Here is a 56,074-nt window from a genome sequence, read left to right as displayed (position 1 = left end):
ATTTCATCGAAGATCGGGCCGGAGAAGGATTTTTCGGCAACCGTTGTCAAAATTGTCGATACCTTGAATTCCTTGGCGGCCTTGGCGACCAGGGCGACGTTGTTGCGCAGCGTGACCATGTCGATCGAGTGGGTGGCAAACGACATTTGCGACTGGTGGTCAATCATGATCAGGGTGTGGTTGGTTGGGTTCAACAGTGTTTTGCCTGGTTGTGCTTTTGCGATTGCCATGATGTTCTCCTGAGGTATTGACGATGAATTCGATAAGGGTGAGTGCTTCGCTGGTGTCCGTCTTTGTCTGTGTCGTTCACCATGAAGCGAAGTATGGGCGAACGATGCACGAAAGAAAAACGGAAAGAATGACAGTCAATCATCGAAATATTCGAAAGTAGAATCAAGGACGTTCGGCACGGCCAATATTTGCCGTGGACGCAATAAAGTTTTGCTTTAGACCGTATTTTTGCAACAGCACTTTGCCCGCATACTGTTGTCCATGGAGTAAGCACCGCAAGCTTCCCTCTCCTTCGCGTCGGCCATGTCGTCCGCGCCCCATCTCCCCCATCTCACTTACCAAGGAATTCCATGAGCACCATTCCCGCATTCGGCCTCGGCACCTTCCGTCTGAAAGACCAGCAAGTCATCGACTCCGTCACCAACGGCCTTGAACTCGGCTACCGCCATATCGACACCGCGCAGATCTACGGCAACGAAGCCGAGGTCGGCAAAGCCATTGCTGCTGCCGGCGTGGCGCGCAAGGATCTATTCGTCACCACCAAGATCTGGACCGAGAATTTGTCCAAAGACAAACTCATCCCCAGCCTGAAGGAAAGCCTGGCCAAACTGCAGATGGACCAGGTCGACCTGACGCTGATCCACTGGCCGGCGCCCAACGACAGCATCGCGGTCGCGGCTTATATGGAAGCACTGGCCGAAGCCAAGGCGCAGGGCTTGACCAAGCTGATCGGCGTTTCGAACTTCACCATCGCGCATCTGCAACAAGCGATCGATGCCGTCGGCGCGAAGGAAATCGCCACCCAGCAGATCGAGATCCATCCCTTCCTGCAAAACCGCAAGGTGGTCGAGTTCGCCCGCAGCCAGGGCATCCACCTGACGGCCTACATGCCACTGGCATACGGCAAGGTCATGAGCGACCCGACCATCATCGAGATCGCCAAGGCGCACCAGGCCAATCCGGCCCAGATCGCGCTGGCGTGGTCGCTGCAGCAAGGCTTCGCCACGATTCCGTCGTCGACCAAGCGGGCCAACCTGGAAAGCAACCTGGCGGCGCAAAACATCCGCCTCAGCGACGCCGAGATGGCCGCCATCGCCAAGCTGGACAAGGGTGAGCGACTTGCCAATCCGGACTTTGCGCCACAGTGGGATTGATGCTGCGTTGATGCATTGCTTGCGCCTGCATGGCGCAAGCTCCCTCCTCCTTTCCGGAAGACAGGAACGATGCCGTTGTAATTTTTATTTTTAAATTGCTTGCAATTTAATTTTCAACAATTTAATATTCGTTCCATGCACTGCCTCCTCACCCCGGAAAGGCAAACGCATGCATGACTCGTTTCATTTGCCAAAGCATCAAATATATTGCACACAATTTAATTGTTCAAATACAAAACCTGCCCCCGAAAGGAAACATCATGAAATCGATCAAACAACTGCTTGCCCTCAGCGCCATCGCTCTCGCTGCCGCTTCGACCGCCCAATCTGCATCGGCCGCCTCCGTCGAACCGCAAACCCAGGGTTTCCTCGACGCGCTGGCCGCCGCCGGCGGTCCTCCTATCTACACGCTGACGCCTGAACAGGCACGCAACCTGCTGGCCGGCGCACAGTCCGGCAAGGTCGCCAAGCCGGCTGCCGACATCGAAGACCGCGTGATCCCGGTCGGCCCGACCGGCAGCACCCGCATCCGCGTCCTGCGCCCACAAGGCAACAAGGAAACGCTGCCGGTGGTGATGTACTTCCACGGCGCCGGCTGGGTGATGGGCGACGTCAATACGCATGATCGCCTGGTGCGCCAGATCGTTGACGGCGCCAAGGTTGCCGCAGTCTTCGTCGACTACGACCGCTCGCCGGAAGCGCGCTATCCGATCGCCATCGAACAGGACTACGCCGCGACCAAATACGTCGCTGAGCATGCTGCGGAATTCAACGTCGATGCGAGCCGCCTGGCGATTGCCGGCGACAGCGTTGGCGGCAACATGACTGCCGTCGTGAGCCTGCTGGCCAAGGAACGCAAGGGTCCGGCGATCAAGTATCAGGTGCTGTTCTATCCGGTCACCGACACCAATTTTGAAAACGGTTCGTACAACCAGTTTGCCAACGGCCCATGGCTGACCAAGGAAGCGATGAAGTGGTTCTGGAACGCCTACCTGCCGGCCGGCGCCAACCGCAAGGATCCGCATATCGCACCGTTGAACGCGACGCTGGAACAGTTGAAGGATCTGCCGCCGGCACTGGTCATCACCGATGAAAACGACGTGCTGCGCGACGAAGGCGAAGCCTATGCCGCCAAGCTGGCCAAGGCCGGCGTACCGGTGACGCAGGTGCGCTACCTCGGCACCATCCACGACTTCGTGATGCTCAATGCGTTGGGTGACACACCAGCGGCGAAGAGCGCCGTCGATCTGGCGACTTCGAGCCTGCGCAAGGCGCTGGCCAAGTAATCCCGCAGTAATCATCCTGCAACAGCGCAGAAACAAAAACGCCCGCTTCATCAACGTGAAGCGGGCGTTTTTGCGTATAACGGAAGAAGCGGTTTATGCAGCAACCGCCACCGGCTTGTCATGCTGATGCCCCTTGATGCGCAACACCATCACCGCACCGACCAGGCAAGCGACGCCCATCAGCATCGACGAAGCCGTATAGTCGCCGAGGTTGGCGCGCATGAAGCCCGATATGGTGGTGGCGGCAGCGGCGCCGAGCTGGTGACCGGCAACGATCCAGCCGAACACGATCGGTGCAGCAAGGCGACCGAACACATCATTGGCCAGACGCACGGTCGGCGGTACGGTGGCGATCCAGTCGAGACCGTAGAAGATCGCGAACACGGTCAGGCCGAAATAATCGAGGCCGAACGCATACGGCAGGAAGATCAGCGCAATGCCGCGCAAGCCGTAGTACCAGAACAGCAGCACGCGTGGATTGAAGCGATCGGACAACCAGCCGGACAAGGTCGTGCCGACCAGATCGAGCATGCCCATCGCCGCCAGGATGCTGGCGCCGCCGACTTCGGAAATGCCGTAGTCGTTGCACATCGCGATGAACTGCGTGCCGATGTAACCATTGGTGCTCATGCCGCAGACGAAGAAGCTGAAGAACAGCAGCCAGAAATCGCGCACCTTCATCGCCTGGCGCAGCGCGTCGAACGCAATCGCCAGCGGGTTGCGTTGCTTCACAGCCGCATCGTCCGGCGCATCGGCAGCCTGACCGTAACGGCGCAGACCGACGTCGGACGGACGTTCCGGCAGGAACAAAGCCACCAGCGGCACCGCCACTGCAGCGACGATCGCCACCAGGAAGGCCACCGAGCGCCAGCCGTAGTGCTCGACCATCGATGCCATCAGCGGCAGGAACACCATTTGCCCAGTCGCGGCGCTGGCGGTCAGCAAGCCCATCGCCAGACCGCGGCGCATTTCAAACCAGCGGCTGACGATCGTGGCGCCCAGCGTGTTGGCGGCGACACCGGTGCCGGAGCCGACCAGCAAGCCCCAGGTCATCACCATGTGCCATGGCATCTGCATCAGCGTGCTGAGCGCGGTGCCGATCGACAGCAGCACCAGCGCGCCCATCACCACGGGACGGATGCCGAAGCGTTGCATCGCGGCGGCGGCGAACGGACCGATCAAACCGTACAACGCGATGTTGAAGGAAATCGCCAGCGAGATGGTGGAACGGTTCCAGCCGAATTCATGTTCCAGCGGCAGGATCATGACCGACGGCGTGGCACGGATGCCGGCCGAGGTCAGCAGGACGAGGAAAATCACGGCGACGACGACCCACGCATAACTGAAACGATGCGAGGTGCGCTGCGCGATGGCTTGAGTGACTTTATTCATGACGCTCATTCAAAAATAATGGTGAATAAAAAACCACCAATGCGCGCAGGCATTGATGGTGCTTGTATTAGAACGGCCTGACCGAAGTGGACGGATCAGGCTTCCTGTAATTTGTCGTAGGCGTCATCAATCATGCCGGACAAGGCGGCATGCAAATCCTCGCCGAGCAACCCGTCAATTTCCAGCTGCGCCTGCACCCAGTTGGGACGGGCGATAGCCAGCTTGGCCTGACCCGCTTCGCTAAGGCCGAGTCCGAACGAGCGCTTGTCGACATGCTCGTCAGGCGGCATGTCGACCGTAGCGATCCACCCGGCCGCCATCAGCGGTTTGATGTTGCGGCTCAGGGTGCTGCGATCCATGCCCATTTCCGCAGCCAGGCGCAGGTTGGCGATGGAGCCGTGCTTGCCCACCCGGCTCAGCAATGAATACTGGCTGATGGTGAGTTCGTCCGGCAGCAAGTGCCGGTCGTAAATCGAGGTAATGCGCCGCGTCAGCCGACGCAGGCGGGTACAGGTGCATTGGTTAAACATGAAGCTCCGACCTATTTAAAGGATCAAAATCAATGCATATGCATCAATGTATATGCATACTAATTAGCGAAGAGATGGTTGTCAAGCGCGTGTGTTGAAACCGGACAAAAAAATGGCGTCGCAACAACGACGCCATGGAGACAAACGAAACAGGAAAAAATAGAGGGAATCAGGCGCTGCGCGCAGCCGCCTTCTTGCGCGGCGCCTTGGCCGGCTTGGCTGGAGCCACAGCTTCCGGCGTCGCTGCCGCATCGTTGGCAGCCGCTTCTGCCGCGCGTTCGCGGGCAAAGTTGATGCGCGCCTTCATGCCTTCATTGGCCTGCGGCCCCGGCGCGAACACGAAATCGGGTGAATTCAAACGCTTGCCGCTCTTGCCGTCGATCATCACCGGCTCGGCCTCTTCGCCCGTGGTCGAATCGATCAGCAGCACGCTCGGGCCTTCCGGCGCAAAATGCTTGTTGCCCCAGGTGTTGAGCGCGACCAGAATGGAGCGGAAATCGCGGCCCAGGTCGGTCAGGATGTATTCGTGGCGCGGCGGCCGTTCGCTGTACTGGCGGCGCTCCAGCAAGCCGGATTCGACCAGCGAGTTGAGACGGCGCGTGAGCATGTTGGGCGCGATGTCCAGGCTCTTCTGGAACTGGTCGAAGCGGGTCAGCCCGTGCAGCGCGTCGCGCAGGATCAGGATGCTCCACCACTCGCCCACGCGCTCAAGCGTGCGGGCTACCGGGCACTGCATGTTGCCGAAGCTTTTACGTTCCATGGACAAGTCCCATCTGGCTGGCTATCATTCGGATGAACAACTAACTATCATTTTGCAATCTACATTATAAGACAAGTCAAGGGAGACCGCCAATGTCTGCGCATTTACTCTATCTGGAAGACTTCACCCCCGGCCAGAAATTCGGCCATGCCGACGATGAGGCATTGAGCGCCGACGCCATCAAGGCGTTCGCCGCCAGCTACGATCCTCAGCCTTTCCATCTGGATGAAGCTGCGGCCGAGAAGAGCTTTTTCGGCGGACTGGCCGCAAGCGGCTGGCATACCGCCGCGCTGACCATGCGCCTGCTGGTGAAAACCCTGCCGATCCACGGCGGCATCATCGGCGCCGGCTTTGAGGAATTCCGTTGGCCGCGCCCTACCCGTCCGGGCGACCGCCTGCATATCGAGGTGGAAGTGCTGGAGCTGAAGTTCTCACAATCGAAACCGCAACAGGGTTTCCTCAAGCACCGCGTCACCACCTTCAATCAGGACAACCAACCAGTGCTGGTGATGACCGGCAATCTGCTGGTGCCGCGTCGTCCGCCGGCTTGATTATTAATTGTCGAAGATGAACTGCGTGGCCTTGTCGGCCGACAACGGCCGGCCGTAGAAGTAGCCCTGGATTTCATCGCAGCCCCAGGCCCGCAGCAATTCGCGCTGGGTCACGGTTTCCACGCCTTCGGCGATCACCGACAAGCCGAGATGGTGACCGAGGTTGATGACCGCCTGCACGATCGCCGCGTCTTCGCTGTTGGGGCGCAGGTGGCGGATGAAGGACTGGTCGATCTTGAGCTTGTCGATCGAGAATCGCTTGAGATAAGCCAGCGACGAATAGCCCGTACCGAAGTCGTCGATCGCCAGCGTCAGGCCGCGCTTGCGCAGGTCTTCCAGCAATTCGATGGTGCGTTCGACATCGCGCATGACGATGCCTTCGGTGATTTCCAGCTCGATGAAGGACGGATCGATCATGCTTTCGGCGAGCGTCGTGGTGACGCGGCGCAGGAAGGATGGATGATGGAACTGACGTGGTGAAATATTCACCGCGATGACGAACTTGCGCGGCGTCTCCAGGCTCCATATCTTGGCCTGGCGGCAGGCTTCGGCCAGCACCCAGTCACCGATCGGCACGATCAGGCCGGACTCTTCGGCCAGCGGGATGAAGTCGGCCGGCGAGATCAGCTCGCCGTTGCGGCGCCAGCGCACCAGCGCCTCAAAACCAACCAGGCGATCATCGGTCAGTCCCTGCTGCGGCTGGAAATGCAATTCCAGCTCGTTGCGTTCGATCGCGTGACGCAGTTGCGCTTCCAGCGCGAGGCGCTCCTGTGCGCGCGTGTTGAGCGCTTTCGAATACTGCACGAAGCAATCGCCGCCGGCGTCGCGCGCAGCCTGCAACGCCGCATCGGCATTCTGCAGCAGATGTGCCGGCTCGGCGCCATCGCGCGGATACTCGGCGCCGCCCATGCTCATACTGGAAAAAATCTCGTGCTGGCCGAACTCGAACGGCTGGCGCATGTATTCCTGCAGGCTCGACAGGGCTTCCTGAAAGCTCAGATTGTCGCCATTGGACTTGTACAGGATCGCCACATTGGCGCCGTTGAGACGGAACACCTCACCGCCGTGACGTTCGGCAGCGCGCTTGATGCGGGTCGCCATTTCCTGCATCAAGCGATCGCCGAAGGCATGTCCGAGGCCGCCGACGACGCGCTCGAAGCGGTCAATCATGCCCAGCACCACCGTATGCGGCTGGTCCGCCATGGTCTTGAGGCGACGCTCGAACGAGCCGCGGTGCGCCAGCCCGGTCAGCGGATCGTGCGCCGCCTGGAAGGCCAGCACGTTCTCCGAACGGAAGCGCGCCCACACGTGATACATCATGAACAAGGCGGTCAGCAGCATACCGACGCTGTAGATATGCACCAGTCGAGTAATCTCGTCGACGCCGCTGTTGGCGAGGTCGCCCACTTCATATATCCCGGCTTCGACGTCGTGCTTGGCCGTGCCGAGCAGGCCGCGGATGTTGTTGGTCTTGACGTTGAGTTCGCCCAGCAGCAGGCGCGCCTTTTCACGGTTGACGGGCGGCGTCAGCATGATTTTCTCGAGCGCCGGTCCCATCGCCAGCACGGCGTCATAGTTGCTGCGCAGGCTACCCATCTGGGCCGCCTGCTGCAAGTCGCGCCGCACGTAATCGAAGTTGTCGGCCATTTCTTCGCCGGCCTGGATTTCCAGTGTGTCGAAGCGGTCGCGGCCGATGGAGGCGACGTAATACTTGTTGAGCGCCAGCTGGTAACGCAGCAGCGCGCTTTCAAAATCGGACAGATGGCGCAGCGTGGGGATTTTTTCCTGCAGCAGCGGCGTGGTCGACGCACGAATATCCTTGGCCGTGCGCGCCATCGCGAAAAACAGCACGATGCCGGCGGCGATCACGACCACCAGCAAACCGTAAATCGCCCAGCGATAAGGTCGGCTGACCACTTGCATACTTGAACCCCAGCGAAGAAAAAACCGCCCCCCGGAAGCAGCGTCGCACATGAGGGAACGTAGTGATGAACATCTGCCGACCTGCACGCCTCCGACGACCGCGCGATCTTGTGATCGTGCGCGGTGCGGCCCTGCGGCATGTCAAGTCGATGTCATTTCCCGCTCCCCGTCACCACGACAACGTGATTCCCTGAGTCAGACTGAATCGTTTTATGGGCAGGCGCTGCGGGCGCCTGCATTATTGCTTTTTTGCCATCGGACAGGATGCGTCTTTTTTTATTATCGATAGCGCAGAAAATTATACCGGCAATCTCCCGCACCACTGCCATTTCCGGGATGCGCGGCACGTCCGGACGACAGACTTTGGCAAATTTCCAACAGGCACTACTTGAAACACCGGCAACCGCGTTGGATTGCATGGTGCAAAGACCGGATCAGGGGAAGCAGAAATTGCCGGCAGCGACTCCTGTGCCGCCGGCAAGCGCCTCGAACGAGGCTGAAGGAGAGGATGGAGAAGGAGTATTCAGGCGGCGTCGGGCTGCGCCGACGGCTGCGCCAGCTGGAAGGCCTCAAGCCCGTTGCAGGCTTCCTCGATGGCTGCCAGCGTCGGATAGCGCATCATGTCGACATTGAAACGGCGGGCGTTGAAGATCTGCGGAATCAGGCAGCAATCGGCCATGGTCGGCGTGTCGCCGAAGCAGAAGCGGCCACGCTGCGTACTGGCCGCCAGCTGCTTCTCCAACGCGCCAAAACCGAGCGCGATCCAGTGCTGTATCCACTGTTGCTTGACTTCCTCGGTGACGCCGAGCTCCTGCTTGAGCATGCGCAACACGCGCAGGTTGTTGAGCGGATGGATGTCGCAGGCGATCGCCAGCGAAATCTCACGCACGTGGGCGCGATCCAGCAAACCCGGCGGCAGCAATGCCGGCGTCGGGAAGCGCTCTTCCAGATACTCCAGGATCGCCAGCGACTGCGTGATGTGACGCCCTTCTTCTTCCATCACCGGCACCAGCGACTGCGGATTCAACGCGCTGAACGCCGGCGCATATTGTTCGCCTCCGTTGTTGAGCAGATGCACCGGCACGGTGTCGTAGGACTGGCCCTTGAGATGCAGGGCGATGCGCACGCGATACGACGCCGAGCTGCGGAAATAGCTGTAGAGATGAATCGTCATGGTCGCTGTCTCCTTCTGTTTTTATTAAACCTGGCGCGCCGGCAGCACGGTGCCCGCGACCTCGCCGAAGCCGATACGCGGCAAACCCTCGCCTCCGGCCCAACCGCGCATGATGACGGTGTCGCCGTCTTCGATGAAGATGCGCGTTTCGCCATTGTCCAGATTGATCGATTGCTTGCCGCCGGCGGTCAGCTCCAGCAACGAACCGGCCGATTCCGGCGTCGGTCCCGACAGCGTTCCCGAACCGAGCAGGTCGCCCGCACGCAGGTTGCAACCGCCGACGGTGTGGTGCGCCACCAGTTGCGATACGGTCCAGTAAGCGTCGCGGAAATTGCCCAGCGACAGTCGTTGCGGCGCAGTCCCTGCTTCGCGCATTGCCTTGGTTTGCAACAGCACTTCGAGTTGCACATCGAAGGCGCCGTGCTCGCGCAGGTCCGGCGCATCGAGGTAAGCCAGCGGCTGCGGATCTGCCGCATCGCGCGTCCACGCGGCGCGATACGGCGCCAGCGCTTCGAGCGTGACGATCCACGGCGAAATCGTCGAGGCGAAGTTCTTCGCCAGGAAAGGACCGAGCGGCTGGTATTCCCAGGCTTGCACGTCGCGCGCCGACCAGTCATTCAACAGGCACAGGCCGAACACATGCGACTCGGCGGCGCCGATGGCGATGGCGTCGCCGATGGCGTTGCCTTGCCCCATGAAGACGCCGACTTCCATTTCATAGTCGAGGCGTTTGCAGGCGTCGAACACCGGCACGTCGGAGGTCGGCGGCTTGAGCTGGCCGAGCGGACGACGGAACTGCTGGCCCGACACCGCAATCGAGGACGAGCGGCCGTGATAGCCGATCGGCACCCATTTGTAGTTCGGCAGCAGCGGATTGTCAGGACGGAACAGCTTGCCGATCGCGGTGGCGTGATGGATCGAGGTATAGAAGTCGGTGTAGTCGCCGATCTGCGCCGGCAAGGCCTGTTCGGCTTCGGCCTGCGGCACCAGCGCCGACTGCAGTTGCGACTGATGCACCGCACCTTCGCGCAACAGCGTCGACAAGGCCAGGCGCAGGGCCGACCATGCAGCGACATCGAGCTCCATCAACGGATTCAGATTGACGCCCGTCGTCGCTGCCACGATGGCCTTGTGCACGGTCTCGCCGAAGCCGGCGAAGGCGCCGCTTTCAAACGCCGCGCGCAAGTCGAGGATGCTGTCGCCGATGGCGACGCCGGCGCGGAAAGTCTCGTCGCCATCTTTACGGCGGAACACGCCGTACGGCAAATTCTGGATCGGGAAATCAGTGCCGGCGGCATTGGCCGAGGTGACCCAGCTGCGCAGGCCGGCGTCGTGGGTTTCATTCAGGGTGATGCTCATTGTTGCTCCGGACGATGTTGTGGATTGAAGTGCGGGTCAAAGTTCTTTTTGATATCCATCCAGCACTGGTAATAGTTCTTTTGCAGCGTCGGCGAGTTCAGCGCGTGGCGCGTCGGCTTGATGATGTTACGCGTCTCGAACATGAAGGCCATGGTGTCGCCGACCTTGTTCGGCTTGCTGGTGTCGCTGCGGCTGGCCTTCTCGAACGTGGCGCCGTCCGGACCGTGGCCGGTCATGCAATTGTGCAGGCTGGCGCCGCCGGGACGGAAGCCTTCGGCCTTGGCATCGTACACGCCGTGGATCAGGCCCATGAATTCGCTCGCCACGTTGCGGTGGAACCATGGCGGGCGGAAAGTGTTTTCCGCCGCCAGCCAGCGCGGCGGGAAGATCACGAAGTCCAGCGTATCCACGCCCGGCGTGTCGCTCTGCGCCTGCAGCACGAGGAAGATCGACGGATCGGGATGGTCGTAGCTGATCGAGCCGATGGTGTTGAAATGGCGCAGGTCGTATTTGTACGGCGCGTAGTTGCCATGCCAGGCCACCACGTCCAGCGGCGAATGGCCGATCTTGGCCTGCCACAGGTTGCCGCCGAATTTGGCGATCAGCCTGAAGTCGCCTTCACGGTCTTCGTACCAGGCATGCGGCGTCAGGAAATCGCGTGGATTGGCCAGGCCGTTGGAGCCGAGCGGACCGAGGTCGGGCAAGCGCAACAGCGCGCCGAAGTTTTCGCATACATAACCCTGCGCGCTGCCGTCGGGCAGCTTGACCTGGAAGCGCACGCCGCGCGGAATCACCGCGATTTCCTGCGGCTCGATCTCGATGGCGCCCAGTTCGGTCAACAGTTGCAGACGACCGACTTGCGGCACGATCAGCAACTCGCCGTCGGCAGAATAAAAATAACTATCCGTCATCGACTGGTTGGCCGCGTACAAATGAATCGCGCAACCGGTCTGCGCATCGGGCGAACCGTTGCCGGCCATGGTGATCAGCCCCGCGACAAAATCGGTGGGCGCGTCCGGCATGGGATGAGGATCCCAGCGGAACTGGTTGGGCGGCGTCTCGACATCATCGAAGCGATCGATCAGGCCGTTGCCGATTCGCTCGAACGGCTCATGCATCGCCGCCGGACGAATCCGGTACAGCCACGAGCGACGGTTGTGGCCGCGTGGCGCGGTGAAGGCGGTGCCGGACAACTGCTCGGCATACAGGCCATAGGCGACTTGCTGTGGAGAGTTCTGGTTGGCCGGCAGCGCGCCGGGCAGCGCCTCGGTCGCGAACTCGTTGCCGAAGCCGGTCTGGTAACCCTCGATGTTGATCGCCGCTTTGGCGATGAAAGATTCTGCACGCGTATTCATGATGCGTCCTTCTCAAAAAACCGATTCCGATAACTATTGCGGGCGATACCAATGCAGGCGCGCCACCATCAGCGCAGAGATGATCGCCGGCACCGCAGCAGCCATGAACAGCGAACCGTTAGCCCATTGCATGGCGATCAGCTGGCCGCCGATGACCGGCCCCAGCACCGAGCCGATGCGGCCGATGCCGAGCGCCCAGCCGATGCCGGTGGAACGCAATTGGGTCGGATAGAACGTGCCGGCCAACGCATTGACCGCCGGTTGTCCGCCCACCACGCAGAAGCCCGCCACCACCACGCAGATGAACAGCAGCACCGGTGTCGCGGCGACATGGCCGATCAGTGCGATGAAGACGCAGGCCACCACGAAGCAGCTGCCCAGCACGCGGGTAAAGCCGAAACGATTGATGAACCAGCCCAGCGTCAGCGTGCCGACGATGCCGCCGACTTGCAGCGACGTGCCGATCAGCACCGCAGCGCCGGTCGAATAGCCGGCATCCTTGATCAGGGTCGGCAGCCAGTTGGACAGGAAATACAGGTTGATCAGGTTCATGAAGCTGATCAGCCACAGCAGCAGCGTGACGCCGGCGCGGCCTTCGCGGAACAGTTCCGCCACGGGCATGCCGTCGTTGCGCGCTTCCTTGACGACCACGGTGCTGCCTTCATTGACTTGCAAACCAGGTTGCACCTTGTTGAGCCAGCGTGCGACCTGCTTCATCGGCCGCTTGCGCAGCACCAGGAACTGGATCGACTCCGGCAGCCAGATCAGCATCGCCACGCCCAGCGCCGCCGGGATCAGGCCGCCGACCAGGAACACCGAACGCCAGCCGAACGCCGGGATCAGCGCCGCGCTGACGAAGCCGCCCACCGCCGCACCGACCGTGAAACCGCAGGACACCAGCATCATGCGCGTCACGCGCGAGCTGTTCGGGCTGAACTCGCCGACCAGCGCCATCGCGTTCGGCATGATGCTGCCGAGGCCGAAGCCGGTGATAAAACGCAGGATCAGCAATTCATCGAGAGTCTGCACGCGCGTGGTCAGCAGCATGCAAATGGCGAAGAAGAAGGTGGAGATGATCAGCACCGGACGGCGGCCGTACTTGTCGCCCACGGGCGTGAGCACCAGCGAACCGAGCAGCATGCCGAACAGGCCGGCGCCGAACACCGGACCGAGGCTGGCCTTGTTGACGTGCCAGTCGCCGATGATGGCGGGCGCGACGTAACCCATGGCCTGGATGTCGAAACCGTCGATGATCAGGCACAGGCCGCACAGCAGCAGCAGACCAAATTGAAAAGCGCCAAAACGGCTCTGCTCGACGACCTGGTCGACATTGATGACATCGGATTGCATCCTTGCTCCTCCTTATTGGTTGTGGATGGTCGCGACTTGCCTGCATGGCAACATGCCGGGCGATGCCGCGTTTTTTTATGAGTGGTGCAATGATCCGACTTTTACGATATAAATGGGTAAATGTAGCCCATTGATATGATGAATAGTGGTCGAAGAAATAACGAAAACATGATGCGAGCATGATCGAACCCAAAGATATCGACCTCAACCTGCTGGTAGTGTTTCAGGAGGTGTTCCAGGATCGCCAGATTTCCTCGGTGGCACGCCGCCTGAACCTGTCGCAGCCGGCCGTCAGCAATGCGCTGGCGCGCCTGCGCCGCACCTTCGGCGATGAACTGTTCGTGCGCACCGCGCAAGGCATGCAGCCGACGCCGTTCGCGCAGCAACTGGCGGACCCGGTGGCGGCGGCGCTGATGCACGTATCGAAGGCGCTGAACCGGCAAGAGGCGTTCTCGGCGGCTGGCAGCGCGCGCCACTTCACCATCGCCATGACCGACGTCGGCGAGGTGTATTTCATGCCGCTGCTGATCGAGACCTGCGCGCGGCTCGCGCCCGGCATCCAGATCAGTACGGTGCGCGCCGGCGCCATCGACCTCAAGAGCGAGATGGAATCGGGTCGCGTCGACCTCGCCATCGGCGCCTTCGACAATGTCTCGGGTGCGCTGTACCAGCGCCGGCTTTTTCGCCAGAATTATGTGAGCATGTTCCGCCAGGGTCATCCGCTGAGCGGCAAGACCGTGACGATGAAGGATTTCCTGGCGGCGCAGCATCTGGTGGTGTCGTCGCTGGAGAGCCCGTACGACCGCATCAACCAGAACCTGGAAAAAGCCGGCATTCGCGCCAACGTCAATTTCCGCGTGCCGCATTTCACCGCCGTGCCCTACATCGTCAGCACCACCGATCTGATCGTGACGGTGCCGCAAAAGCTCGCCGAGAGCGCGGCGCAACCGTTCAACCTACAATACGTTCGTCCGCCCTTGCGGCTGCCATCGCTGCAGACCAATATCTTCTGGCACCGCCGCTTCAACCAGGACGAAGGCAATCAATGGCTGCGCGGATTCATTGCCGAGCACTTTGCAGAACAATAGGAAACAAGATCCAGGAGACGCGATGAAGCATTACCTGCACTACGACCGCGATCAGCTCGACCGTCAATACAATGTGCGCGCCGGCATTCCGCGCTTTCAGGATATCTTCGACAGCTGGAATGAAACCGCGCGCGCGTACCGGCAACAGCATGAGGTGCGCACCAACCTGCATTACGGCACGCATCGCCTGCAGGCGCTGGACTATTTCCCGGCAACGCAGGCCGATGCGCCCTTGCTGGTGTTCATCCACGGCGGTTACTGGCGCTCATTGGACAAAGACGACTTCAGCCATGTGGCCGGGCCGTACCATGAGGCCGGCATCGCCGTGGCCATGATCAATTACCGGCTGGCTCCCGAGGTCGACATGCCTGAGATCGTCGGCGACGTGCGCCTGGCGCTCTCGTGGCTATATCGACAGGCGGCGCAATTGGGTTTCAATGCCGACGAGATCTATGTCGCCGGACACTCGGCAGGCGGCCACCTGGCGGCCGTGCTGGCGGCGACCGAATGGTGCGATGCCGGTTTGCCGGACAACGTCGTGAAGGGACTGTGCTGCGTCAGCGGGCTCTATGACCTGGAGCCGATTCGCCTGTGCTATCTGAATGAGGCGCTGCAACTGGATCAGCCCCAGGTAGAGCAATTCAGCCCCTTGCATCATCTGCCGCAACTGCCGATACCGGTGGTACTGACCGCGGGAGGCGCAGAATCCGCCGAATTCCATCGCCAGCTGGCGGCATATGGACTGCGTTTGCAGGCGGCCGGATTCCCGGTGCGGCAAGTCAGACTGGCAGACGGCCACCATCTCGACGTGATCAGCAAACTGGCCGACAAGGACAATGAACTGGCGCAGGCGCTGGTGGCGCTGATCCGCACTTGAAGGGATTGATTGCGCTTACTGCTGCCCGAGTTCCCGATACAGCGCGTTGGCGCGCATCAGGTGACTGCGCATTGCTTCCGCAGCGGCATCACCGTCATGGGCGGCGATGGCGTCGACGATGCGCTGATGTTCGGCCAGCGTGAGTTCTTCCGCACCCGGCGCGCGCACCAGCGTGAAATAAAATTCCCCGGCCCACTTGAACATCGATTCGACGATGGATGGAAAAAGAGGATTGCCGCTGATGTCGGCGATCTCCCGATGAAAGGCCATGTCGCGTTCGATGAACTCTTCCAGGTTGACCATGGACGCACGGTGCTGCGCAATGCTCAGGCGCAGCCGCGCGATCTGTTCTTCCGTGGCGCGCTCGGCGGCCATGCGGGCAGTGCTGGTTTCGAGCAGGACGCGGGCTTCCTTGAGATGTCCCAGCATGGCGGGCTTGGTGCGCAGCAAATGCTGGGCGCCGATGGCGATCTGGGCGATCAGCCGGTCGGCGGTCGGATCAACGACGCGGGCGCGCTCGCCGTGTGCGATCTCGACAAAGCCGGAGCGCTCCATCGCCTGCAGCGCTTCGCGCACCGCAGGGCGGCCGACGCCGTACTGCTCCATCAACTCACGTTCCGACGGCAGCTGCGATCCGGGCGGCAGTTCGCCGCTATGGATGCGCTCCATCAGGCGTTCCAGGACTTCTTGATATAACTTGCGTCGCTGTATGGTTTCCGGCATGGCTTGCGTCATTGCGTCAGCTTGAATAGGGCGTGAATGAAAATTGATATGGGACTTTAGCACATCAATTTTACTGCCCTCGCTGACGGAGCAGACCAGGATCAGGCAGAAGCCGGCGACAATCCTTCGAGGACATCGCCGAAAAAGCTGCGCGCGCCGACCTGCCCACCCTTGAGAACCACTTCCAGCCCGTCACGGCGCGGATTGTCCGACCAGGCGCGACACAAGGGTGCGCCCGGCGACATGGCGGCGCACACGCTGAGCGCGCTGATGTCGAGGGCGCCGGCCACCTCGCCTGAGCTATCCCCACCGGCGATCGCCAGCCGCGACACCGTGCAGGTATCAAGCAGGCGCCGCATGATCTCGGCCAGCGCTGCGCCGACGCGCCGCGCCGCCTCGGCCCGGCCGAGACCGGCCTGCTGCGCTATCGCGTCGAAACCGATGACGCAAGGATCGTCCGGCCCTTCGGCGCTGTACACCAGCGGACTGCGTCCCGCGCGGATCGCTGCCGCCGCCAGCGCGACCACGCGCGCCAGTTCCGCTTCGCGACTGCCGGCGCCGAGCGCCGCCGCCAAGTTCAGTCGTTCCACCGCAAATCCATGCGTGCGCGCCCAGGCGATCTGCCCCGCCGTCACCGGCGAGCAACTGCCGCTGACGGCGGCGATGACGGGGACCGGTCCGGCTTTCGGCAAGGAAGTCTTTTCTGCAATCCAGCCGCGCGAACGCCAGTACGACGTCAGCGCATATTGCAGCCCGGACGACGAGGCGCTGAAGACGCCCGCGCCGCGCTGCTCCCACACCAGGCGACCGGCTTCGCGCAGCGTCTCTTCGTCGAGCACGTCCAGCATGACAACCGGCGTATCCGCCCCCTTGAGGCGCGCCAGACATTGCGCGTCCGCCGCCGCACCGGCGCGGAGCTGAACCATGTCGATCAGCTGGATGCGGCGTTGCGTCTGCAGCGCCAGATGACGGCGCAAATCCGATTCGGCCATCGGCGTGACAGGATGGCGCGCCATGGTCGGATGACGATCGAGGCGATAGCCGACGCCATCGACGGCGGCAAACAGGTTGCCGAACAGTTGATAGCGTTTTAATCGCGGCGCGCCGACAATCATCGGCGACCATATGCCGGGCATGTGCGCCACACCCAGATCGATGGCGCGGCCGATGGATCCGGTCGTCGCTGAGGAGTCGAACGTCGAGCACACCTTGTATTGCATCAGCGGTGCATGCAGCGCCGCCAGTTGCGAAAATGCCCGCGGCAGATGCTCCTCCATCCATTCCGGCGAACGGCCACGCGAAGAACCGGCAATGCCGACGCAGCGCACGTCCGGAAAGCGTTGCAGCATGGCGCGGTCGGGGGTCTGCAGGAACAGCACCGTAGGCAACCCTGCCGCCGCCATCACTTCCATCGCATCGGTCGAACCGGTGAAATCGTCACCGTAATACGCCAGCAGCAATCCTGCCGGCAAGGCGTTTTCTTTTTCGTCTGTGCTCATGAGCAGCGCACTTATTTCCAAAAACCGAGCGCGGCCTGCAGGGCAGGATGGCGTTCGGCATGACGTTCCAACGGCACGCCTTCCATCGCCGCCACCCAGGATTCACGCAAGGCTTCGACGCCCGCCGACACGCCTTGCGGATGTCCGAAGATGCCGCCGCCGGCGGTGTGGATCAGATCCGCGCAACCGATGGCGCGATAGGTATCTGCCGCCTGCAAACCGGTCTGTCCCGAGCTGAATACCGGCATCGTCGGCAACGGCGCTTCCGGCATCACCGGGCTGAGCACCGAGCGCGCGGCGGCGATGACGCTGTCGTCGGGCTCGCTGAATTTGTTGCGCAGGCCGTTGACGTGCATGTGATCGGCGCCGGCCAGACGCCAAAGCATCTGCCACGGCGCGTAATCCCAGCCAAGCTGCGGACAGCGCGTCAGGTAACCCCAGCCGGCGCGATGCGCGTGGATTGGCAGTTGTGCATGGCGGCGCAGCTCCTGCAACCCGATCAGGCCGATCGAATTGAGACTGGCCATCACACAGGTGCCGCCTTCGGCCAGCACCAGATCATGGCGCCGGCGCATCTGGTCGAGATCGCCGGTCAGGTTGAAGGCCATCATGACTTTTTTACCGGTCCGCTCGGCATGCTCGTTGATGACCCGCATCACGCCGCGTACGCGCTCGTCGAAAGGACAGCGTGCGCCATCGGCCTGCAGTTCGTCATCCTTGATGAAGTCGACGCCGCCGGCGACCAGTTCGCGTACTTGCTGTACGGTCTCGTCAACCGACAGGCCGATGCTCGGCTTGATGATGGTGCCGATCAACGGACCGTGCATCACGCCGGTCAGGCGGCGCGTGCCGGCGATGCCGAAGGCCGGTCCCTGATAGGCTTTGGCAAACGCCGGCGGCAGACGCAGGCCGGTCAGGCGCAGGCCGGACACCTGGCGCAACTCGAATAGATTGCCCGCGATGGTCGCCATCAGGTTGGGCAGCGAAGGGCCGAGGTTTTCCAGCGGCCAGGAGATTTCCAGTTCGCATTGGGTGTAGCGTTGTGAAGGCATGCCGCCCGGCAAGCTGGGTTGTTTGCTGTGACCGAGGATGTTGAGGCGCTCGACACGCGCGCCGGAACGTTCCTTCAGTTCGGGCGTCTCGGTCGGCAAGGCGACGAAGGTGCCGCTCGATTGTTCACCGGCGATGACCTCGGCGGCGCGGGCCGGATCATCGCCGGTTTCCAGCCAATAGCTGGCGTAGATGCGTTCCATGTTTTACTCGCTGATGTGTATTCGCTGAAAATCGTGTGCATCCGTGGCAACGATCGCCACGGATGTCTGCGATTGCAGGTGCTCAGGTGATGCGGCGGATGCTCTCGGCGATTTCGTCGTGCTCGAACACCTTCAGCCAGTCATCGCGCAACAGGCGCGGCAGGCCGTTCTGGATCGCTTTGTTGCAGGCGTCCGAAAACGCGCCGGGGATTTCCTTGAAGATCACCGCGCCCAGAATGTTCATGTGGCCCAGCAGGAAATCGCGCGCGGCTTCTTCTGGCACGCCGCGACGCACGGTCTCGTCCATGGCCTGCTTCATCGCGTAAAGCAAAGTGGCGCAGACGGTTTCGGACAGGCCCGGTTCAAGGATCGCCATCTGGTCCACCGTCAGGCGGTAGCTGCGCAGGATCGGTTGATAGATCACCTTGGCGACGTCTTCGCCCAGGTCGAAGGCTGAATCCGGACCTTGCATCAGCGCGCTGGTAATCGATTGCTTGGCGGCGCCGCCGCCGAAGAAATCACGACGGCCTTCTTGCGTCGTCTCGTCGTTGAAGATCGGCGGATGGCAGGGGTGGGCCACGAAATAGACCAGATCCGGACGATCCGGCAGGTGGCCGGCGAACGGCGCGGCCGCATCCAGCGTCATCACCATGACCCCGGGACGCAGCTTGGGCGAAATCTCAGCGGCGATTCTGCCGATCAGCGTATCCGGCACCGCCAGGATGACGACGTCAACGTTGTCCAATGCGGCGTCGATGCTCACGCACTCCACGCCGAGCTCATCCTTGAGACGCTGCTGGCCGGCCTGGCTGACTTCCACATGGGCCACGCGGTAGTCTGATTTCTTGAGGTTCTTGGCCAGCCGCACACCCATCTTGCCGCCGGCGCCGAACAGGGCGATTTTTTCCTTCATGATGATTCTCCAGTTGCTCAGTGACTATTCAATGATTCGGTAATACAAACAGATTTTTTGAGGATGCGAGACGCTAGTCTGCGATCGCCTTTCCTTGCAATTCCGACGGCAAGGTTTGCTCTTGCCGTGCGCCTGCGCCGATGGCAAAGATCACCACTGCCGACATCAGCATCAGCGCGCCGACCACGAACATCGGCGCCTGATAGGAACCGGTCGCGTCCTTGATGGCGCCTGTAACGAACGGCGCAATGAAGCCGGCGGCGTTGCCGACCGTATTGATCAACGCGATACCTGCCGCGGCTGCGGCGCCCGACAGGAAGCGCGCCGGGATCGACCAGAAGGTCGGCAAGGCCGAGAAGATGGCGCAGGCGGTGACCGTGATGGCCGCGATCGTCGCTACCGGCGTGTTCATGTACAGCGCCATCGGAATGCTGACCGCGCCCAGCAAGGCCGGTACGCCGACGTGCCAGCTGCGCACGCCGCGATGGGTGGCGTCGCGACTCCAGAGGTACAACGCGACCGCCGCCGGCAGGTAAGGAATCGCCGTGATCAGTCCCTTTTGAAAGACGTTGAATTTGCTGCCGAATTGCGCTTCGAAGCCGCCGATGATGGTCGGCAGGAAGAACGCCAGCGCATACAAACCGTAGATCAGGCCGAAATACACCAGCGACAGCAACCACACGCGACTATTGGTCAGCGCCGAGGTGACGTTGGATTGAGCGGTGATGCGCTTGGTCTTGTTTTCACTGGCCAGTGCTGCAGTAAGCCAGTTGCGCTCGGCTTCGTTGAGCCATTTGGCGTCAGCAGGCTTGTCGGCCAGATAGAACCAGGCGATGACACCGACAACGATCGCGGGGATCGCCACGCCGGCGAACATGACGCGCCAGCCTTCCAGTCCGAACAGCCCGTGCGCCTCGATCAGCAGCGCCGCGACCGGTGCGCCGATCACGATGGTCAGCGGCTGCGCGAGATAGAACAGCGCCAGGATATGGCTGCGATGGCGGGCCGGCACCCACATGCTCAGGAACAGGATGGCGCCCGGGAAAAAGCCGGCTTCGGCGACGCCGAGCAGGAAGCGCAAGACATACAGCCCCTCGACATTGCTGACCCAGGTGAATAGCAGCGCAACGATGCCCCAGGTCACCATGATGCGTGCCAGCCAGCGGCGCGCGCCGTATTTATGCAGCGCCAGATTACTGGGAATTTCCAGCAGCACGTAGCCGATGAAGAACACACCCGCGGCAAAACCGAATTGCGCCGCCGTCAGGGCGAGGTCTTTGCTCATGCCGTTCGGTCCGGCGAAGGAAATCGCCGTGCGGTCCAGAAAATTGATAAAGAACATCAGTGCGACGAACGGCACCAGCCGTAACGACACCTTCATGATTGCCGACTTTTCGACGGCGCTTGTTGCTGCCTCCATGCTGTCTCCTCAGTTGATTGAACAAGGCCATTGCCAGATCAACAACAACCTTGTTTTTCCGCCGACGCTTTTCGGGAAGCGTTTCTGACGGTGGGTTTTTAGTTAGGTGTATGTATTTGCATTGCCAGTGGGTATTTTTTGAAATTACCTCAACTGGTATGATCACTATACCATTTGAATTTGAGATTAGACCAGATTTTTTACAACCGGCCATGCAATCCTGTGCAGCTCGGCGCGTGAGCGCTCCGGCGGGCAAAACCAGCCGTCCGAAAAGCCGGTGGTATCATGGCCGCTCTCCGCAGTCCGGGAAGCGCAAACGGCAAGATGACCGCCAGGCGCACCTGCCTTAGCCTCCTGACGCGCATCCAGATGTTTCCGCGCCTTGCTTTTACTGAACCTCTGAACCTGTCTTACTGAGTTTTATCGATGTCCCGTCCTCCTCTGCTGCAAATCATCCCGCTGGCCGCACTCACCGGCGTCGGCATGCTGGCCACCGATCTTTACCTGCCTGCGTTGCCGCATCTCGCCCACGACCTCGGCAGCGACGTGCCGGCGGTGCAGGCGACGATTTCTTCTTTCATGATTGCGCTGGCGCTGTCGCAACTGCTGTGGGGCGCGCTGGCCGACAAGCTCGGCATGCGCAACACCCTGCTGGCCGGCGTCGCCTTGCTGGCAATCACCGGCGTGGCCTGCGCCCTGGCGGCGGATGTCGACGCGCTGATTGTCTACCGCACCGTGCAAGGCATCGGCGCGGGCGCCGCCACCGTGGTGGTGCCGGTGCTGCTGCGGCGGCGCTTCTCTGACGCCGATGCAATGCGCGCGATTTCCTGGGTCAGCATCGCCGAATCCGTCATCCCCGCCATCGCGCCGGTGATCGGCACGGGCATCCTGCTGGTGTCCGGCTGGCGCAGCAACTTCTGGCTGGTGGCGATCCTCGCGCTGGCGCTGCTGCCGTTCATCCTGAAACTGGTGCCGGGCAAGCAGGTGTTGCACGACGCCGATGAAACCGTCAGTTATGTCGTGCTGCTGAGGAATCGCGTCTACCTGCGCGACGCCGCCGTGTACGGCCTGACCTTCGGCGCGCTGGTCACCTTTGTCGCCAGTGCCCCGCACCTGATCGAGCAATGGAGCGGCCGCGGTCCCGGCACTTTTGCGCTGATGCAGGTGTGCGGCGTGTCGTCCTTCATCATCGCCGCCTCGCGCGCCGGCGCCATGGCGCATCGCTGCGGCACCTTCAAGCTGATGAATGCCGGCGCCATCGTTCAGTTGATCTCGGTGGCGGGACTGATCACGCTGGGCGTGCTGGATGAGCGCCATGTGGCGCCGCTGATCGTGTGCTGGATGCTGTTCTGTGCCGGCCTCGGCCTGCGCGGGCCGTCTACCGTGACACGCGCGCTGTCGGTGCCGAAGTCGCTGACCAGCCTGGCGTCGGGCTTCCTGATGTTCCTGGCGCTAACGCTGTCGGGCGTGGGCACGCAGATCGCCGGTTTCCTGCTGCATCGCGGGCTGCTGCCGGTGGCCTTGCTGGTGGCGGCAATGATCCTGGCCAGCATGGTGCTGCAAAAGGATGAGCCTGCTCAGAGTTGATATTGCAACAATGAGATACTTCTTGGAATAATTCTCATTCTCTGATCCTCTATAATAGAGCGCTTTAGCGAAAACGCCGTCCGCAGGCGTCGACAAGCCACGCTGCACGCTGCCCAGCTCGCCGACCGCCAGCCCACAAGAGAAAAACAATGTTCAAGAAAATCTGGTTCCAGGTGCACTGGTTCATCGGCATCACCGCGGGCACCGTGCTGATGTTCATCGGCGTGACCGGCGCCATCCTGTCTTTCCGCGAAGAAATTACCGACTGGCTCAATCCCGGCATCGTCCATGTGGCCGTGCGCGAGCAAGCCATGCTGACGCCGCCGCAGATCCTCGAACGCCTGCGCGCCGAAGTCCCGCATGAGCGCGTCGCCGTGCTGATCGCATCGATCCAGCCCGGCGCTTCGGTACGCATCAACTTCGCTCCCCCGCCAGGCGTACGCCGCGGTGAAATGCGCTACGCCGATCCCTACACCGGCGCGCTGCTGCCGCCGCTGGCGGGCAACGAGTTCTTTGAATTCACCGAACGCTTCCATCGCTGGCTGCTGCTGCCCACCGATGCCGGCAAGATCGTCGCCGGTAGCCTGTCGATGTGCCTGCTGATCCTGGCGCTGTCGGGCCTGTACATGCGCTGGCCGCGCCGCGCGCTGAACTGGCGCGCCTGGTTCAAACTCGATTTCGGCCTCTCGGGTCGCTCTTTCCTGTGGAACCTGCACTCGGTGATCGGCACCTGGGCGCTGGTGATGTACGTGATCTTCACGACTACCGGAATGTACTGGGCGTTCGACTGGTTCAAGTCCGGCGTCAACAGCCTGGCCGGGCAGGAAGTGCGTGCGCCGCAAGCCAGACGTGAAAAGCCCAAAGGCATGGGCATGAGCATGGGCACGACCGTGGACAAGGAAAAAGACAAGTCCGAAAAGACTGAAGCCGCACCGCTCGACCTCACGCTGGCGTGGAACGTGTTCCTGCGCGAAGCCGGTCCGTACACGCTGGTCAACATCCGCATTTCCGACAAGACCGCGCAGCCGGTCCAGTTCAACTACCTGCTGCCCGACGCCTCGCATGAGCGCGCCCGCAATCGCCTGAACGTGCTGCCGCTGACCGGCGACATCAAACTCAATGAACGCTTCGCCGACAAGGATGCCGGCGGCCTGTTCATCGGCGCGATCTATCCGCTGCACATGGGCACCTACTTCGGCCTGCCCGGCCGCATCGTGATGACGATTGCCGCGCTGATCATGCCGCTGTTCGGCATCACCGGCTGGATGCTGTACCTCGACCGCCGCCGCAAGAAGCGTGCGGTGCGCGCCGAACGCGCGTTGCTGGACCGCAGCCGCGAGGCGGTCATCAGCAGCCCCGGCGGCGCCAACGCCAATGCCCGCGACAAGGAAAGCAAAGAAGGAATATTGCTGGCCTACGCCACCCAAGCGGGTCAAGCCGAACGCATCGCGCTGCACACCGCCGCCGCGCTGCAAAAGGCCGGCGTCGCCGTCACCGTGCAATCGCTGGCCACGCTCGATCCGGAACGCCTGCGCCACTTCCATCGTGCACTGTTCGTGGTAAGTACCTTCGGCGAAGGCGAACCGCCCGACAGTGCGCGTCGCTTTGCGCGCCAACTGACGCAACCAGCCGGCAACGCCCTCGCTCACGTGCAATACGGTTTGCTGGCGCTGGGCGATCGCCACTATGAAAAATTCTGCGGCTTCGGCCACAGCGTCGATCACTGGCTGCGCAGCCAGGGCGCGCAGGCATTCTTCCCGATGATCGAGGTCGACGATGGCGCTCCCTCCGCACTGGCCTCCTGGCAACGCGAACTCGCGGTATTGACCGGCGGTGCGCCGCTGGAAGAAGCCGCGCCCGCACCGGCCGAGGCGTCCTACGCCAGCTGGATCCTGCGCGAACGCAAGCTGCTCAATCCGGGCAGCGCCGGCCAGGGCATCTATCACCTGGAATTCGACGCGCCCGCCGGCAGCCACGTTCAATGGCAATCCGGCGCGCTGGCGGAAATCCTGCCGCGCCATGCGCCCGATCGCGTCGCACTGTTCCTCAGCCGAACCGGCCTCGACGGCGACGTCGCGGTTCGCCATCAGGACGTCACGCGCACGCTGGCCGAAGCGCTCTCGCGCAGCGTGCTGCCGGTTGCAAAATCCGCTCCCGGCCTGACGCCGCAAGCACTGGCCGACACCCTGCAGCCGTTGGCGTCGCGACGCTATTCGGTAGCCTCGGTCCAGGATGACGAACGTGTCCACCTGCTGGTGCGCCAGGTCGCGCACGAAGACGGCTTCGGCCTGGCCTCGGGCTGGCTGACGGAATACGCGCCGCTGGGCAACGCGATCGACTTGCGCCTGCTGGAAAACAGCAACTTCGCGCTGGCGCCCGAACCGACGCCGGCCATCTTCATCGGCAACGGTTCCGGCCTGGCCGGTTTGCGCGGTCATCTGCGCGCCCGCATCGCCAGCGGCCAGCGCCGCAACTGGCTGCTGTTCGGAGAACGTCACCGCGCCCACGATTTCCTCTACCGCGAAGAGATCGAACAATGGATGCAGGACGACATGCTCAGCCGCGTCGACATCGCCTTCTCGCGCGACCAGGCCGAGCGCGTCTACGTGCAGGACAAGTTGCGCCAGGCCGCCGACATGCTCAAGGTCTGGCTCGATGAAGGCGCCGTGCTGTACGTCTGCGGCAGCCTCGACGGCATGGCCGCCGGCGTCGACGCCGCGCTGACCGACCTGCTCGGCGAAGCGGCACTGGAAGACCTCATCGCCCAGGGCCGCTATCGCCGCGACGTCTACTAAGTTTTTTACTTACGCCTGCCGCAAGCCGAACTCGGCTTGCATGACCTACGCTTGCCTCAAGCCGAACTCGGCTTGAGGCAACGCCCACATCACCGCATCCATCACCATCGGCACCGCCTCGGCCTGTACGCACAGGCACAGACACATGCGGCGCGCATGGTCCAGCGGCGACATGCGCATGAAGCAGACGCAATGCCCGCAACTCTGCATCACCACCTCGCGCAGGTGCGTCACCTCTTCCCGCGTCACCGTGATGTGCATCAGGCGTTCGCGCTGTTTGGGCAAGGTCAGCGTCTTGCGCGGTCCGGGGCGCGCCGGCTCGTTGGGCTGCCGCTGCGGTTCTGCCGGAGCAGGCGGCAGCAAGGACGGCAAGACTTCCGGGAACAGCAATCGCGTAAACGCGGACGAGCGTTTTCTCCAGACCATGGGGGGCATAGCGGACCTGCTTTCGTGTCGTGAATAACAGCGCCAGATTAGTCCCCGCCGCATAAAGAAATCCTAAAAAGAAACACGGTCCGGATAAACAAAAAGTAAAAAACCGGACGCTGCGCCGCCGCAACCCGGCCCTTCCTTCCTCCAGCGCGTAGGCAGCCCTCTCGTTTTCGTGTAGGACAGTGCCGATTCCTGCCCATAACGTGGCATTCACGCTGCAAACCGGTTTTCTCGCGGCATATACTCCGAATGACATTGTCGGATCCCCGACCATCGCCTTGCAGGACAGTCATGACTACACAAAAAAATCACGTGATTTTCAACAACCACCACGGCGCGACCACACGGTTCAACCACCTGCTGTTGTGCACCTCCATAATGGCGGTCATGGCGCTGGCTGGATGCAGTTCGCTGCCACGCGTCGTACCCGATATGGACACGCAGTCGGCCAAGGTAATCCAGATCAAGGGCGGACGCGGCATCCTCACTCCCGAGCAAAGCAAGGCGGTGCTCGACAAGTTCAAGGATTCCAACCAGGACAACCTGATCCTCGAGAAGCACCTGGCAGTCGAACAAGCCATCACCGGCTCGCCGCTGGTAGCCGGCAACAAGGTCACCCTGCTGATTGACGGTCCGGCAACGTACGCCTCCATGTTCGCCGCCATCCGCGAAGCGCGCGACCACGTCAACATGGAAACCTACATCTTTGAAGATGACGAGGCCGGCAAGCAGTTTGCCGATCTGCTGATCGACCGTCAGAAACATGGCGTCCAGGTCAACCTGATGTACGACAGCGTCGGCACCCTCAGCACACCGCGCGAATTCTTTCAGCCGATGATCGATGCCGGCGTCCAGGTGCTGGAATTCAACCCGGTCAATCCGGCGCAGGCGCGCAAGGGCTGGGAGGTCAACCAGCGCGATCACCGCAAATTGCTGATCGTCGACGGCAAGACCGCCTTCGTCGGCGGCATCAACGTCAGCAGCGTGTATTCCAGCGGCTCGTTCCGCAAGCGCAAGCCGAAGGAAGACGACGACGCCAACAAGGTGCCGTGGCGCGACACCCAGGTGCGCATGGACGGCCCGGTGGTGGCTGAATTCCAGAAGATGTTCATCGACACCTGGGAAAAGCAGCATGGTCCCAAGCTCGCAGAAAAAAACTATTACCCCAAGGTCGACAACAAGGGACCTGACATCGTGCGCGGCATCGGCAGCGCCCCGGAAGATCCTTACAGCGTGATCTACGCCACCTTCATCTCGGCCATCCAGCACGCCGAATCCAAGGTCTATCTGACCAACGCCTACTTCATCCCCGATCCGCAATTGCGCGACGCCTTGAAGGATGCGGTCAAGCGCGGCGTCGATGTACGCCTGGTATTGCCGAGCAAGAGCGATTCGAAACTGGTGCTGTACGCCTCGCGGTCGTTCTATAGCGAGTTGCTGGAAGGCGGCGTCAAGATCTACGAGCGCCAGGATGCGCTGCTGCATTCCAAGACCGCGATGATCGACGGCGTCTGGTCGACCATCGGCTCGACCAACCTCGACTGGCGCAGCTTCATCTACAACCAGGAAATCAACGCCGTCATCCTCGGTCCGCAATTCGGTGCACAGATGCAGGCCATGTTCGACCGCGACATCGACGCATCGAAGGAAATCACGCTGGAAGCCTGGAAGGACCGCCCGATCAGCGACCGCATGAAGGAATTCGGCGCCGGACTGTGGGCGCGCTGGCTGTAACGGCGCGGGATTGTTAAAGAAAAACAGGAGATCAGCATGCAACAACCCATCTCACGACAATTTACGCAGAGCCTGCGCGCCGTCATTACAGCTACCGTCGTGGCGACATTGCTGGCGGTGTCGCTGGCGGTATGCGCCTCCGCCATTGCCGCCGAGCCGCCGGGCGGCGCCGCGCTGCAGGAAAAATACCAGGCGCTGCAGCCGCAATTGACCAACAACCAATTTGCACGCCCGCTGTATATCAACTCGACCGAGAGCTCGTCCAGCATCAAGGGCGACATCTATGCCGTGGTCGATTATCCATTCGCCCAGGTGCGCGCATCGCTGACCACACCGGCGCATTGGTGCGACGTCCTGATCCTGCATCTCAACACCAAATACTGCCGTCCCGGTCCCGGCCAGAATCCTGCAACGCTGAGCATGCGTGTCGGCAAGAAGCATGACCAGGCCATTGACGACGCCTACCGGATCGACTTCAACTACCGCGTGCCGTCCAATGGCGACGACTACTTCGACGTGCGCCTGGCCGCCGACAAGGGCCCACTCGACACGCGCGATTACCGCATCCAGTTGGAAGCGGTGCCGCTCGGCGACGGCCGCAGCTTCCTGCATCTGACTTATTCTTATTCGTTCGGGCTGGCCAGCCGCGTGGCGCTGCGCGCCTATCTCGCCACCGCCGGCAGCGACAAGGTCGGCTTCACACAGGACAAGTCAGACAAGAGCGGCTACGTCGGCGGCATGCGCGGCACGGTCGAGCGCAACACGATGCGCTATTACCTCGCGATCGACGCCTTCCTGAGCGGACTGGCGGCGCCACAGGCGCAGCAACTGGAGCAGCGCCTGCAAACCTGGTTCAGCGCCACCGAACGCTATCCGCGCCAGCTGCATGAGGTCGACAAGAACGAGTATCTCGCCATGAAGCGCAAGGAATATGCACGGCAGAACACGGAATAAGACGGCATTGCAGTGATGCGGTGAACGTAAAAAAGCCGGCCCTTCGAGGCCGGCTTTTTCATGGCGCGTTGGCAGATCCCGACCTTCAGTCGAAATACAAATCCGCAAAACTGCCGCGCAGACCTTCCGCCGTCGGTGCGTAATTCTTCACCTTCTTCGCCGCAATCGTAATGCTTGGATTGGCGCCGAATTCAATCGAAGGAATGTCGTCGTGCACCACCTTCTGGAAATCCAGGAACAGCTGGCGACGCTTGGCTTCGTCGATTTCCACCGAGGCTGCTTCGAGCAGGCGGTCGGCTTCCGGATTGACGTAATGCGGCGCGTTCGAGAACGGCAGGCCGACCTTGTAGTTCTTGGACCAGAACACGCGCTGCACGCCCACGGTCGGATCGAACACGTTGGCCAGCGCTTCCAGCGTCAGGTCGAAGGCGCGCTCGGTATACGCCTTGGTGACGTAAGTGCCAAAGTCATAGTTCTCGATGTTGGCGTCGATGCCGATACGGCTCAGCGACTGGCGCACGAAGTCGGCTGCACGGCGTTCCTGGAATGGGTTGTACAACAGACGCAGGCGGAAACGGGTGCCGTCGGCGCCGCGTTTCAGACCGGCTGCATCCAGGGCCGCTTCCGCTTCCTTCGGGTTGTACGGGAAGTACTTGATGTCGGGATTGTGGTACTTGCTGTTGAGCGTGCCGATCACCGATGCCGAGACCTTGCCGTAGCCGTACCAGACCACCTTGTTGAGCGCATTGACGTCGATTGCCTGCGAGATGGCGCGGCGCACTTCGATCTTTTGCAGCACCGGCGTATCAAGGTTGAAATACAGCTGCTGCTGCAAACCGATGTAGGCCCAATTAGTGGTGTCCACGGTGATCTTCGGCAGCTTGCTGAAACGTGCCACGTCGGACAACGGAATCGCCTGGCCGCCCAGGTCGGCGGCGCCCGACTCCAGCGCGGCGGCACGCGCCAGCGCATCAGGGATGAAGCGTACTACCACCTTGTCGAGGTAAGGCTTGGGCTTGTCCCAGTAGTTCGGATTGCGTTCCAGGACGATGTGGCTGCCCTTGACGAATTCCTTGAAGATGAACGGACCGGTGCCGACCGGCGCGCTGTTGTACTTGCTGTTGAGGATGTCGGTCTTGTCGTAGAGGTGCTTGGGCACGATCGGCGACTCGGCGCCGGCCAGTGCGGTCAGCAATGTGGGCGACGGCTTCGACAGCACGATCACGGCGGTGAACGGGTCGGGGGTCTGCACTTCGGTGACGTTAGCGAAGGTGGCGCGACCGCGCGGGTGCACCACTTTCAGCGTCAGGATGGAGAATGCCACGTCGGCCGAAGTGAAGTCCTTGCCGTCATGCCATTTGACGCCGTGGCGCAGGTTGAAGCGGTATTGCAGGCCGTCCTTGCTGATCGACCACGAGGTCGCCAGCAGCGGCTTGGGATTGAGGTTGAAATCGTAGGTCAGCAGACCTTCGACGATCTTCGGACCGAGTTCGGTATTGCCGCCGGCCGTGGTGGTCAACGGCAGGATCGACGACGGCTCCGGCGTGACGATCCAGTTCAGCGTGCCGCCATGCTTCGGCTCAGCCGCACCGGCCTGGCCTGCGCCGGCCAGCGCTGCAAGAACGCCTGCCGCCAGCGCGATGATGATCTTGCGCGTCCTTGTTTTTGTTGCAGTTCCCCACGTATTCATGCCATCCCCGAGCGTTAGTGTTCACTAAAACACGCCATCTTAAAAACCGGGGAAGCCAGGGTCAACGAACAAAAAAGAGTTTGCTTACTCGTTTCCGTTCATTGCTGCGGGAAGAATGGAAGAGATGGAAGAAATGGAAGAAATGGAAAAGGCAGGTGTTTCAGGTCTCGGCTTGCTCACCGCCGAGATACCAGCGCTGCTCGATTTCGCCGGCCGTCAGCGGTTGCGAATGCAGGTATCCCTGCACCATGTCGCAACCGGCTGCACGCAGGAAGTCGTGCTGCTCCTGCGACTCGACGCCTTCGGCGACCACCTTCAGGTGCAGCTTGTGGGCGATGGCGATGATGGCCTCGGTGATGGCGACGTCGTCGGCGTCGGCCGGGATGCCCTTGACGAAACTGCGGTCGATCTTGAGCGTATCGAGCGGATATTGCTTGAGGCTGGCCAGTGAGGAGTAGCCGGTGCCGAAGTCGTCCACCGAAATCGTCACGCCCAGTTCGCGCATGCGCTTGAGCAGCATCACCGCGTCCTCAGGATTCTGCATGATCGCGCCTTCGGTGATTTCCAGCTCCAGCATCGCCGACGGCAGGCCGCTCTGGTCGAGCGCGTTGTCGATCGTGGCCAGCAAGTCGTCCGAAGAAAACTGGCGCGGCGACAGATTCACCGCGATGCGGCCGAACTGATAGCCGCGATCCAGCCAGGCCTTGCCCTGGCGGCAGGCTTCGCGCAACACCCAGGCGCCCAGCGGCACGATCAGGCCGGTCTGCTCGGCCAGCGTGATGAACATGCCCGGCGCCACCAGTCCGCGCGTTGGATGACGCCAGCGGATCAGCGCTTCGGCGCCGCAGATGGCGCCGTCCTGCGCCGAGAACTGCGGCTGGTAATACAGTTCAAATTCCTTGCGCTCGATGGCGTGGCGCAGGCTGTTCTCGAGCAGCATCTGCTCAAGCGCGCGATTGCTCATTTCCTTGTTGAACAGCTGGAAGGCGTTCTTGCCGCGATCCTTGGCGTGGTACATCGCGATGTCGGCATTCTTGAGCAGCGTGATGGCGTCTTCGCCGTGCTCCGGATAAGCTGCGCTACCGATGCTGGCGCTGATGAACATCTCGTGACCGTTGATCGTGAACGGCTGCAGGATGCTGTTGATCAGGCGCTGCGCAATGGCCGAGATCATGGTGGGCGGCGGCGAGCCGCCCAGTACCACGACGAACTCGTCGCCGCCGAAGCGCGCCAGCACGTCGTCCGGCCGCAGCTGCTCGCGCAGCCGTTCAGCCGCGGCTAGCAGCAACTGGTCGCCGGCGTGATGGCCGAGCGTGTCGTTGACGGTCTTGAAGCGGTCGAGGTCGACGAAGAACAAGGCCAGCGTCTCACCGGCCGCTTGTGCGGTCTCGATCTGCTGCGCAAAAATGCGCATCAGGCTGCTGCGGTTGAGCAAGCCGGTCAGGCTGTCGTGATCGGCCAGAAAGGCCAGCTTGGTTTCGGCTTCCTTGCGGATGGTGTTGTCGGTGAACACGCCGACGTAATTGCTGATGCCGCCCTGGTTGTCGCGGATCGCCGAGATCGACAGCCAGGCCGGATACCAGCTGCCGTCCTTGCGCCGGTCCTTCATTTCGCCCTGCCAATGGCCATCGTGCGCCAATCGTTCCAGCATGCCGCGGTTGATTTCCGCCTCGGCGCCGGGGCCGGTCATCATGCGCGAACGCTTGTCCATCGCTTCTTCCGGACGATAGCCGGTGATGCGCGTGAAGGCCGGATTGACGGCCAGGATGCGAAACCCGGCATCGGTGATCAGGATGCCTTCGCTGGTCGATTCGAAGACGCGGTCAGCCATGCGCGACTGCCATTCGGACTGCACCTGCTTGTTGACGTCGAGCGCGGTGTCGACCAGCGCGATGCCGCCTTCGTGCGGACAGACGCTACCGTGCACTTCCACCCAGTGACGGGTGCCGTCGTGACGCAGGATGCGATAGGAATATTGCACGGTGGCGACCTCGCCCTGCAGGCGCAATCGCATGTTCTCTTGCAGCAGCGCCAGGTCTTCCGGTGCACACAGGCTTGCCACCGGCATGCCAACCAGCTCCGCGCCGCGCTGGTAGCCGAGCATGGCGGCCATCTTGTCGTTGGCGTGCAATACGGTGCCGTCGTTACGCAGCATGTAGACGCCGACCAGGGACTGTTCGGAGAAGTGACGCAGGCTGCGTTCGAGCTCGGCCGACGGTGCGCGCACCTGCTGCTGGTACAGGCTGGCGTAGGCATGCGTGCGCAGATGCGTCGCCTGCGCCACGTGCGCCACGTGTGTCGTGCGCGCCGTCGGCGAACGGCGATAGCGCGCCTGAATGGCGACGAACGCATTCGATAGTCGTCTCTGCAAAGCTCTCAAGCTGATTCCCGTATCAGGCCCCGCCCCGACCTGTCCCGGTCATGTGGCGTCGCCTGTGTCTCCAATGATTGTTGTTCTGAGCCCCTTCCCGTGGCGGAAGAGGGCCGACCGCTCGTCCCGGTCGTTTCGTCGCGATCATGGCGCGTTATCTGTTTACGGTGTGCTGGTCGCTGAGGTAGCAGCGGGCGCCCGGCGCTTTTTTGCGCAAACGCTAGATTAGCACGACGGCAACACTTGTCCGTTGATTCAGCTTGAAAATATCAGGCGCAGCTTACGCCCTGCTTGCGGCGTTGCCGCACGACACTATTCAGCCTGGGCGGCCTGGAGGGGGAGAGCTTGCTGCAAATCTTCCAGCGTCAGCGCGATGTACGGCACCAGCCCGGGCTGCGCCATGCGCTTCTTGACGGCTTCGGCGATACGGGCGCGATGTTCGGTGTACAGCGCAACGATGTTATTGCTGGTCAGGCCGCCGATGGAAATCAGCGCAGCGCGGGTCACGAAACCCGGCAGCATGGTGCCGTTGTTGCGGATGATGAAGGTCACGCGGTCGTCGCCGGTGTCCCTGGGGCTTTCAAGCAAAAACTGTTTCGACATGCCGGTTCAATGGACGTGTTGCAGAGGGTCCGCATCGTACCATGACGCCCCTTTCCGTAACAGCCGCAACAGCTACGATATGCGCAAAACGCTATACCACTTAATGCATCCGGGCGGTCGTCGAACAGGCATGGCATCGGATAAGATGGCCGTCTGCAATCAATCACGAAAGGATCCCCATGCTCACCAGCGCACGCAATGAATTTGCCGGCAAGGTCGCCGCCATCAACGAAGGCGCCGTCAACGACGAGATCGAAATCACATTGACCGGCGGCGATCGCATCGTGGCGGTCATCACCCGCACCAGCACCGCTTCGCTCGGCCTCAAGGTCGGCGCCGATGCGCTGGCATTGGTCAAGGCGCCGTGGGTGATCCTGTCGGTGCCGGACAATGGCATCAAACTGTCCACCCGCAACCGCCTCGAAGGCACCGTCAAGACGGTCAAGCCCGGCGCCGTCAACACCGAAGTCGAAGTCAGCCTCAAGGGAGGCCAGACGCTGGCGGCGATCGTGACGCAGGAAAGCGCACAGTCGCTCGGTCTTGCCGTGGGCAAACCGGTGCTGGCGTTCTTCAAGGCGTCGCACGTGATTGTCGGCGTGAAGGCATGAGAATATAAGCACTGAGGATAAGGACCAAGGATAAGCACGGCTGAATCATCGCCCCTGTTTTTCCGCCTTCCCGCTTTCTTGCTTTCCGGACCGGGCCCTGATGCCCGGTTTTTTATGTTTTACGTTGTATACGTTAAAATATAGCGAAATCAAAACTCTTCCCCGTCCCGCCATCAGAAAGCCCAAGATGAAGAAAGTCCTGGCCTTGCGCCATGTATCGTTTGAAGACCTGGGACAGCTGGAGCCGCTGCTGGCCAGGCGTGGCATCGAGATCCGTTATTTTGAAGTGGGCGTGGATTCGTTCTCGGCCGTGTCGCCGCTGGACGCCGACCTGGTGGTGGTGCTGGGTGGTCCGATCGCGGCCTACGACATGGATGCCTATCCCTACCTGCGCGCCGAAATCGCCTGGCTGCGCGCGCGCCTGCTCGACGATCTGCCGACGCTGGGAATTTGCCTGGGAGCGCAATTGATGGCGGCGGCATTGCACGCGCGCGTCTATCCGGGGAGTTCCGGCAAGGAGATCGGCTGGGGACCATTGCTGCCGGGCGAGCATGCAGCAGAGTTTCCGTGCATCGACGCCCTGATCGGCAAACAGACAAACGTCTTGCACTGGCACGGCGACACCTTCGACCTGCCGGTCGGCGCACGCCATCTGGCGTCTACCGAGCGCTATCGCAACCAGGCGTTTGCATGGGGACGCAATTGCCTGGCGCTGCAATTCCATCCCGAGTTCGACGTGCGCATGGTGGAGCAATGGCTGATCGGCCACGCGCATGAAATCGCCCACACACAAGAGGCCAGCCTGGCGGCATTGCGCGCCGGCGCGCTGGAGTATGGACGGTCTTTCCAGCAGGCTTCGCACACATTCTGGAACGGTTGGCTGGCGCGCATTGCCGAACCCGTCAGTCAGCCGGGTTAGCCCTGCTGCCGGTCCAGCACCTGTCGCACCACGTCGGGCAACTCATCGAGATAATCCTGCGACTTCGGCAGCACATAGGCGATGCCGCAGCGCAGCGCTTCGCCGAAATGCGCCTCGTCCGAAAATCCGCTGCACATCACCGCCGGAATCCTCACCCCTTCGTCGCACAGCTCGTTGTAAAAATCGAGGCCGCTCATGTTCTCGTCGAGCTGGTAATCGATCACCAGCAGGTCGAAGGCGCCGTCGCGCAACAGGCTGCGCGCCTGCGCGATGCTGCCGGCGCTGCCGACCTTGAAGCCGCGTTTTTCCAGACGACGGCGCGCCAGCATGCGCAGGCCTTCGTCGTCTTCGATAATCAGAATGGCGGGTTCCGATGCAGTCATGCAGCACCGCGCCCGACCGGAGGCACCTTGATGATCTGCAGGAAGAAGCCGAGCCGACGCACCGCTTCGATGAAGGCTTCGTACTCCACCGGCTTGGTGATGTAGAGATTGCAGCCGTAGTCGTAGCAGCGCTCGATCTCGCGCGGATCGTCGGTGGTGGTCAGCATGATGATCGGGATAGCCGAGGTGATGTCATTTTCCTTGAGCTTTTTCAACACGTCGACGCCGCTCACGCGCGGCATGTTGACGTCCAGCAGGACCACCAGCGACTCGAACTTTTCCCGCGCTGGCGAACCCTCGGCGTTGAAGAAATAGTCCAGCGCTTCCTGGCCGTCCTTCAGGCGCAGGAAACCGTTGGACAAGCCTGCGCGGCGCAGGTTTTTTTCCACCAGCAAGGCGTGGCCGTCATCATCCTCGACCAGCAGGATGCCTACTTCGTCTTTGTCAGCCATGAGCTTTTTCTCCTTGAGCCAATTGGGTTGCGGGCTGCAGTGCTTGTTGGGGTTGCTGGGCCGGCTGCACCGGCAGTGACGTATAGAAAGTGGTGCCCACGCCTTCGGTCGATTCGACCCAGATCTTGCCGCCGTGGCGCAGCACGATGCGCTTGATCAGGGCCAGGCCGACGCCCTCGCCCTGGGCGACGTCGGCATGCAGGCGATGGAAGGCCGAAAACATCTTGCCGAGATAATCGGCGGGAATGCCGAGACCGTTGTCGCGAACAAAGTAGGTGCGGAGTTCAGGTTGACCCGGATCCGGCGGCAGCACGCCGATCTCGACCGTGCCGGCGCGCTTGGGATCGAGGTAGTTGACCGCGTTGCCGATCAGGTTGCCGAAGATCTGTTCGATCGCGGTAGGGTCGCCATAGCACGGCGGCAGCGGCTGCGACACCACCAGCGCCTGCCGTTCACGGATGGTGTTGCTCATGGCGTCGATCACGCGCGCAACGACGTCGTTGACGTTGGTCTCCTGCGATTGGTACTCCACGCGTCCCACGCGCGACAACCGCAACATGGCGTCGATGATCGCGGCCGAGCGCGTCACCGCCGTGCGGATGAAGCGCAGCGATACTTCGACGTCATCCTCGATGATGTCGCGGATGCGCTGCTTGTCCTTGTCGTTGAGGTTGCTGGCGTCAATGGTCTCATGCAGCTCGCCGACCGAATGATGCAGCTCCTTGCTGAAGCCCTGCAGGTTAACCAGCGGCGAGCGCAGGTCATGCGACACGCTGTAAATGAACATCTCGTTGTCCTGCGTCTGGCGCTGCAGGTCCTCGTTGACGGTGGTCAGCTCGCGCGCATGGTGCTCAAGCTCTTCACGGTAAACGCGCGCGGCTTCCTCGGCCTGACGCAGGCGTGCGCTGCTCTCATGCAGCACCTTGTCGAGTTCGGTGATCTCATCGTTGCCGCCGACGCGCTGGGCCAGCACGCCGCCTTCGGTCAGCTTGTGGGCGTTGCCGGTCAGCACGGCCAGACGCCCGCCGACGTCGCGGCTGAAAATCCGTGCCGCGAACCCTGCGGCCAGCACCGCGCCGAGCAAGGCGATCACCAGTGCAATGTTCTGCATCAGCCGCGCCTCAGACACTGCTTCCAGTCGTTGCTGATCCAAGTGCTCTTCCACCTTGATGAAGTCGACCAGTTGCCGCTGGATCACCTGGATCAGGCGCAAGGCATTCGGATCGCGGAAGGCGGCCACCAGTTCGTCACGCTTGTTGTTCCTGAGCAGCTCGGTCTGGATGTCGGTCCACTGACGATATTCCTGTATCGACGTGCCGATCTGCGCCACGCGCCGCAGTTGCTCGGGGTTGTCGCCCACCAGCCCGCGCAGTTCGCCGACTTCCTTTTCGAGGCTTTCCCACAGGTCAGTCTTTTCGAGCCCGGCCGGGTCGTTGAAGATGATGGCGGCGCGCAGGCGTGCCGACTGCAGCAGCACGGGCTCGCGTACTTCCGCAGCCTGGATGATGACGTCCTTGGTATGCAAGGCCCAGACTTCGGCCTGCGTGGCGTTCTCCTGGCTCTTGTACAGGATCCCCAGCAAGCCAAGCTCGAATATGCCGGGAATCGCAACCAGCAGCAGGCCTTTTCTGAATAGCTTCATAAACGGCTTCTCTCTCCGGAAAAACACGTCGGCAACAATCGGTACATCCCCTCGGCGCAGTGACCTGCGCCGTACTGTTTTGCTCTTTGCTCTTTGCTATTCGTTTGTTCTTGTTGGGTGTTTCTTGCCCGGCTTGCATCGGGCGATTTGTTCTGACACTTCTGCTGACGTTACTAAAAGTTACGTTGGTGTCAACAAAGTTATCTATTGGCAATCGTCTCACAAACGATTTCAAATCGCCATGATTTTTTTGTCCGCGCCAAGGGGAAATCGCTCCAGTGCGGTCGCAGCGGGCGCATGAATTTTTTTGATGAGTTGTTTAATTCTTAATTACATGAGCAAATGACAATATCAAAGCAACCAATCGTGTCGCATGATTTTGTCGTTTGCATAACGCTCATGCCGTGACCAGGCTTCGGCAAGCAAATGCGATGCATGTCACCGGTCCGGCAGGCGCACAAATTAGTCGCATGGCGCCGGATGCAGAATCAGATGGCGGCAACTTATATTCGTCGGCTTGTTCGCGGATTTATTCGCCCGCTTCTTCGCGCAGCTGCGCCAGCACCTCGCGCGTCGGCGGCAGCGCCTGCGCGGAAATACTCACCATCGAACTCCACTCCACCCAGTCACGACCCACGCGGTCGCACAGCGCAATCACGTGGTCGACCTCGCCGTTGAGCGGCGGGCCGGCGTCGAGCAAGGCCTGCAAGGCGGGCACACGTGCATCTTCAGGCGCCACGCAATAGTCGGCAATGGCGCCGGCGACGTGCAGCATCTGCGCCAGCCGCAACTGGCGCGACTCATCGTCGAGTCCCGACTGCGACGGCGCCTTGTGATGCAGAACCGCTTCGCAGAACAGGCGCGGGATGCTCCAGTCCTGCATCATGGCGGCGGCCAGGTCGAGATGGGTGTAGCCGAAGGCGGCTTTTTCAGCGTCGCGCAGTTTTCCGTCGCTGCTGTCATCGTCCGTGACGCTCGCCAGCACGCCGGCATAGTCGTCGGGACGCGCCGCTGCCAGGCCAAGGCTGCCGATATTGGCCAACAGGCCGCTGGCGAACATTTCGGTGGGCGGCGCCTCGCCGTAATACTCGGCCAGCGCTTGCGCGGCGCAGGCCATGGCGACCGTGCGCGCCCAGAAGGTGGTGTAGTCGAATCCGGCGCAGCTGCTGTCGCGGCGTTCGGTCGTGAGCGAAATCGCCAGCGCCAGCTGGCGCACCGCGTCCAGCCCGATCATCAGCAACACGTCCTTGCTGATGGCGACGATGGGACGGCCCTTGTTGATCGAGGCGCCGTTGCCGATCTTGATGATGCGGCCGCCCAGCACCGGGTCGGCCTGAATCTGCGTGACCAGTTCGACCAGGGAAACGTCTTCCTGGCGGCACATGCGCATGATGTTGAGACGGACGCCGCTGGGCGACGGCAAGGCGTCGTCCTGTTTCAGCGTTTCAAAATCGGTGGGGTCGATGAAGTTGGGCATGGAGTGAAAATGTTGAAGATGGCAACTGTCTTTGACTTTTTATATTCCAGCTTGGAGTCCTGATGGTATCAGTTGCCGCGGCGTTCGGGCCAGCGATCTTCATGTCTGGACCGATGCCGCAACGGTGCTTCCATGGCCGCGATGCAGCGAAGCGCACCACAGCACCCCGCTCACCAGGCAGACGATCGCCAGCACTTCCAGCCGCGTCGGCCAGCGTTGTTCCCACAAGAAACCGTACAGCAGGGCAAACAGCGTTTCGAAGATGATCATCTGCCCGGTCAGCGTCAGCGGCAAAAGGCGGCTGGCGCGATTCCAGAAGGCGTTGCCGACCACTGAAGCGAAGATCGCCACGGCCGTCGCCACGGCCCAGAAGCGCAGCCAGTCGTTGCCGTCATGCCCCGCCATACCCTGTGAGAACGCCGGGAGCACCAGCAACAAGGCAAGCGCGCCGGTGACGATGCCGGTCAGCAACGACCAGTCGTGCGAAGAAATGTCCGGCCGGCGCGCCAGCCAGCGGCTGTTGCGCACCGAGTAAACCGACCAGGACGCCAGCGCGCCGAACGCGCATAACAGGCCCGCCGCGCGTGTCGCCAGATCCGTTGCGGCGTGCTCCGCCGACAGGGCCTGCACGCCGACCAGACCGACGCCGAACAAGCACAGCGCCAGCGGCGCGATCAGCGACGACAACTTGAGCGCACCTGCATCGCGCGCCCCGACCAGCGTCACCGCCACCGGCAACAGGCCGATGATCAGCGACGTCGAGGCCCCGCCCGCCCATTGCACCGCGCTGGCGAGGAAGAGGTAATACAGGATGTTGCCGAGCAGGCTCAGGTACACCAGCGCCAGCCATTCGGCGCGACCGATTCGTCCCGACAAGGCGCGCCAGCGCGGTGCCAGCAGCAAGACCGCGACGACGCCGTAGGCCAGGTAACGCGCTGCCGACAATTGCAGCGCGCTGAAATTGCCGAGCACTTGCGGCGCCAGGAACACCAGTCCCCAGAACGCCCCCGCCGCGACGCCATTACCGACGCCGACCAGAATTTTGTTTTTCATGTTCTGCCTTGTTAGATTCGCTATTCGGCAGGATAGGCAAGGCAGCGGCGCGCGTCTTGACTGCGGCTCGTCAAAATTGGGCTGAGGCTATTGCGGGAGAAAATATCGCAGAAGAAAATTACTGCCGATGTTCACGACGATGTTCGCGACGATAGGCGGCCGGCGTCATGCCGGTGGTGCGGCGCATTGCGCGCGTCAAAGCGCTCTGGTCGGAATAGCCGGCGCGCAAGGCCAGTTCGGCCAGCGGCACATCGGAACCGGCCAGCCCATCTTGCACGAAACGCAGGCGCACGTCCGACAGCCATTCCTGCGGCGTGCGGCCGAGTTCGCTCTTGAACACGGCATGCAGACGGCTGACACTGAGGTTCGCCACCCGCGCCATGCGCGCCGCAGTCCAGGCCTGACCGGGCGCGGCGTCGATGCGCAACAGCAAACCGTGCAAACGCGATTGCCGTTGCGGCATTGCGGTCAATGCTTCCAGCAGCAGCGGCGTGCAATGGCGCACCACCGACTCCGGCAATACCAGCCCGCCGACCGTTTCGCGACTGAGGTCGATGAATTCGACCAGCCGCCGCACTGCCGCCGAAACCGGCAGGAATGGCTGGCGACGCAGGCGTTCAGCGGCATCGGCGCCGATGTCGGCCAGTTTGCAATCGAGAATCAGGAAGCGGTTGGCAGCTTGCGCCGATTGCGCGTGATTGACGTCGGGCGCAACGAAGGCCGCGCGCGTGACGTCGAGCGTATTGCCGCGGCCATCAACCTCGATGTCCATCTCGCCCTGCATCGGCAGGACGATCTGCACATGGTCGTGGCTGTGCAACGGGCCGTCGGCGCCGTAGCTGCGAAAACTCAGGTGTTGCGGGGTATCCATGGCGTCATTTTACGCCCGTGGCGGCGTTTTCCGGACGGCCGGGATGGCGGAAAAACTGAACATGGTCGTATGGGTGTGACAATTTGACGCAACCACGACGGCGCGAATTTTTTTATACTTCGGGTTCCGTATTCCTTCGCCATCATGTCCAATCCTGCGAAAGACCACAGCCGCTCCGGCTTCAGCCTGTCGAACCTGCAAGTCATGGCGATCCTGCTCGTGGCCGGCGTGCTGCTGGTCGGCGTGACTTTCGTCTTCGCGAAGGATATCGGCCGGATTCCGATTTCCTTATGGGATATCTGCACGACCCCAACAGCGGCGCAGGAACAACCTGCGGCGGCGCCTCCCGCCGTTTCGCGCAACTGACTGGCCATCGCACGTCGACCGTGCGAAAGACCGGACAGTGATTGAAAAAGCGTTGGTCATTCTCATTCCGGCCTGCGAGGCATCCCTTCCGCGAGACAGTTGTCGATCAGGAAATCGATCACCTCGGCCATGACCTCTTCTTCAGCCGAATAGTAAATATAGGTTCCCTCACGCCGGGCCGACAGCAGTGCAGCCCGTGACATCTCCTTGAGATGGAAGGACAGGCTCGATGGAACGATCTTCAATTGCCCGGAAATCTCGCCCGCCGACAGTCCCCGCGGCCCCGCAGCGGCAAGCGCCTTGAAAATCGCCAGGCGGGATCTGTGTGCGATTGCGCTCAAGGCAAACATGGTCGCGTCTTCATTCATGATGGAATATCTCAAGCGATTGAGGATTGACGATTGAGGATTGAAGATCGGCGCCGCCGCCATGCGAAAGCACCGATCGCATTTCCTAGATCTGAGCCATGCCGCCGTCTACCGGCAAATCAATTCCGGCGACGAAGCTGCTGTCGTCCGACGCGAGGAACAGAGCCGCAGACGCCAGTTCCTCCGGGCGTCCCATCCGACCAAGCGGAATCGCTTGCGAGAATGTTTCACGCAGCTTGTCCGCCTCTTCCCTGGTCTGAAACTGCGAGTCAATGATGGGCGTATCCACTGGTCCCGGGCTGAGCGTATTGACGCGAATGCCGCGATCCTTGAGTTCCAGCGTCCAGGTTCGGGCGAATGAGCGGATCGCCGCTTTCGACGCGCTGTAAGTCGTGTAGGAAGGCATCGCCTTGCTGTTGGCAATCGAAGAAGCGAGGATGATCGAGCCGCCCTTGCGCATCAACGGCAGGGCTTTCTGTACGGTAAACAGCAATCCCTTGGTGTTGATATCGAAGGTCTTGTCAAAATGCTCCGGACTGATTTGATCAATCGTCTGCAGTTCAATGAAACCGGAGTTCGCGAACAGTACGTCGATTGCACCTTTGGACTCCTTGATGGTTGCGTACAAACGATCAAGATCATCCATGCTCGTGACGTCGCCCTGGACGGCAGTCACGTTGCTGCCGATTTCCATCACGGCCTTGTCGAGCTCCGCCTGCCGGCGGCCGGTGATGAAAACATAGGCGCCTTCTTCGACGAACCGCTTTGCTGTAGCAAAGCCGATACCGCTGCTGCCGCCTGTGACGACAGCGATTTTTCCTTGTAACTTGGACATGTTCATTTCCTTTAAATGTAGTGCGTTCATCCAGCGACGACTGTCATGGACGTGAAATTGATTGCACATTGCTGGCCCCGGATGGGCCGGCATCAGTGATGGGGGGAATCAGGCTGCGCTGAGCTTGAGTTGTTGCAGCACCGGCAGCAGCTCCGATGGATCGGGACGCTGCGTGTAGTCAGGATTGACTTCCGCATAGGCGATCACGCCGTCCTGGCCGATGACGTAGCGCGCCGGCATCGGCAGGGTCCAGCTTGGTTCGCCGTTGTTGACGGCGAGATCGTTCTTGAAGGTGTTCTTGTAGAGATCCTGCAGGTAATCGGGCAGCGTAAAACGCAGGCCGAACTGTGCTGCGACTTCGTTGCCGAGATCGGACAGGATCGGGAAGCTGACATTGTTCTCGCGCACCGAACGGCGCGTATTGGCCGCCGTTTGCGGCGATACCGCGATGAGTTGCGCGCCGAGGCCTTCTATCTGCGGCAAGGCCTTTTGCAGGGCTTGCAGATCCAGGTTGCAGTAGGGGCACCAGACGCCGCGGTAAAAGCTCAGCACCAGCGGACCCGATTTCAGCAGTTCGGCGAGCGAAAGGGGTTTTCCGTCGACGTCCGGCAGGGCAAAGTCGGGAGCGATGTCGCCGGCCTTCAGGGCGCGGTCCGAGATGCGTGACGCCACCAGTTCTGCTGTGGCGCGGTGCATGGGTTCGTGGATCCAGGCAGGAGCGTTGAACGGTGGGCCGCCGGCTTCGAAGTTGCGGCGGAATTCGGCGAGTTGTTCAGGTAGTTTCATTGCGGTTCTTCCTCATGTGGACTGCGCCATATGGCGTGAGGAGAACTATCTTTCATTTGCAGCCCGACGAGAAGGCGAGTAAATCGACTAAGATATATTTAAATTTCAAATGAATGGAGTGTCATGAGCGATCGCCTATCCGCCCTGCGCGTCTTCGTCCGCATCGCGCGCAGCGGCAGTTTTTCCAAGACGGGACAGGAGCTGGGTCTTTCCCAACCTTCCATCTCCCGCATCGCCGCTGATCTGGAAAAGGATGTCGGCGTCGCGCTCTTTACCCGCACCACGAGGGCGGTATCGCTGACCGAAGCAGGCCAGGACTACCTGGTGCGCATTGAGCCGATACTGGCCGCACTGGAGGAAGCCGACCATGCGGTGCGCGGCACCGGGGAATTGCGCGGCTTGCTGCGCGTAGCGCTGTCGTCCAGCCTCGCGGTGCGCGAGATCGTGCCGCAGTTGCCCACTTTCATGGAGCGCTATCCTGCGCTGCGCGTCGAGTTGATGATGAGCGACCAGCGCCAGGATCTGGTGCAGGAAGGCGCAGACCTGGCGCTGCGGTTCGGCGTGCTGCCGGACTCGACCGCCACCGCGCGCCGGATTGCCATCTCGCCACGCCTGCTGGTGGCCGCGCCTGCGTATCTGAGCCGGCATGGAACGCCGCGGGCGCCCGCCGACCTGGCCGAACATGCCATGATCACCGGCCCCACCGGAGGGCGCACCTGGGAATTTCGTCAGGGCGGGCGCAGCGCGTCCGTGCAGGTCGACGGGCGCTTGCTGGTGTCGCTCAACGAAGCGGCCATCGCCTCTGCCGTGGCGGGCCTCGGCATCGTTCAGACCAGTCGCTGGGGCTGTCGCGCCGAACTCGATAGTGGCGCGCTGACGCGTGTGCTGCCGGAGTGGGATGCAGGACAGCTTGAATTGCACGCGGTGTTCCCGGCGGGACACGCGGCAAAGCCGTCGGCGCGAAGTTTTGCCGAACACCTGCTGCGGCATTTCGCTGTTTAAGGTAAGGGGCTTGTTTTATCGCAGGATAAACGATGAAGTAAAATGGGCCTATCTCGAAAAAATATGAATTCTACTCATTCACCATGATTGACCGCATTCATTTATCCATCGTGCAAGAGGTGGAAAAGCAAGGTTCGCTGACGGCAGCGGCAGGCGTCCTGCACGTGACGCAGTCGGCTCTGAGCCACAGCATGAAGAAGCTGGAGCTCCAGTTGGGTACCGACATCTGGCTGCGCGAAGGCCGTAGCCTGCGCCTGACCCAAGCCGGCCAATACCTGCTGGCGGTAGCCAACCGGGTGCTGCCGCAGCTGGATCTGGCAGAGGAACGTTTGCGGCAGTTCGCCCAGGGTGAGCGAGGTGCGCTGCGCATCGGCATGGAATGTCACCCCTGTTACCAATGGTTGTTGAAAGTCGTGTCGCCTTATCTTGCCGCGTGGCCGGATGTGGACGTGGACGTAAAACAGAAATTCCAGTTTGGCGGCATCGGCGCGCTGTTCGGCTACGAGATCGACCTGCTGGTCACGCCCGATCCGCTGGACAAGCCGGGGCTGGTATTCGAACCGGTATTCGACTACGAGCAAGTCCTGGTTGTGGCCGGCAATCACAAGCTGGCCAAAGAGGAATACATCAAGCCCAAACAGCTGAGCAATGAGGTACTGGTCACCTACCCGGTGCCGGTCGACCGCCTGGATATCTACAGCATGTTCCTCGCGCCGGCAGGAATCACGCCCAAGCGCCACAAGGCGATCGAGACCACCGACATCATGCTGCAGATGGTCGCCAGCGGCCGCGGCGTAGCTGCGCTGCCACGCTGGCTGGTGCTGGAATACGCGGACAAGATGGATGTCGTGCCCGTCCGGCTGGGCAAGAACGGCATCGCGAAAAACATCTTCCTGGGTGCGCGCGAGGCGGACGTCGGTATCGATTACCTGCGCGCATTTATCGACCAAGCGAGAAAGCCTGTCGTGGCTTGATGCTTGATGCTGCCCAGCAGCCTGAGCACAGCGTCACTGCCGTCACCGACGGCTCCAGGTTGAACGGGCTTTCGGCCCTGCCAATCATCATTCTCCCTCCCGCAGCGAGAGACGTCTCTTTCACGCCTGCCCCATTTCACAGTGCGCGGCCGGCTGCCGTCCGTAGCGGGCGAACTCGCTTATTCCGCAAGTCCGTCGCCACACTCCCCATGTGACTTCGCCCTCCGGCTTTCTGCCTGAGGCAACTCATGAGCATAACTAATGCTTCCATGAGATCAAATCATTTTTATTCATCGATGGCGCGGCATAAAATTCGTCTCACAGATCGACAATGCCAACACTGCTGAATCAAAACACCAGAAAAGAGCATTGGAACGTACTGAAAAAACAAGAGATAGCCGCCGGTGTTATCTCGTCAACCAGGGTGCCAGATCACAATGAATAAAGAATTTACATTTGCCATCAAGAGCATCCGTTTCGATGAAGACTATCGCCCTTCGGATACGACGCGCATCACCACCAATTTTGCCAATCTGGCCAGAGGGGCGAGTCGCGAGGAAAACCTGCGCAACACCTTCAGGATGATCGACAACCGTTTCAACGCCCTGGCGCATTGGGATAACCCCAAAGGCGATCGTTATACGGTCCAGCTTGAAATCATTTCCGTTGAGATGAATGTCGATGGTGAAAGCAACGGCAATGCCCTCCCCTTGATTGAAATATTGAAGACCAATATTGTCGATCGAAAAACCAACGAACGCATTGAGGGTATCGTCGGGAATAATTTCTCCTCTTACGTGCGGGATTACGACTTCAGCGTGCTGCTGCCCGAGCACGCCAAGAATCAGCCCCAGTTCGGCACGCCGGATAATTTTGGGGATTTGCATGGAAAGCTGTTCAAGTGCTTCATCAATTCAGACACTTACAAAGAGCATTTCACCAAGCCGCCCGTGATCTGTCTCAGCGTATCGAGCAGCAGGACCTATCATCGGACCGAAAATCAGCATCCCGTATTGGGCGTGGAATACCTGCAGGATGAATATTCCCTGACGGATGACTATTTCAAGAAGATGGGGATGAAGGTTCGCTACTTCATGCCGCCGGATAGCGCCGCACCGTTGGCTTTTTATTTTTCCGGCGATTTGCTTGGCGACTACACCAATCTTGAACTGATCGGCACCATCAGCACGATGGATACCTTCCAGAAGATCTACCGGCCTGAGATTTACAACGCGAATTCCACAGCCGGAAAATCCTATCAGCCAAGTCTGAAGAACCAGGATTATTCATTGACCCGGATTGTCTATGACCGGGAAGAACGTAGCCGGCTGGCTATTGAGCAAGGAAGGTTTGTCGAGGAAAACTTCATCAAACCATACCAGACGATTCTTGAGCAGTGGTCCGCCACCTACTCTCTTTAACCCATCAAACCTACCAGGTCATCTATCGTGAAAAAATTGTTACCTACTTCAACTGCCGGCAGCCTGCCTAAACCCTCCTGGCTTGCGGAACCCGAGAAACTCTGGTCGCCCTGGAAATTGCAAGGCGACGAATTGAGCGACGGCAAACACGATGCCTTGCGTCTGTCGCTGCAAGAGCAACTGCACGCCGGGATTGATATCGTCAGTGACGGCGAGCAAACCCGCCAGCATTTTGTGACGACGTTTATTGAGCACCTCGACGGCGTTGATTTCGAGAAGCGTGAGACCGTCAGAATTCGTGATCGCTATGATGCGAGCGTACCGACGGTGGTTGGTGCGGTTTCTCGTCAGAAGCCGGTGTTTGTCGAGGATGCCAAATTCTTGCGTCAGCAAACCAGCCAACCGATCAAGTGGGCGCTGCCGGGCCCCATGACGATGATCGATACGCTGTATGACAGCCACTATAAAAGCCGCGAAAAACTGGCCTGGGAATTCGCCAGGATTCTCAATCAGGAGGCGCGGGAATTAGAGGCGGCCGGTGTGGACATCATCCAGTTTGATGAACCCGCGTTCAATGTCTTCTTTGACGAGGTGAATGAGTGGGGTGTCGCCACGCTGGAAAGGGCCATCGAAGGACTGAAGTGCGAAACTGCCGTCCATATTTGCTACGGCTATGGCATCAAGGCCAATACCGATTGGAAAAAGACGCTGGGATCCGAGTGGCGGCAATATGAAGAAGCGTTCCCCAAGCTGCAAAAATCCAGTATCGACATCGTCTCGCTGGAATGCCACAACTCCCATGTTCCCATGGATCTGATTGAACTGATTCGCGGCAAAAAAGTGATGGTCGGCGCCATTGACGTGGCAAGCAACACCATTGAAACGCCGGAGGAAGTCGCCAACACTCTGCGCAAAGCGCTGCAGTTTGTCGATGCCGACAAGCTCTATCCTTGCACCAACTGTGGCATGGCCCCTTTGCCCCGTCACGTCGCAAGAGGCAAGCTGAATGCCTTGAGTGCAGGCGCAGAAATCATCCGCAGAGAACTTTCGAACTGATTCTGATGCGAAAAATGGCGTGGGCGATCTGGTCGGTTTGATCGACGGGTCGCTTGCAACGTTGGCGAAGGCTGAAGTCGGACCACATTGGTCAGCCCACATTGGCGGACGACTTCAGGCCTTCCTTAACACCTTCGAGTTGCACTCAGCATTTGGCGCCTACCATGTCACTGTCCAGTTTTTCCATCGAGCCATTGCGCTTTCGTGAAGCGTTGGGGCACTACGCATCCGGTATCACGGTGATTACCTCACACATCGCCGGCGAACCGGTCGGCTTCACTTGCCAGTCGTTCCATAGCGTATCGATGAGCCCGCCGCTGGTGTCATTCAGCGTCATGTCCAGTTCGGCCAGCTACCCCAAAATTCGCCAGGCAGGACGATTCGCAGTCAATATCCTGTCCGATGAGCAAGTCGATATTTCCAATCAATTCGCGCGGAGAGGCACGGACAAGTGGCAGGGAGTCGCATGGCAAAAATCACCGCTGGGGAATCCGATCATCGTCGGCAGCCTGCACTGGCTTGATTGCGAAATTGTCGCCGAACACGCCGCCGGCGATCACCTGATCGTGATTGGCGAAGTGAAAGCCTTAAACCTGCAAGAAGCCGCCGCTACGCAGCCGTTGCTGTATTTCAAAGGACAATATCGCAACATCGCCGCGCATGGCGTGGTTTGAGCGTTTGCCGCTGTTGCCCTCATCCATATCGGCGTGAAGTACTGCGACAACAAGGAAATGCAGCGCATCGCCTGAGGGTCGGTCAGGCGTCAGGGAATAGTCGTCGCCTTCGACCTGTAGATCACTACCAGTGCACGCGATTCGCCGTTCAGGCTACGGCCGCGGTGCGGCGTGCGTGAATCGAAATAGACGCTGTCACCCGGCGACAGGATCCAGGTCTTGTTGCGGCCGTCGATGGTGGCTTCGAATTCGACTTCGCCGTCGAGGATGAACATGAACTCCTCCCCTTCGTGTTCGAAGCGGATGTCGCGGTCGACCTTCGACGGAAACACCATGATGAAGGGTTCCATCTGCTTGTGATGGCGCTTGTGCGCCAGCGCTGCATAGTCGTAGCCGAACGAGCTGCCGCCCTTGATGACCGATTCGCGCTGCCATGATCGCACCACGCAAATCGTATCGGTCTGGTCGGGCGCGTCCTCGGGCTCGAGCAGATCGGCGACGTCAGTATCGAGCACCTGAGCAATCTTGACCAGCGTGCCGATCGGCGGGATGACTTTCGAATTTTCGATTTTCGAGAGATAGCCTTTGGTAAAGCCGGTGGCCGCAGCAAGTTGATCCTGCGTTCGGCCGCGCGCCGCGCGGAGTTTGGAAATCCGTTTGCCGAGTTGCAGCTCAATGGCTGTTGGCGCGTCTTCTTTGTTTGACTCTATCTCGTCCGTCATGCGCTGAATCGTTGATGATTGAAGGAAACTGCTCGCTGTTGGCCTTGCGCGCGCGTGAATATTCCATGATGCGGGCGGTTTCTGCGGCGACTTCCGGCCCCAGGCAGGTTTCCAGAATATACAAGGTGGCGTCGATGCAGAGCGTCACGCCGCCGCCCGTAATGATACTTCCATTGTCGACCAGCATGGCGTTCTGCACGTCGATGCCCGGATAACCGCTGCGCATGGCGTCGATCGGCGGATGCTCCGGCGGCACCACTTCGCGCTTGGTAGTGGCGCTCTTGCCCTCCAGCACGCCGGCTGCGGCGAGAATCATGCCGCCGGTGCAGACCGAGGCCAGCAAGGTTTCGTCCGCCCGTCGGCGCAGGAACGCCAGTGTCGCCTCATCCTTGGTTTGCGCCTGCCACCCGGGACCGCCGGTGACGATCAACACGTCGACCGGCGGCGCGTCGGCAATACCGAAATCAGCCAGCACCGTCAGTCCGTTGGACAAACGCGTCGCCCCTGCTTGCGGAGCGATGGTGCAAAAGCGGATCTCCGGCGCGATGCGCCGCGCCATCGACAACACACCCAGCGTGGCCAGATCGATCGGCTCGACGCCCTCATAGATATAGATTCCGAAAAACATTTTCTCTCCAGAAATAAATTGAATTAGTAAGTTCGCTCGATAAGTTGACTCAATAAGTTGACTTAACAAGTCCAGCCTCAATGAAACATTTTACACAAATGTTTCATGGCATGAAATATGCTCAATCTGCGGATATCGACCTGAAAGCGCCATATTTTGGCTATTATGGCGCACAACGGTGATGGTGCAAGTTGAATTTATGTGCCAATATTGGGCAGAAGTTTCCTAATATGATCACTTTTGGTGTGTCGGTGCAACCCAGGGAGTTAAACGAAAACTGCTTTCAAAGGACACCAGCATGACTACCAGTTATGGCGCCCGCACTGTCGGGCAAACGATCGAACAGCCGAAAAGCATTCGATCCGTCGTTTTCGCAAGCTCGATCGGCACCATCATCGAGTGGTATGACTTTTTGATTTACGGCATGGCCGCAGCGCTTGTGTTCAACAAGCTGTTCTTCCCCAACATCGACCCGCTTCTGGGCACCCTGGCGGCGCTCGGCAGCTATGCAGTGGGATTTCTGGCGCGGCCGTTGGGCGGCGCCCTGTTCGGCCATTTCGGCGACCGCATGGGACGCAAGTCCATCCTGATGCTGACGCTGGTGCTGATGGGCCTGGGCACCTTTCTGATCGGCGTGTTGCCGACTTACAGCCAGATCGGCATCTGGGCGCCGATCCTGCTGGTGACCTTGCGCTTCATTCAAGGCATCGGCCTGGGCGGTGAATGGGGCGGCGCAGCGGTGATGGTGCTCGAGCATGCGCCCAAACACCGGCGCGGGCTATACGGCAGCCTGGTCCAGGTCGGCTTTCCGCTGGGTCTGGTGATCGCCACGCTGGTCTTCGGCGCGGTCTCGAAAATGCCGGAAGCCGACATCCTGAGCTGGGGCTGGCGCGTGCCGTTCCTGGTGAGCGCGGTGCTGATCGTGCTGGGCATGTTCATCCGCTCCAACGTGACCGAGTCGCCGGTATTCGAACGCATGAAGGCGCGCCGCGAGATCGTCAAGAATCCGGTCTGGCAAGCCATCGTGCGCCATCCGCGCAGCTTTCTGGTCGCCATCGGCCTGAAGATTTCGGAAGTGTCGTGGGTCTACATGCTGACGGTGTTCATCGTGGTCTACGCCACCGGCACGCTGAAGCTGCCGAAGTCGCTGATCCTCGATGCGATTCTGATTGCGGCGCTGGTGGAACTGGTGACGATTCCGCTGTTCGGCTGGCTGTCGGACGTGATCGGCCGGCGCCCGCTGTATTTCATCGGTGCGATTTTCACCATCGCGTTTGCCTTCCCGCTGTTCTGGCTGCTCGGCCTGAAAACGCCCGAAGCCGTGATCCTGACCATCGTCGTCGCCATGAGCATGGGCCACGGTCTGATGTTTGCCCCGGAGGCGACCTACTTCCCCGAGCTGTTCGGCGCCAACGTGCGCTACAGCGGCGCGTCGTTCGGCTTTCAGGTGGCGGCGGCCATCGGCGGCGGGTTTTCGCCGTTGCTGGCGACCGCGCTGGCCGGCTACATGGGCGGCACCGCCGGCGTGTCGATCATGCTGGTCGTGCTGGCGCTGATCACCTTGCTGGCCGCGTGCTTCGCGCGAGAGACCAAGGACGAAGCCCTGATCGACTGAGCCTTCCCACTCATTTAATTTCTAACCCGAATTTTCAACCCAATACAGAGGAGACCTATGCTTGAAAAGAAACTCGCCGAAATGAAACTCGTGCTGCCGGAAATTCCTGTCAGCAGCGCCAGCTTCGTCGGATACAAACGCAGCGGCAACCTGATCTACATCTCCGGTCAGTTGCCGCTGAAAGACGGCAAGCCGACCCTGATCGGCCGCCTTGGCGACGACGTCTCCATTGACGATGCCTACGTGGCGGCGCAGCAATGCACGCTCAACGTGCTGGCGCAGCTGAAGCTGGCGCTCGACGGCAACTGGGACCGCGTGGTGCAGATCGTGCGCGTCGGCGGCTTCGTGCGTTGCACCGGCGATTTCGGCGATGCCGCCAAGGTCGTCAACGGCGCGTCGGATCTGCTGGTGCGCCTGTTCGGCGCCGCCGGCAGCCATGCACGCGCCGCCATCGGCGTCGCCTCGCTGCCGCTCAACGTCGCGGTGGAAATCGAAGCCACCATTGAAATCAGTTAATACCGAGCAAGGATCATCATGAGCACAACATCCGCAAAACTGAAGTACTTCGGCTGGTCCGCCATCTCGCTGGAGACGGCAGACGGCGCCCTGTTCTTCGACCCGTTCTATCGGCCTTACTGCGGTGCCGAGTGGTTCCACCTGGACGACTTCAAGAAGGCCCGCTACATCTGCGTGACGCACGGCCACGAAGAACATTTCCTCGACGTGCCCGAAGTCGCCCGGACCACCGGCGCGCTGGTCATCGGCGCCCCGTCCTTGTGCCGCTTCATGCAGCGCCGCCACAAATTCGGCGTCGACAAGCTGCGGCCCATCGATCCCGCCACGTTTGAAAAAACTGCGGTCCCGGGATTCAAGATCACCGCACTGCCGTGGCAGCATCGTGACATCAACCTGGTCAAGGCGCTGACCAAGGCGGTGTTCCACGGCAATACCACGCAGCTGGCCTGGGCCTGGAGCAGCGCCACCAACGCGCCGTTCTATTCGCCCTACACCGGCTTCCACGTCGAACTGCCCGACGGCACCACCATCCTCAATTACAACGAGGGCTTCAACAGCAAGATGACCGACCAGGAAATCGTCGCGCTGGGCCGCCGCTTCAAGACCGATATCCTGCTGGCCGGCATGCAGCTGAACTTCATCGACGACGTCGTGCGCGGTGTCGCCGCGCTGAATCCGAAAGTGGTAGTGCTATACCCGCCGCATGAGAAATTCCACGAAATGATGGGCGTCACTTCGGAGCCCTGGGCAGACTTCGCCAAGGCCGTACGCGACCGCTTCCCGCACGTCGTGGTGCATGTGGCCGAACCGGGCTTCGAACTGGATCTGCAGAGTGGCGCCGCCGACCTGCATCGTGCTGCCTAGTTTTTTAATCCGGCCGGTCAGGCCATCCCGGCGCATCATCCTCCCGATGCGCCGGCTTTCTTGAAGGAGTCATATCATGAGTGAAGTCATCGACCAGGCTTTCAGCGAAAGACTGAAAGACAATCTGCAACCGACCCCAGAAGGATCAACCTATCTGAAGCCACAGGACATGGAGTGGAAGCCGTCGCAGTTTGAAGGCATCGAGATCAAGGTGCTGTACGAGAACAAGCAGATCGGCGAAATGACCTGCCTGCTGCGCTGGCAACCCGGCACCACGCTGCCGTTTCACAAGCATCCGGAGATTGAACAAAGCTATGTGATTTCCGGATCGTTCTCCGACCACGACGGCATCTGCCGCGCCGGCGAATTCGTCTGGAGAAAGCCGGAATCGCAACATGAGACGCACAGCGCCGAAGGCTGCACGATTCTCGCGATCTATCGCAAGCCGAACATCTTCAAGAACAGCGCCGGCTTCGATGCGGAGAACAAGAAACAGATCAAGACCAATCGTCCGCCGTCGATTGAGCAAGGATATTGAAGATCAGATCATAATTCCTCGCATGTCGCCTTTTCAGGCGACATGCGTGAGCTTCGAACGGGTTCTTCCAACGCCTAGTTGAGAACCAGCAGCAGCTCGTCCAGACGCTCCAGGGTCGAGGCCAGACCTTCTTTCAGTCCCATGTTGATGACTTGCTGGAGCGCCTCGGGCGACGCATAGGCGACGACCGTCTCGACCAGAGTGTGTGCGTTGGCGTCCGAGAAGGTGACATGCCATTTGGCCCTGGGCAACGCAGGGTTCACTGCGCCGGTAGCATCGCTGAATCCGTCAAACGAGGTGTAGTTGTCGATCGGTTGAATCGTCAGATAGTCAACCCGGCCCCAGTACTCTTGTCCGGTCGGATCAACCATGGCGTAGTGCCAATGCCCGCCTTCGCGGAAGTCCATGGACTTGGTTTTGGTGGTCAATGGCTTGGGGGCGAACCAACGGTCGAGCAATTCACTTTTCGTATGGCAATCCCACACCAGCTGGCGCTTGCCTGCAAACTCTCTTTTGATCGTGATGGTGCTTTTTTCCTGGTCGACCAGGAAGTCGAATTGAAGCTTAAGTGTCATCGTCTTCACCTTTCAGAGTAATCAATAAATTATCGAGATTGTCGTATCTGCTTTCCCAGCCTGCGCGCTGCTCATCAAACCATTTCTGGGCAGCGATCAGGTTGGCGCGCTTCAGTTTGCAGGTTCGCACCCGCCCTACTTTTTCCGAAGCAATCAGGCCGCTGTTTTCCAGCACCTTGATGTGCTTCAGGAACGATGGCAAACCCAGACCGAACGGTTCCGCCAGTTCCTTGATCGATGCCGAGCCACTACCAAGCCTGGCAATCACGGACCGCCTGGTGGGGTCGGCCAATGCGTGGAATACGTTGTTGAGTGAGGCTGAATAGTTTTCCATGTGGAGAACTATATCATCATGGTTCGCCGATTGGCAAACTATTTAAAGCGACTACGAAAAAGGATCGAAGCGAGCCAATCGGGAGGAAACGGCGCCTGCGGGATCAGCCGGGGAACTGGCTGAATCGACGGCAGGCGACGTAATTTCATTCTGTCTGCGAGAGTGGACTTATTGGAAAATGAAAGCGTGCCGTTTGACGAAATAGGCGAAAGATGTTGGCGCCACATTGAATTCCTGATGGCTTTCCAGGTGCACGATGGCTTGGGGATTACGCAGCCGTTCAGTGGCCTGCTCGAAGAGCGCATCTGCAAAATAAGGCGATGCGCCTGCGGCCAGCATTTCTTGGCGACGTTGTTCCGGCGTTATCGGAACATAGTCGATGGTCCGGCCCGCAACAATGGAAATAAGCGCGGCGATCCGTGACATGGGCAGCGCCTCCGGCCCTGTCATCAAATGGCGACGACCGTCCTGCCTTGGCGCTTGCAGGACGGCGGCGCTTATCCTGGCGATGTCGAGGACGTCGATGGGAGCGAGCGTAATATCCCCTGCCGCCAGACGCAATTCGCCGCTTTCCACAATGGATCGGGCCTCGCGCAGGTAGACCTGCATGAAGCCGCAAGGCTGCAAATGCGTCCAGCGCAGCCCTGATCGTTCAAGGTAGAGCTCGGCTTGCGCGTGCATCTCCGTGAAGCGGAATCTGGAGCGCTCGAAGCCCGTTTCATTGCCCGAAAATTTCACGACATGCCCGACCCCGGCGCGCTTGCAGGCGTCGATGAAACTGCATTGGGTCTCCAGCATGCGCTCGTCGCCCGATGAAATCAGCAGGACTTTGTCGATGCCTTCCAACGCCGGACCAAGCGTTTTGGCCCGGGACATATCGCCTTCGACAATGTCAACGTTGTCCGGCAAGAGAGAAGATGCTTTTGCGCGGTCTCTCACCAGCGCACGAAACGGCACTCCTTGCTTATGCAACTGGTTGACGATATGCGTGCCGTTCAGCCCCGCGGCGCCAGTGACCAGGATCATGCGTTGCCCCCCATGGTTGCGTGCCAAGGATCGGTGGCAATGAAACTGGCGCGGGAAGAATGCAACTCCAGATAGCGCGCAAGATGCGGGGCGCCGGCAATCGCCTGCGCGCCCTCGGAAAACAGGCGCACGGCGGCCAAGGTCGACAGAAGAAGCGCATCGGCGAAGGTAAAGCGCACAGCGGCGAGGAAGTCCTCCCCAGCCAGGGCGCCGTCAAGCAGGACGATGAACGCCTTCAACTCCGGCAGCGCAGCGTCGACGGTAGCGCGGTCAACCGTTCCATCCGCTGTCTTGGGAAAGAGATTCGCAAACACATACTGCCTGATCAATACCGGATCCATGGCGGTCATGACGATCGACACCCATTGCTCGGCTTCTGCTTCCGCCGCCGGCGCCTCGGGACTTGCCGGCATCATCGGCGCTTGCGGATGAAGGCGATCGAGGTAGGCCACGATTGCCCGGGACTCTCCCAGCCTCACCTGGCCGTGACGCAAACCCGGGACTTTTCCCAAGGGATGGATTGCGCTCGCTTCGCCAGAGTGCGGATGGACGGGAAAGTGATCGTAGTCGATCGCTTTCTCCGCACATACCATTCTGACTGCACGCGTAAAGTTGCTTTGCGGGATACCGTAAATCTCGATTCTGTCCTGGCTCATTCGACTGCACTCCTTCACTGTTGAAAAAAGGAGGAGGCAGCGTCAATCGCAATGGCGGCCTCCCCATTTTTAAGACGAATCGCAGCAGGAAAAGGATGCGCATGGTGACCGCAACGAAAGTGTCAGACCGTTTTTACCGTCACGGCACGCATGTCACCAGACGCTATCGGCACCGAAGTATGTTCGTGGACGATAAGCCAGTCCCCGCCCTCTTTCGCCAACGCCACGCTCATGCGGTTTTGTATGGATCGCAATGCCTCGCCGACTGGAGAGAACGCCGTATAAGTGACCAGCGCGCTGGCTATCGCCAGATCTGCCCCGACCGTCATCTGAATTTGTTCCAAGCCGACCGTGACGGTTTCCTCGCCGAGCGAGGAAAACCAGTTCGCGACCACGCGGCGCCAGGCATCCTTTCCTTCGTGGGACCAGTTTTCCCATGTATCGAAGATGCGGATGTCGTCACTGTACAGACGAAGGAATCCCTCGAGGTCCTTGGCCAGAACAGTTGACTGGTAACGTTCAAGAACGTGATGGATTTGCATTTCAGGATGGCTCATCAAGTTTTCTCCGATAGATAGGCGAGGTCATCTCAGCACATTCGGCAGCGTAGCGCGCATGTCGAAAATCCCGTATCCCCTTGATATGTCCGCCCTCCCATTCGATCGTCACGAAGTAGGACGGCGGTGCTTGCGGCATGCCCGGATTGAAC

At 60.7% G+C, this 56,074-nt stretch carries 57 protein-coding genes (2 of these 57 running past the window's edge); 21 read left to right on the top strand and 36 right to left on the bottom strand.

Going from position 1 to position 56,074, the window contains the following annotated elements; translation table 11 throughout:
• Positions 1-230: the 5' end (the start) of a hydrolase gene (locus tag E4P32_RS13255; RefSeq protein ID WP_116436684.1), read on the bottom strand. The gene continues 424 nt to the left of window position 1, outside the view; only the first 230 of its 654 coding nucleotides appear in the window; it begins with the start codon at positions 228-230; its stop codon lies off the left edge, out of view.
• A gap of 351 nt (positions 231-581) precedes the next feature.
• Between E4P32_RS13255 and dkgB the strand changes: the two genes are divergently transcribed.
• Together dkgB and E4P32_RS13245 are read left to right on the top strand one after the other, a co-directional pair.
• Complete coding sequence (gene dkgB, locus E4P32_RS13250; protein WP_116436685.1) at positions 582-1,385, top strand: 2,5-didehydrogluconate reductase DkgB; 804 nt, start codon at positions 582-584, stop codon at positions 1,383-1,385.
• Between the two features lie 260 nt (positions 1,386-1,645).
• Complete coding sequence (locus E4P32_RS13245) at positions 1,646-2,671, top strand: alpha/beta hydrolase (protein ID WP_116436686.1); 1,026 nt, start codon at positions 1,646-1,648, stop codon at positions 2,669-2,671.
• 93 nt (positions 2,672-2,764) lie between these two features.
• Here E4P32_RS13245 and E4P32_RS13240 read toward each other — a convergent pair whose 3' ends face one another.
• The 3 genes from E4P32_RS13240 to E4P32_RS13230 all read right to left on the bottom strand — a co-directional run bounded on the left by E4P32_RS13240 (position 2,765) and on the right by E4P32_RS13230 (position 5,353).
• Positions 2,765-4,063 carry an MFS transporter gene (locus E4P32_RS13240; RefSeq protein ID WP_116436687.1) on the bottom strand — a complete coding sequence of 433 codons (1,299 nt, stop codon included), beginning with the start codon at positions 4,061-4,063 and terminating at the stop codon, positions 2,765-2,767.
• Positions 4,064-4,158: 95 nt separating this feature from the next.
• Entirely contained in the window at positions 4,159-4,593 is a 435-nt protein-coding gene (locus E4P32_RS13235) for a MarR family winged helix-turn-helix transcriptional regulator (protein WP_116436688.1), read from the bottom strand.
• Positions 4,594-4,762: 169 nt separating this feature from the next.
• Complete coding sequence (locus tag E4P32_RS13230) at positions 4,763-5,353, bottom strand: helix-turn-helix domain-containing protein (RefSeq protein ID WP_116436689.1); 591 nt, start codon at positions 5,351-5,353, stop codon at positions 4,763-4,765.
• Between the two features lie 92 nt (positions 5,354-5,445).
• Between E4P32_RS13230 and E4P32_RS13225 the strand changes: the two genes are divergently transcribed.
• On the top strand, positions 5,446-5,904 hold the full coding sequence (locus tag E4P32_RS13225) for a MaoC family dehydratase (RefSeq protein ID WP_116436690.1): 459 nt from the start codon (positions 5,446-5,448) through the stop codon (positions 5,902-5,904).
• 3 nt (positions 5,905-5,907) lie between these two features.
• On the opposite strand, the gene E4P32_RS13220 is transcribed toward E4P32_RS13225, so the two are convergent.
• From E4P32_RS13220 to E4P32_RS13195, 6 genes are all read right to left on the bottom strand, one after another.
• Positions 5,908-7,827 carry a bifunctional diguanylate cyclase/phosphodiesterase gene (locus E4P32_RS13220; protein WP_116436691.1) on the bottom strand — a complete coding sequence of 640 codons (1,920 nt, stop codon included), beginning with the start codon at positions 7,825-7,827 and terminating at the stop codon, positions 5,908-5,910.
• Positions 7,828-7,979: 152 nt separating this feature from the next.
• Positions 7,980-8,246 (bottom strand): hypothetical protein, encoded by a 267-nt coding sequence (locus tag E4P32_RS13215; protein ID WP_135008743.1) that lies wholly within the window; start codon positions 8,244-8,246, stop codon positions 7,980-7,982.
• A 104-nt stretch (positions 8,247-8,350) separates the two neighbouring features.
• A complete protein-coding gene (maiA, locus tag E4P32_RS13210) occupies positions 8,351-9,001 on the bottom strand; it encodes a maleylacetoacetate isomerase (protein WP_116436692.1) in 651 nt (216 codons plus the stop codon).
• A 24-nt stretch (positions 9,002-9,025) separates the two neighbouring features.
• Entirely contained in the window at positions 9,026-10,360 is a 1,335-nt protein-coding gene (fahA, locus tag E4P32_RS13205) for a fumarylacetoacetase (RefSeq protein WP_116436693.1), read from the bottom strand.
• Positions 10,357-11,715 carry a homogentisate 1,2-dioxygenase gene (gene hmgA / locus E4P32_RS13200; protein ID WP_116436694.1) on the bottom strand — a complete coding sequence of 453 codons (1,359 nt, stop codon included), beginning with the start codon at positions 11,713-11,715 and terminating at the stop codon, positions 10,357-10,359. Before hmgA ends, fahA begins: the two co-directional genes overlap by 4 nt.
• Before the next feature lie 33 nt (positions 11,716-11,748).
• The gene (locus E4P32_RS13195) at positions 11,749-13,065 is read right to left on the bottom strand and encodes an MFS transporter (protein WP_116436695.1); all 1,317 of its coding nucleotides are present in this window, start codon (positions 13,063-13,065) and stop codon (positions 11,749-11,751) included.
• 179 nt (positions 13,066-13,244) lie between these two features.
• Here E4P32_RS13195 and E4P32_RS13190 point away from each other — a divergent pair, with 179 nt between their 5' ends.
• Both E4P32_RS13190 and E4P32_RS13185 read left to right on the top strand, forming a co-directional pair.
• Entirely contained in the window at positions 13,245-14,153 is a 909-nt protein-coding gene (locus E4P32_RS13190; RefSeq protein WP_116436696.1) for a LysR family transcriptional regulator, read from the top strand.
• Positions 14,154-14,175: 22 nt separating this feature from the next.
• Complete coding sequence (locus tag E4P32_RS13185; RefSeq protein WP_116436697.1) at positions 14,176-15,030, top strand: alpha/beta hydrolase; 855 nt, start codon at positions 14,176-14,178, stop codon at positions 15,028-15,030.
• Positions 15,031-15,045: 15 nt separating this feature from the next.
• On the opposite strand, the gene E4P32_RS13180 is transcribed toward E4P32_RS13185, so the two are convergent.
• The 5 genes from E4P32_RS13180 to E4P32_RS13160 form a co-directional block, all read right to left on the bottom strand.
• Positions 15,046-15,753, bottom strand: coding sequence for a transcriptional regulator NanR (locus E4P32_RS13180; RefSeq protein ID WP_029363207.1), 708 nt, complete (start codon positions 15,751-15,753; stop codon positions 15,046-15,048).
• 101 nt (positions 15,754-15,854) lie between these two features.
• A complete protein-coding gene (gene oiaK, locus E4P32_RS13175; protein ID WP_116436698.1) occupies positions 15,855-17,252 on the bottom strand; it encodes a 3-oxo-isoapionate kinase OiaK in 1,398 nt (465 codons plus the stop codon).
• Positions 17,253-17,263: 11 nt separating this feature from the next.
• Positions 17,264-18,505, bottom strand: a complete 1,242-nt coding sequence (locus E4P32_RS13170; protein WP_116436699.1) for a ribulose-bisphosphate carboxylase large subunit family protein — start codon at positions 18,503-18,505, stop codon at positions 17,264-17,266.
• An 82-nt stretch (positions 18,506-18,587) separates the two neighbouring features.
• Positions 18,588-19,418: a phosphogluconate dehydrogenase C-terminal domain-containing protein gene (locus E4P32_RS13165; protein ID WP_116436700.1), complete on the bottom strand. Its 831-nt coding sequence runs from the start codon at positions 19,416-19,418 to the stop codon at positions 18,588-18,590.
• Between the two features lie 73 nt (positions 19,419-19,491).
• Positions 19,492-20,838 (bottom strand): MFS transporter, encoded by a 1,347-nt coding sequence (locus tag E4P32_RS13160; protein ID WP_116436701.1) that lies wholly within the window; start codon positions 20,836-20,838, stop codon positions 19,492-19,494.
• A 426-nt stretch (positions 20,839-21,264) separates the two neighbouring features.
• Between E4P32_RS13160 and E4P32_RS13155 the strand changes: the two genes are divergently transcribed.
• Positions 21,265-22,425, top strand: coding sequence for an MFS transporter (locus tag E4P32_RS13155; protein ID WP_116436702.1), 1,161 nt, complete (start codon positions 21,265-21,267; stop codon positions 22,423-22,425).
• Between the two features lie 149 nt (positions 22,426-22,574).
• Positions 22,575-25,220: a sulfite reductase flavoprotein subunit alpha gene (locus E4P32_RS13150; RefSeq protein ID WP_116436703.1), complete on the top strand. Its 2,646-nt coding sequence runs from the start codon at positions 22,575-22,577 to the stop codon at positions 25,218-25,220.
• Between the two features lie 45 nt (positions 25,221-25,265).
• Here the strand turns inward: E4P32_RS13150 and E4P32_RS24285 are convergent, their stop codons facing one another.
• Positions 25,266-25,655 carry a hypothetical protein gene (locus tag E4P32_RS24285; RefSeq protein WP_233526784.1) on the bottom strand — a complete coding sequence of 130 codons (390 nt, stop codon included), beginning with the start codon at positions 25,653-25,655 and terminating at the stop codon, positions 25,266-25,268.
• A 375-nt stretch (positions 25,656-26,030) separates the two neighbouring features.
• On the opposite strand from E4P32_RS24285, the gene cls reads away from it, so the two are divergent.
• Positions 26,031-27,386: a cardiolipin synthase gene (gene cls, locus E4P32_RS13140; protein ID WP_233526796.1), complete on the top strand. Its 1,356-nt coding sequence runs from the start codon at positions 26,031-26,033 to the stop codon at positions 27,384-27,386.
• Positions 27,387-27,422: 36 nt separating this feature from the next.
• Positions 27,423-28,340: a hypothetical protein gene (locus tag E4P32_RS13135; RefSeq protein ID WP_233526785.1), complete on the top strand. Its 918-nt coding sequence runs from the start codon at positions 27,423-27,425 to the stop codon at positions 28,338-28,340.
• 85 nt (positions 28,341-28,425) lie between these two features.
• On the opposite strand, the gene E4P32_RS13130 is transcribed toward E4P32_RS13135, so the two are convergent.
• The 3 genes from E4P32_RS13130 to E4P32_RS13120 form a co-directional block, all read right to left on the bottom strand.
• Positions 28,426-30,030: an ABC transporter substrate-binding protein gene (locus tag E4P32_RS13130; protein WP_116436705.1), complete on the bottom strand. Its 1,605-nt coding sequence runs from the start codon at positions 30,028-30,030 to the stop codon at positions 28,426-28,428.
• A gap of 160 nt (positions 30,031-30,190) precedes the next feature.
• Positions 30,191-32,410: a bifunctional diguanylate cyclase/phosphodiesterase gene (locus tag E4P32_RS13125; protein WP_233526786.1), complete on the bottom strand. Its 2,220-nt coding sequence runs from the start codon at positions 32,408-32,410 to the stop codon at positions 30,191-30,193.
• A 303-nt stretch (positions 32,411-32,713) separates the two neighbouring features.
• Positions 32,714-33,004, bottom strand: a complete 291-nt coding sequence (locus E4P32_RS13120; protein WP_116436706.1) for a DUF1488 family protein — start codon at positions 33,002-33,004, stop codon at positions 32,714-32,716.
• 179 nt (positions 33,005-33,183) lie between these two features.
• Here E4P32_RS13120 and E4P32_RS13115 point away from each other — a divergent pair, with 179 nt between their 5' ends.
• Together E4P32_RS13115 and E4P32_RS13110 are read left to right on the top strand one after the other, a co-directional pair.
• Positions 33,184-33,612 (top strand): TOBE domain-containing protein, encoded by a 429-nt coding sequence (locus tag E4P32_RS13115; RefSeq protein ID WP_116436707.1) that lies wholly within the window; start codon positions 33,184-33,186, stop codon positions 33,610-33,612.
• A gap of 187 nt (positions 33,613-33,799) precedes the next feature.
• On the top strand, positions 33,800-34,531 hold the full coding sequence (locus tag E4P32_RS13110; RefSeq protein ID WP_116436708.1) for a glutamine amidotransferase: 732 nt from the start codon (positions 33,800-33,802) through the stop codon (positions 34,529-34,531).
• On the opposite strand, the gene E4P32_RS13105 is transcribed toward E4P32_RS13110, so the two are convergent.
• From E4P32_RS13105 to E4P32_RS13080, 6 genes are all read right to left on the bottom strand, one after another.
• On the bottom strand, positions 34,528-34,914 hold the full coding sequence (locus tag E4P32_RS13105) for a response regulator (RefSeq protein WP_116436709.1): 387 nt from the start codon (positions 34,912-34,914) through the stop codon (positions 34,528-34,530). The two genes, E4P32_RS13110 and E4P32_RS13105, sit on opposite strands and share 4 nt — an antisense overlap.
• Positions 34,911-35,366, bottom strand: a complete 456-nt coding sequence (locus E4P32_RS13100; protein WP_116436710.1) for a response regulator — start codon at positions 35,364-35,366, stop codon at positions 34,911-34,913. The genes E4P32_RS13105 and E4P32_RS13100 overlap by 4 nt, the downstream gene beginning before the upstream one ends.
• Positions 35,359-37,008, bottom strand: coding sequence for an ATP-binding protein (locus E4P32_RS13095; RefSeq protein WP_116436711.1), 1,650 nt, complete (start codon positions 37,006-37,008; stop codon positions 35,359-35,361). The genes E4P32_RS13100 and E4P32_RS13095 overlap by 8 nt, the downstream gene beginning before the upstream one ends.
• A gap of 529 nt (positions 37,009-37,537) precedes the next feature.
• Complete coding sequence (locus E4P32_RS13090; protein WP_116436712.1) at positions 37,538-38,485, bottom strand: HDOD domain-containing protein; 948 nt, start codon at positions 38,483-38,485, stop codon at positions 37,538-37,540.
• A gap of 99 nt (positions 38,486-38,584) precedes the next feature.
• Positions 38,585-39,538 (bottom strand): DMT family transporter, encoded by a 954-nt coding sequence (locus E4P32_RS13085; protein ID WP_116436713.1) that lies wholly within the window; start codon positions 39,536-39,538, stop codon positions 38,585-38,587.
• 118 nt (positions 39,539-39,656) lie between these two features.
• The gene (locus E4P32_RS13080) at positions 39,657-40,409 is read right to left on the bottom strand and encodes an AraC family transcriptional regulator (protein WP_116436714.1); all 753 of its coding nucleotides are present in this window, start codon (positions 40,407-40,409) and stop codon (positions 39,657-39,659) included.
• Between the two features lie 144 nt (positions 40,410-40,553).
• Between E4P32_RS13080 and E4P32_RS13075 the strand changes: the two genes are divergently transcribed.
• Positions 40,554-40,775: a hypothetical protein gene (locus E4P32_RS13075; RefSeq protein WP_116436715.1), complete on the top strand. Its 222-nt coding sequence runs from the start codon at positions 40,554-40,556 to the stop codon at positions 40,773-40,775.
• A gap of 62 nt (positions 40,776-40,837) precedes the next feature.
• Here E4P32_RS13075 and E4P32_RS13070 read toward each other — a convergent pair whose 3' ends face one another.
• The 3 genes from E4P32_RS13070 to E4P32_RS13060 form a co-directional block, all read right to left on the bottom strand.
• On the bottom strand, positions 40,838-41,206 hold the full coding sequence (locus tag E4P32_RS13070; RefSeq protein ID WP_233526787.1) for a metalloregulator ArsR/SmtB family transcription factor: 369 nt from the start codon (positions 41,204-41,206) through the stop codon (positions 40,838-40,840).
• Between the two features lie 22 nt (positions 41,207-41,228).
• Complete coding sequence (locus tag E4P32_RS13065; RefSeq protein WP_116436716.1) at positions 41,229-41,978, bottom strand: glucose 1-dehydrogenase; 750 nt, start codon at positions 41,976-41,978, stop codon at positions 41,229-41,231.
• A gap of 108 nt (positions 41,979-42,086) precedes the next feature.
• Positions 42,087-42,764, bottom strand: a complete 678-nt coding sequence (locus tag E4P32_RS13060) for a peroxiredoxin-like family protein (RefSeq protein ID WP_116436717.1) — start codon at positions 42,762-42,764, stop codon at positions 42,087-42,089.
• 123 nt (positions 42,765-42,887) lie between these two features.
• On the opposite strand from E4P32_RS13060, the gene E4P32_RS13055 reads away from it, so the two are divergent.
• From E4P32_RS13055 to E4P32_RS13035, 5 genes are all read left to right on the top strand, one after another.
• Complete coding sequence (locus tag E4P32_RS13055; RefSeq protein WP_116436718.1) at positions 42,888-43,766, top strand: LysR family transcriptional regulator; 879 nt, start codon at positions 42,888-42,890, stop codon at positions 43,764-43,766.
• 83 nt (positions 43,767-43,849) lie between these two features.
• A complete protein-coding gene (locus tag E4P32_RS13050; protein WP_116436719.1) occupies positions 43,850-44,740 on the top strand; it encodes a LysR family transcriptional regulator in 891 nt (296 codons plus the stop codon).
• Positions 44,741-45,177: 437 nt separating this feature from the next.
• Positions 45,178-46,161: a DUF1852 domain-containing protein gene (locus E4P32_RS13045; RefSeq protein ID WP_116436720.1), complete on the top strand. Its 984-nt coding sequence runs from the start codon at positions 45,178-45,180 to the stop codon at positions 46,159-46,161.
• Between the two features lie 27 nt (positions 46,162-46,188).
• On the top strand, positions 46,189-47,217 hold the full coding sequence (locus tag E4P32_RS13040; RefSeq protein WP_199525705.1) for a methionine synthase: 1,029 nt from the start codon (positions 46,189-46,191) through the stop codon (positions 47,215-47,217).
• Positions 47,218-47,369: 152 nt separating this feature from the next.
• Positions 47,370-47,891, top strand: a complete 522-nt coding sequence (locus E4P32_RS13035) for a flavin reductase family protein (RefSeq protein ID WP_233526788.1) — start codon at positions 47,370-47,372, stop codon at positions 47,889-47,891.
• Between the two features lie 89 nt (positions 47,892-47,980).
• On the opposite strand, the gene E4P32_RS13030 is transcribed toward E4P32_RS13035, so the two are convergent.
• Together E4P32_RS13030 and E4P32_RS13025 are read right to left on the bottom strand one after the other, a co-directional pair.
• The gene (locus tag E4P32_RS13030) at positions 47,981-48,613 is read right to left on the bottom strand and encodes an XRE family transcriptional regulator (RefSeq protein WP_116436723.1); all 633 of its coding nucleotides are present in this window, start codon (positions 48,611-48,613) and stop codon (positions 47,981-47,983) included.
• Positions 48,564-49,241 (bottom strand): DJ-1/PfpI family protein, encoded by a 678-nt coding sequence (locus tag E4P32_RS13025; RefSeq protein WP_116436724.1) that lies wholly within the window; start codon positions 49,239-49,241, stop codon positions 48,564-48,566. The genes E4P32_RS13030 and E4P32_RS13025 overlap by 50 nt, the downstream gene beginning before the upstream one ends.
• 298 nt (positions 49,242-49,539) lie before the next feature.
• On the opposite strand from E4P32_RS13025, the gene E4P32_RS13020 reads away from it, so the two are divergent.
• The 4 genes from E4P32_RS13020 to E4P32_RS13005 all read left to right on the top strand — a co-directional run bounded on the left by E4P32_RS13020 (position 49,540) and on the right by E4P32_RS13005 (position 52,774).
• Positions 49,540-50,856, top strand: a complete 1,317-nt coding sequence (locus E4P32_RS13020) for an MFS transporter (protein ID WP_116436725.1) — start codon at positions 49,540-49,542, stop codon at positions 50,854-50,856.
• Positions 50,857-50,913: 57 nt separating this feature from the next.
• Positions 50,914-51,372, top strand: coding sequence for a RidA family protein (locus E4P32_RS13015; protein WP_116436726.1), 459 nt, complete (start codon positions 50,914-50,916; stop codon positions 51,370-51,372).
• Positions 51,373-51,390: 18 nt separating this feature from the next.
• Entirely contained in the window at positions 51,391-52,236 is an 846-nt protein-coding gene (locus E4P32_RS13010) for an MBL fold metallo-hydrolase (protein WP_116436727.1), read from the top strand.
• Between the two features lie 76 nt (positions 52,237-52,312).
• A complete protein-coding gene (locus E4P32_RS13005; protein WP_116436728.1) occupies positions 52,313-52,774 on the top strand; it encodes a cupin domain-containing protein in 462 nt (153 codons plus the stop codon).
• Between the two features lie 74 nt (positions 52,775-52,848).
• On the opposite strand, the gene E4P32_RS13000 is transcribed toward E4P32_RS13005, so the two are convergent.
• The 6 genes from E4P32_RS13000 to E4P32_RS12975 all read right to left on the bottom strand — a co-directional run.
• Positions 52,849-53,349, bottom strand: coding sequence for an SRPBCC domain-containing protein (locus tag E4P32_RS13000; RefSeq protein WP_116436729.1), 501 nt, complete (start codon positions 53,347-53,349; stop codon positions 52,849-52,851).
• Positions 53,339-53,683, bottom strand: coding sequence for a metalloregulator ArsR/SmtB family transcription factor (locus E4P32_RS12995; RefSeq protein WP_116436730.1), 345 nt, complete (start codon positions 53,681-53,683; stop codon positions 53,339-53,341). Before E4P32_RS12995 ends, E4P32_RS13000 begins: the two co-directional genes overlap by 11 nt.
• A 168-nt stretch (positions 53,684-53,851) precedes the next feature.
• Positions 53,852-54,709: an SDR family oxidoreductase gene (locus tag E4P32_RS12990; RefSeq protein ID WP_116436731.1), complete on the bottom strand. Its 858-nt coding sequence runs from the start codon at positions 54,707-54,709 to the stop codon at positions 53,852-53,854.
• Positions 54,706-55,365, bottom strand: a complete 660-nt coding sequence (locus tag E4P32_RS12985) for a glutathione S-transferase family protein (protein ID WP_116436732.1) — start codon at positions 55,363-55,365, stop codon at positions 54,706-54,708. Before E4P32_RS12985 ends, E4P32_RS12990 begins: the two co-directional genes overlap by 4 nt.
• Positions 55,366-55,487: 122 nt before the next feature.
• Positions 55,488-55,922, bottom strand: coding sequence for a nuclear transport factor 2 family protein (locus E4P32_RS12980; RefSeq protein ID WP_116436733.1), 435 nt, complete (start codon positions 55,920-55,922; stop codon positions 55,488-55,490).
• Positions 55,909-56,074 carry the 3' end of an RNA polymerase sigma factor gene (locus E4P32_RS12975; protein WP_199525706.1) on the bottom strand. It continues 749 nt past the right edge of the window, so only the last 166 of its 915 coding nucleotides appear in the window; the start codon falls outside the window, past its right edge — the gene reads right to left on this strand; it ends in the stop codon at positions 55,909-55,911. The genes E4P32_RS12980 and E4P32_RS12975 overlap by 14 nt, the downstream gene beginning before the upstream one ends.

This window comes from Herbaspirillum sp. 3R11 (assembly GCF_004563925.1).
GTDB lineage: Bacteria > Pseudomonadota > Gammaproteobacteria > Burkholderiales > Burkholderiaceae_D > Herbaspirillum.
This window is presented reverse-complemented; position numbering and strand designations above follow the sequence as displayed.

Bases quoted from the DNA above. Each gene is read 5' to 3' on its own strand.
- E4P32_RS13080 (WP_116436714.1), bottom strand. From the start codon at position 40,409: ATGGATACCCCGCAACACCTGAGTTTTCGCAGCTACGGCGCCGACGGC.
- E4P32_RS13025 (WP_116436724.1), bottom strand. From the start codon at position 49,241: ATGTTTTTCGGAATCTATATCTATGAGGGCGTCGAGCCGATCGATCTG.
- E4P32_RS13215 (WP_135008743.1), bottom strand. From the start codon at position 8,246: ATGCAATCCAACGCGGTTGCCGGTGTTTCAAGTAGTGCCTGTTGGAAA.
- E4P32_RS13105 (WP_116436709.1), bottom strand. From the start codon at position 34,914: ATGACTGCATCGGAACCCGCCATTCTGATTATCGAAGACGACGAAGGC.
- E4P32_RS13190 (WP_116436696.1), top strand. From the start codon at position 13,245: ATGATCGAACCCAAAGATATCGACCTCAACCTGCTGGTAGTGTTTCAG.
- fahA (WP_116436693.1), bottom strand. From the start codon at position 10,360: ATGAGCATCACCCTGAATGAAACCCACGACGCCGGCCTGCGCAGCTGG.
- dkgB (WP_116436685.1), top strand. From the start codon at position 582: ATGAGCACCATTCCCGCATTCGGCCTCGGCACCTTCCGTCTGAAAGAC.
- E4P32_RS13090 (WP_116436712.1), bottom strand. From the start codon at position 38,485: ATGCCCAACTTCATCGACCCCACCGATTTTGAAACGCTGAAACAGGAC.
- cls (WP_233526796.1), top strand. From the start codon at position 26,031: ATGGCGGTCATGGCGCTGGCTGGATGCAGTTCGCTGCCACGCGTCGTA.
- E4P32_RS13095 (WP_116436711.1), bottom strand. From the start codon at position 37,008: ATGAAGCTATTCAGAAAAGGCCTGCTGCTGGTTGCGATTCCCGGCATA.
- E4P32_RS13165 (WP_116436700.1), bottom strand. From the start codon at position 19,418: ATGAAGGAAAAAATCGCCCTGTTCGGCGCCGGCGGCAAGATGGGTGTG.
- oiaK (WP_116436698.1), bottom strand. From the start codon at position 17,252: ATGAGCACAGACGAAAAAGAAAACGCCTTGCCGGCAGGATTGCTGCTG.
- E4P32_RS13045 (WP_116436720.1), top strand. From the start codon at position 45,178: ATGAATAAAGAATTTACATTTGCCATCAAGAGCATCCGTTTCGATGAA.
- E4P32_RS13030 (WP_116436723.1), bottom strand. From the start codon at position 48,613: ATGACGGACGAGATAGAGTCAAACAAAGAAGACGCGCCAACAGCCATT.
- E4P32_RS13110 (WP_116436708.1), top strand. From the start codon at position 33,800: ATGAAGAAAGTCCTGGCCTTGCGCCATGTATCGTTTGAAGACCTGGGA.
- E4P32_RS13115 (WP_116436707.1), top strand. From the start codon at position 33,184: ATGCTCACCAGCGCACGCAATGAATTTGCCGGCAAGGTCGCCGCCATC.
- E4P32_RS13240 (WP_116436687.1), bottom strand. From the start codon at position 4,063: ATGAATAAAGTCACTCAAGCCATCGCGCAGCGCACCTCGCATCGTTTC.
- E4P32_RS13185 (WP_116436697.1), top strand. From the start codon at position 14,176: ATGAAGCATTACCTGCACTACGACCGCGATCAGCTCGACCGTCAATAC.
- E4P32_RS13245 (WP_116436686.1), top strand. From the start codon at position 1,646: ATGAAATCGATCAAACAACTGCTTGCCCTCAGCGCCATCGCTCTCGCT.
- E4P32_RS13235 (WP_116436688.1), bottom strand. From the start codon at position 4,593: ATGTTTAACCAATGCACCTGTACCCGCCTGCGTCGGCTGACGCGGCGC.
- E4P32_RS12980 (WP_116436733.1), bottom strand. From the start codon at position 55,922: ATGAGCCATCCTGAAATGCAAATCCATCACGTTCTTGAACGTTACCAG.
- E4P32_RS12995 (WP_116436730.1), bottom strand. From the start codon at position 53,683: ATGGAAAACTATTCAGCCTCACTCAACAACGTATTCCACGCATTGGCC.
- E4P32_RS13005 (WP_116436728.1), top strand. From the start codon at position 52,313: ATGAGTGAAGTCATCGACCAGGCTTTCAGCGAAAGACTGAAAGACAAT.
- E4P32_RS13085 (WP_116436713.1), bottom strand. From the start codon at position 39,538: ATGAAAAACAAAATTCTGGTCGGCGTCGGTAATGGCGTCGCGGCGGGG.
- E4P32_RS13070 (WP_233526787.1), bottom strand. From the start codon at position 41,206: ATGGCGGCGGCGCCGATCTTCAATCCTCAATCGTCAATCCTCAATCGC.
- E4P32_RS13155 (WP_116436702.1), top strand. From the start codon at position 21,265: ATGTCCCGTCCTCCTCTGCTGCAAATCATCCCGCTGGCCGCACTCACC.
- E4P32_RS13050 (WP_116436719.1), top strand. From the start codon at position 43,850: ATGATTGACCGCATTCATTTATCCATCGTGCAAGAGGTGGAAAAGCAA.
- E4P32_RS13225 (WP_116436690.1), top strand. From the start codon at position 5,446: ATGTCTGCGCATTTACTCTATCTGGAAGACTTCACCCCCGGCCAGAAA.
- E4P32_RS13230 (WP_116436689.1), bottom strand. From the start codon at position 5,353: ATGGAACGTAAAAGCTTCGGCAACATGCAGTGCCCGGTAGCCCGCACG.
- E4P32_RS13010 (WP_116436727.1), top strand. From the start codon at position 51,391: ATGAGCACAACATCCGCAAAACTGAAGTACTTCGGCTGGTCCGCCATC.
- E4P32_RS13220 (WP_116436691.1), bottom strand. From the start codon at position 7,827: ATGCAAGTGGTCAGCCGACCTTATCGCTGGGCGATTTACGGTTTGCTG.
- E4P32_RS13075 (WP_116436715.1), top strand. From the start codon at position 40,554: ATGTCCAATCCTGCGAAAGACCACAGCCGCTCCGGCTTCAGCCTGTCG.
- E4P32_RS13120 (WP_116436706.1), bottom strand. From the start codon at position 33,004: ATGTCGAAACAGTTTTTGCTTGAAAGCCCCAGGGACACCGGCGACGAC.
- E4P32_RS13180 (WP_029363207.1), bottom strand. From the start codon at position 15,753: ATGCCGGAAACCATACAGCGACGCAAGTTATATCAAGAAGTCCTGGAA.
- E4P32_RS13020 (WP_116436725.1), top strand. From the start codon at position 49,540: ATGACTACCAGTTATGGCGCCCGCACTGTCGGGCAAACGATCGAACAG.
- hmgA (WP_116436694.1), bottom strand. From the start codon at position 11,715: ATGAATACGCGTGCAGAATCTTTCATCGCCAAAGCGGCGATCAACATC.
- E4P32_RS13130 (WP_116436705.1), bottom strand. From the start codon at position 30,030: ATGAATACGTGGGGAACTGCAACAAAAACAAGGACGCGCAAGATCATC.
- E4P32_RS13160 (WP_116436701.1), bottom strand. From the start codon at position 20,838: ATGGAGGCAGCAACAAGCGCCGTCGAAAAGTCGGCAATCATGAAGGTG.
- E4P32_RS12990 (WP_116436731.1), bottom strand. From the start codon at position 54,709: ATGATCCTGGTCACTGGCGCCGCGGGGCTGAACGGCACGCATATCGTC.
- E4P32_RS13055 (WP_116436718.1), top strand. From the start codon at position 42,888: ATGAGCGATCGCCTATCCGCCCTGCGCGTCTTCGTCCGCATCGCGCGC.
- E4P32_RS13135 (WP_233526785.1), top strand. From the start codon at position 27,423: ATGCAACAACCCATCTCACGACAATTTACGCAGAGCCTGCGCGCCGTC.
- E4P32_RS24285 (WP_233526784.1), bottom strand. From the start codon at position 25,655: ATGCCCCCCATGGTCTGGAGAAAACGCTCGTCCGCGTTTACGCGATTG.
- E4P32_RS13170 (WP_116436699.1), bottom strand. From the start codon at position 18,505: ATGGAACGCATCTACGCCAGCTATTGGCTGGAAACCGGCGATGATCCG.
- maiA (WP_116436692.1), bottom strand. From the start codon at position 9,001: ATGACGATTCATCTCTACAGCTATTTCCGCAGCTCGGCGTCGTATCGC.
- E4P32_RS12985 (WP_116436732.1), bottom strand. From the start codon at position 55,365: ATGAGCCAGGACAGAATCGAGATTTACGGTATCCCGCAAAGCAACTTT.
- E4P32_RS13015 (WP_116436726.1), top strand. From the start codon at position 50,914: ATGCTTGAAAAGAAACTCGCCGAAATGAAACTCGTGCTGCCGGAAATT.
- E4P32_RS13195 (WP_116436695.1), bottom strand. From the start codon at position 13,065: ATGCAATCCGATGTCATCAATGTCGACCAGGTCGTCGAGCAGAGCCGT.
- E4P32_RS13150 (WP_116436703.1), top strand. From the start codon at position 22,575: ATGTTCAAGAAAATCTGGTTCCAGGTGCACTGGTTCATCGGCATCACC.
- E4P32_RS13000 (WP_116436729.1), bottom strand. From the start codon at position 53,349: ATGACACTTAAGCTTCAATTCGACTTCCTGGTCGACCAGGAAAAAAGC.
- E4P32_RS13060 (WP_116436717.1), bottom strand. From the start codon at position 42,764: ATGAAACTACCTGAACAACTCGCCGAATTCCGCCGCAACTTCGAAGCC.
- E4P32_RS13100 (WP_116436710.1), bottom strand. From the start codon at position 35,366: ATGGCTGACAAAGACGAAGTAGGCATCCTGCTGGTCGAGGATGATGAC.
- E4P32_RS13065 (WP_116436716.1), bottom strand. From the start codon at position 41,978: ATGTCCAAGTTACAAGGAAAAATCGCTGTCGTCACAGGCGGCAGCAGC.